At 34.9% G+C, this 57,671-nt stretch carries 36 protein-coding genes (1 of these 36 only partly in view); 27 read left to right on the top strand and 9 right to left on the bottom strand.

Annotation, left to right across the window (positions count from 1 at the left end):
* Positions 1-169 precede the first annotated feature (169 nt).
* The gene (locus AC1DVP_RS13930; protein WP_477184086.1) at positions 170-796 is read left to right on the top strand and encodes a putative polyvalent protein kinase domain-containing protein; all 627 of its coding nucleotides are present in this window, start codon (positions 170-172) and stop codon (positions 794-796) included.
* Between the two features lie 153 nt (positions 797-949).
* Positions 950-1,612, top strand: coding sequence for a DUF2461 domain-containing protein (locus AC1DVP_RS13925; protein WP_477184085.1), 663 nt, complete (start codon positions 950-952; stop codon positions 1,610-1,612).
* 64 nt (positions 1,613-1,676) lie between these two features.
* Here the strand turns inward: AC1DVP_RS13925 and AC1DVP_RS13920 are convergent, their stop codons facing one another.
* Both AC1DVP_RS13920 and AC1DVP_RS13915 read right to left on the bottom strand, forming a co-directional pair.
* Positions 1,677-2,246, bottom strand: coding sequence for a Crp/Fnr family transcriptional regulator (locus AC1DVP_RS13920; protein WP_477184084.1), 570 nt, complete (start codon positions 2,244-2,246; stop codon positions 1,677-1,679).
* A 63-nt stretch (positions 2,247-2,309) separates the two neighbouring features.
* A complete protein-coding gene (locus tag AC1DVP_RS13915; RefSeq protein ID WP_477184083.1) occupies positions 2,310-2,552 on the bottom strand; it encodes a DUF2798 domain-containing protein in 243 nt (80 codons plus the stop codon).
* Positions 2,553-2,875: 323 nt separating this feature from the next.
* On the opposite strand from AC1DVP_RS13915, the gene AC1DVP_RS13910 reads away from it, so the two are divergent.
* The 22 genes from AC1DVP_RS13910 (at position 2,876) to AC1DVP_RS13805 (ending at position 44,892) form a co-directional block, all read left to right on the top strand.
* The gene (locus tag AC1DVP_RS13910; protein WP_477184082.1) at positions 2,876-3,706 is read left to right on the top strand and encodes a leucine-rich repeat domain-containing protein; all 831 of its coding nucleotides are present in this window, start codon (positions 2,876-2,878) and stop codon (positions 3,704-3,706) included.
* Between the two features lie 338 nt (positions 3,707-4,044).
* Positions 4,045-4,350 (top strand): hypothetical protein, encoded by a 306-nt coding sequence (locus tag AC1DVP_RS13905; protein WP_477184081.1) that lies wholly within the window; start codon positions 4,045-4,047, stop codon positions 4,348-4,350.
* A 355-nt stretch (positions 4,351-4,705) separates the two neighbouring features.
* Positions 4,706-6,880, top strand: coding sequence for an alpha-N-acetylglucosaminidase (locus AC1DVP_RS13900; RefSeq protein ID WP_477184080.1), 2,175 nt, complete (start codon positions 4,706-4,708; stop codon positions 6,878-6,880).
* A 234-nt stretch (positions 6,881-7,114) separates the two neighbouring features.
* Positions 7,115-9,043: a glucosamine-6-phosphate deaminase gene (nagB, locus tag AC1DVP_RS13895; protein WP_477184079.1), complete on the top strand. Its 1,929-nt coding sequence runs from the start codon at positions 7,115-7,117 to the stop codon at positions 9,041-9,043.
* Positions 9,044-9,207: 164 nt separating this feature from the next.
* A complete protein-coding gene (locus AC1DVP_RS13890) occupies positions 9,208-12,219 on the top strand; it encodes a SusC/RagA family TonB-linked outer membrane protein (RefSeq protein WP_477184078.1) in 3,012 nt (1,003 codons plus the stop codon).
* A 19-nt stretch (positions 12,220-12,238) separates the two neighbouring features.
* Entirely contained in the window at positions 12,239-13,852 is a 1,614-nt protein-coding gene (locus tag AC1DVP_RS13885; protein WP_477184077.1) for a RagB/SusD family nutrient uptake outer membrane protein, read from the top strand.
* A 344-nt stretch (positions 13,853-14,196) separates the two neighbouring features.
* Entirely contained in the window at positions 14,197-16,521 is a 2,325-nt protein-coding gene (locus AC1DVP_RS13880) for a GH92 family glycosyl hydrolase (protein WP_477184076.1), read from the top strand.
* A 283-nt stretch (positions 16,522-16,804) separates the two neighbouring features.
* Positions 16,805-19,078, top strand: a complete 2,274-nt coding sequence (locus AC1DVP_RS13875) for a GH92 family glycosyl hydrolase (protein ID WP_477184075.1) — start codon at positions 16,805-16,807, stop codon at positions 19,076-19,078.
* 7 nt (positions 19,079-19,085) lie between these two features.
* Positions 19,086-19,652 carry a hypothetical protein gene (locus AC1DVP_RS13870; RefSeq protein WP_477184074.1) on the top strand — a complete coding sequence of 189 codons (567 nt, stop codon included), beginning with the start codon at positions 19,086-19,088 and terminating at the stop codon, positions 19,650-19,652.
* Between the two features lie 244 nt (positions 19,653-19,896).
* Entirely contained in the window at positions 19,897-21,690 is a 1,794-nt protein-coding gene (locus tag AC1DVP_RS13865; RefSeq protein ID WP_477184073.1) for a hypothetical protein, read from the top strand.
* A gap of 84 nt (positions 21,691-21,774) precedes the next feature.
* Positions 21,775-22,626 carry a DUF4861 family protein gene (locus AC1DVP_RS13860; RefSeq protein WP_477184072.1) on the top strand — a complete coding sequence of 284 codons (852 nt, stop codon included), beginning with the start codon at positions 21,775-21,777 and terminating at the stop codon, positions 22,624-22,626.
* A gap of 80 nt (positions 22,627-22,706) precedes the next feature.
* Complete coding sequence (locus AC1DVP_RS13855; protein WP_477184071.1) at positions 22,707-24,293, top strand: glycoside hydrolase family 28 protein; 1,587 nt, start codon at positions 22,707-22,709, stop codon at positions 24,291-24,293.
* Complete coding sequence (locus AC1DVP_RS13850) at positions 24,293-25,363, top strand: phosphatidylinositol-specific phospholipase C1-like protein (RefSeq protein WP_477184070.1); 1,071 nt, start codon at positions 24,293-24,295, stop codon at positions 25,361-25,363. The genes AC1DVP_RS13855 and AC1DVP_RS13850 overlap by 1 nt, the downstream gene beginning before the upstream one ends.
* A gap of 4 nt (positions 25,364-25,367) precedes the next feature.
* Entirely contained in the window at positions 25,368-27,455 is a 2,088-nt protein-coding gene (locus AC1DVP_RS13845) for an alpha-L-fucosidase (RefSeq protein ID WP_477184069.1), read from the top strand.
* Positions 27,456-27,487: 32 nt separating this feature from the next.
* Complete coding sequence (locus AC1DVP_RS13840) at positions 27,488-29,317, top strand: metallophosphoesterase family protein (protein ID WP_477184068.1); 1,830 nt, start codon at positions 27,488-27,490, stop codon at positions 29,315-29,317.
* A gap of 55 nt (positions 29,318-29,372) precedes the next feature.
* Complete coding sequence (locus AC1DVP_RS13835) at positions 29,373-33,407, top strand: hybrid sensor histidine kinase/response regulator transcription factor (protein WP_477184067.1); 4,035 nt, start codon at positions 29,373-29,375, stop codon at positions 33,405-33,407.
* A gap of 121 nt (positions 33,408-33,528) precedes the next feature.
* Positions 33,529-34,401, top strand: coding sequence for an inositol oxygenase family protein (locus AC1DVP_RS13830; protein WP_477184066.1), 873 nt, complete (start codon positions 33,529-33,531; stop codon positions 34,399-34,401).
* A 116-nt stretch (positions 34,402-34,517) separates the two neighbouring features.
* Complete coding sequence (gene lacZ, locus AC1DVP_RS13825) at positions 34,518-37,664, top strand: beta-galactosidase, LacZ type (RefSeq protein ID WP_477184065.1); 3,147 nt, start codon at positions 34,518-34,520, stop codon at positions 37,662-37,664.
* Positions 37,665-37,969: 305 nt separating this feature from the next.
* The gene (locus AC1DVP_RS13820; protein WP_477184064.1) at positions 37,970-39,115 is read left to right on the top strand and encodes an acyltransferase family protein; all 1,146 of its coding nucleotides are present in this window, start codon (positions 37,970-37,972) and stop codon (positions 39,113-39,115) included.
* A 310-nt stretch (positions 39,116-39,425) separates the two neighbouring features.
* On the top strand, positions 39,426-41,063 hold the full coding sequence (locus tag AC1DVP_RS13815; protein WP_477184063.1) for a sodium:solute symporter family transporter: 1,638 nt from the start codon (positions 39,426-39,428) through the stop codon (positions 41,061-41,063).
* A gap of 91 nt (positions 41,064-41,154) precedes the next feature.
* The gene (locus AC1DVP_RS13810; protein WP_477184062.1) at positions 41,155-42,594 is read left to right on the top strand and encodes a glycoside hydrolase family 28 protein; all 1,440 of its coding nucleotides are present in this window, start codon (positions 41,155-41,157) and stop codon (positions 42,592-42,594) included.
* Between the two features lie 312 nt (positions 42,595-42,906).
* The gene (locus AC1DVP_RS13805) at positions 42,907-44,892 is read left to right on the top strand and encodes an alpha-L-arabinofuranosidase C-terminal domain-containing protein (RefSeq protein ID WP_477184061.1); all 1,986 of its coding nucleotides are present in this window, start codon (positions 42,907-42,909) and stop codon (positions 44,890-44,892) included.
* A 68-nt stretch (positions 44,893-44,960) separates the two neighbouring features.
* Here AC1DVP_RS13805 and AC1DVP_RS13800 read toward each other — a convergent pair whose 3' ends face one another.
* Complete coding sequence (locus tag AC1DVP_RS13800; protein WP_477184060.1) at positions 44,961-45,104, bottom strand: hypothetical protein; 144 nt, start codon at positions 45,102-45,104, stop codon at positions 44,961-44,963.
* Positions 45,105-45,753: 649 nt separating this feature from the next.
* On the opposite strand from AC1DVP_RS13800, the gene AC1DVP_RS13795 reads away from it, so the two are divergent.
* Complete coding sequence (locus AC1DVP_RS13795) at positions 45,754-46,506, top strand: glycoside hydrolase family 11 protein (protein WP_477184059.1); 753 nt, start codon at positions 45,754-45,756, stop codon at positions 46,504-46,506.
* A 131-nt stretch (positions 46,507-46,637) separates the two neighbouring features.
* Positions 46,638-47,462, top strand: coding sequence for a formylglycine-generating enzyme family protein (locus AC1DVP_RS13790; protein WP_477184058.1), 825 nt, complete (start codon positions 46,638-46,640; stop codon positions 47,460-47,462).
* Positions 47,463-47,759: 297 nt separating this feature from the next.
* Here AC1DVP_RS13790 and AC1DVP_RS13785 read toward each other — a convergent pair whose 3' ends face one another.
* From AC1DVP_RS13785 to AC1DVP_RS13760, 6 genes are all read right to left on the bottom strand, one after another.
* Positions 47,760-50,114 carry a glycoside hydrolase family 2 TIM barrel-domain containing protein gene (locus tag AC1DVP_RS13785; RefSeq protein WP_477184057.1) on the bottom strand — a complete coding sequence of 785 codons (2,355 nt, stop codon included), beginning with the start codon at positions 50,112-50,114 and terminating at the stop codon, positions 47,760-47,762.
* Between the two features lie 31 nt (positions 50,115-50,145).
* On the bottom strand, positions 50,146-51,135 hold the full coding sequence (mgrA, locus tag AC1DVP_RS13780; protein ID WP_477184056.1) for an L-glyceraldehyde 3-phosphate reductase: 990 nt from the start codon (positions 51,133-51,135) through the stop codon (positions 50,146-50,148).
* A 46-nt stretch (positions 51,136-51,181) separates the two neighbouring features.
* Positions 51,182-52,201 carry a LacI family DNA-binding transcriptional regulator gene (locus AC1DVP_RS13775; protein ID WP_477184055.1) on the bottom strand — a complete coding sequence of 340 codons (1,020 nt, stop codon included), beginning with the start codon at positions 52,199-52,201 and terminating at the stop codon, positions 51,182-51,184.
* Between the two features lie 260 nt (positions 52,202-52,461).
* Positions 52,462-54,852, bottom strand: coding sequence for a glycosyltransferase (locus AC1DVP_RS13770; RefSeq protein ID WP_477184054.1), 2,391 nt, complete (start codon positions 54,850-54,852; stop codon positions 52,462-52,464).
* Positions 54,853-54,888: 36 nt separating this feature from the next.
* Positions 54,889-55,923, bottom strand: a complete 1,035-nt coding sequence (locus tag AC1DVP_RS13765; RefSeq protein ID WP_477184053.1) for a glycoside hydrolase family 130 protein — start codon at positions 55,921-55,923, stop codon at positions 54,889-54,891.
* A 340-nt stretch (positions 55,924-56,263) separates the two neighbouring features.
* Positions 56,264-56,719, bottom strand: coding sequence for a hypothetical protein (locus tag AC1DVP_RS13760; protein ID WP_477184052.1), 456 nt, complete (start codon positions 56,717-56,719; stop codon positions 56,264-56,266).
* 609 nt (positions 56,720-57,328) lie between these two features.
* Here AC1DVP_RS13760 and AC1DVP_RS13755 point away from each other — a divergent pair.
* Positions 57,329-57,671, top strand: the 5' end (the start) of a protein-coding gene (locus tag AC1DVP_RS13755; RefSeq protein WP_477184051.1) for a helix-turn-helix domain-containing protein. Its footprint extends 800 nt past the window's final position; the window shows 343 of its 1,143 coding nt (coding positions 1-343); its start codon is at positions 57,329-57,331; its stop codon lies beyond the right edge, outside the window.

Genomic DNA, 57,671 nt, shown 5'->3' with positions numbered 1-57,671 from the left:
TGAATGTGTTATATTTCAATCTAGAATTTATGAATGATTTATTATTCTTAAATTCACACACTTGTAGTTGACAGCACTCTGTAAATGAGGAAACTAAAACAGTCTATGTAGGAGATGTATAGGCTGTTTTTTTATTATAGAAATCTTTATCTTTGTATTATTAAATTTCATGAAACATGAACTACAAAATATCATTTCAGGAAAGAGCCAAGTTAGGCATGGAGATGCTATCCAAGCAATCACCCGTTACCTTAGAAGAAGCAAGAGCGCAGGCAGAGAAGCTAAAGAAAGCAAGCAAATCAAAAGTGAAGAAGAAAGGTGCATAAGACAATTTTGTGACCAAAATAACTTTTGGAATACTGAAATTGACATTACTGCTTTTGTTTCCAGTGGTGCTGAACAAAAGGTTTATCTTCACAATGAGTTTCAAGTCTTCAAACTTAATGATTCCATTTACTACTTATCATGGGAGGATTATTTCAATAACTTATTATTGAATAATTTCTTTTTTCCAGACACCGCTTATCAATTAGTTGGGTTTTACGAATCTGAAAATGTATTGTATGGTGTAGTCGAGCAAGCTTTTATAAAATCAGATCAAGACACAGAATTAGAAAATGTCAAAAAATTTCTTGATGAAAATGGTTTTAAAAACACAAGAAATAACGATTACTTTAATCCAGATTTGGGAATAATTCTGGAAGATTTGCACGATGAAAATGTACTGACTTTTCAAAGTAATTTATATTTTATTGATACCGTTTTCTATATTACGGAAGAATTTTATAAATTATAATTTATTTAATCAATTAAACTCGACCTCTCGGTTTTGTAAACTTTGCCATAAACGAGAGAAAGCAATAAAATTTCAAGAAGCTACAGCCCGAAAAGAAAATTAACACTTGAAACAAATGAGAAAAATATTCGGACTTTTGACCTGTATAGTATTATGAAAAGAGGATTTGAATTTCTTAAACAGATAAAAGAAAATAACAATCGGGAATGGTTTACTAAGCACAAACCAGAATATGATTTGATTGTGAAAGAAAATAAAATTTTTTTCGAACAGATTTATTCCGAACTTCAAAAACATGATAGTTTACAAGGAATCCATATTTTTAGAATTTACAAAGATGTTCGTTTTTCTAAAGATAAATCTCCTTATAAAACTAATTTTGGAGCTGGATATTCCCGTACAAAACCAATGTTAAGAGGCGGTTATTATATTCATTTAGAACAAAATGAAAGTTTTGTGGGTGGAGGATTTTGGGCTCCAAATAGTGAAGATTTACTTCGTATCCGTAAAGAATTCGAAATGGATACAACAGAAATCGAAAAGATTACTTTCAACAATACTTTCGTAAAATATTTCGGAGAGCTTAAAGGAGAAGATGGAGTGAAAACTGCTCCGAAAGGCTTCGATAAAAATCATCCTGCAATTAATCTGATTAAGAAAAAACAATTTGTAGTGAAGAGAAAATTTACAGATAAGGAAGTTTTATCTGATGATTTTCAGAAAGAAGTGATTGCAACATTTTTAGCAATGAGACCTTTTTTCGATTATATGAGTGAATTACTTACTACGGATTTAAATGGAGAACCTTTATTCTAAAAGGAAGCGATAATAAAGGAATATAATTCCAAAAAAGCTATAATACTAAAAGTTATAGCTTTTTTTATTTCCTCGATTTCAACCTGCTCAAGGTTTCCTGTGAGATATTTAAAAACGAAGCGACCACTTTATTCGGAAGTCTTTTTACCACAATAGGTCTTTCTTTAAGTAAGTTTTCATAGCGTGTTTTGGCGTCCATAGTGATAAAAGACATCAGGCGATTCGTATTGGTTACATAGGCAAATTCCAAATAATGCCTGTAGAATTTCTCCCAAACGGGATATTTCTCTAACAAGTAAAAGAAATCTTTTCGATTAATGCAAAGCAGTTCGGAATCTTCCAGTGCTTGAACATATTCTACTGCTGGAACTTCGGTGATAAAAGAAACCAATGCACTAGCAAAATGATTTTCGAAAGCCAAAAAACGAGTCGATTCCTGTCCTTCTTCATTAATGAAAAAAATACGAAGACATCCTTTTTCTACAAAATACAGCTGTTGACTATATTCACTGTGGCTTACCAGAAGTTTATTTTTTTTGGCAGCAAGCGTTTTGAAAAAAGGCAGAATAGCATCCAGTTCTTCTTCAGAAATAGCCACTTTATCTCTAATAAATTGTTTCAGTTGGTCATACATCTTGGTGCATTTTTTACAAACTTAAAGAGTATTCAAGACAAACCAAAATTGGGAGTCTTAAAATCAGATGGATGGTGTTGTTTTAGGTTCTGCAGTTGTTTTTTCGGCTAGTTTTCTTGCTCTCGGAATAATTATAAATGCGGCCAGATAAGCAACAGGAAGCATAACGCTCCATGCGTTTAAGAATTTAAAAAACCAATCTTCTCCAAAACCATAATTTCGTATCAATCCCACAAATGCCATAATCAAAGTCATTGGCAAAACCACAAAAAGGGTATTGATATTCTTGAAATATTTTTTATTCATCTTTTTTGTTTTTAAATGTTCGATGCAAAGATGAAATTTACAGCCGTATGAAAAATTGATATATGTCAATAAATCATGCTACTCGGATTAGTTTAATGTTTTTGGAGAATGAAAAAAATAAAGAAAGGTAATGGGATTTATGTCTGTAAATTAATTGTTTTATTTACTTTATTTTTTTGTAAGTACAACAATTCATTATTGAAGTATTATTTTTTTTGTAAGATATATCACTGTGCTATTTTTTTTTATGTTAATTAGTCGATTTTTTTTGTTTGTTGCCGAACTTTAATTATTTTTGGCACAACCAATCTTAACCGAAGTAAATGAGTAATAAAATTACACTACTAATTTTTACTGTATTCTTTTCATTCACTGCTTTTGCAAACTTTTCAAAAGCAGAAAAAGAAGTCTTAATAAAATTAAACCAAGCTACCAATGGAGCTAAATGGATTAATAAATGGGATCTTTCTCTGCCAATGGATAAATGGTATGGAGTAAAAGTCGTTGATGATAAAGTTGTTTCAATAAATTTGAACAACAATAATTTAACTGGCCGTATACCTATTGAAATTACCACTTTATTGAATTTGCAGGAATTAAATTTAGGCACCAATTTATTGAATGGTGAAATTCCGCTTAATATTGGCAATTTGAAATCTTTGGAGGTTTTAGATCTTTCGTTTAATAAGCTGACAGGTTTTATTCCTAGTTCGATTTGTTCACTTCCCAATTTGAAAACTTTAATGCTTGACCGTAATATTTTATCTGGTGAGCTGCCTCTGCAGATAGGAAAATTATCCATGCTTGAGAATCTTTCTTTATATGAAAATTCTTTTCAGGGGTCATTGCCAGTTTCTTTATATGAATTAAAATCTCTTAAATTACTTTCTTTATATACTAACAGATTTACGGGAAAATTAAGCCCTGCAATTGGAAATTTGGTATTGCTGGAAAATTTGAATCTTTTTGATAATGATTTTAAAGGCCAAGTGCCAACAGAATTGGAAAAATTAACCCATTTAAAAAAATTAAATATATCCTATAATTTGTTTTCAGGTTTGGTATCCAATAAATTATCACTATTAGATAAATTGAACATGACCATGAGAAACGAAATAGGAAATGTAATTTCTTTACCCGTTAATAAGGGATAAAATTATTCTGCAAAAGAGTAAAGAGATTAAGAAGATTGTTTGTTTTAATACATTTAGTTAGATTGCCCTGTAACTTCATACATTACAGGGTTTTTCGTTTTTTATATTTACGATAAATATTCAGCTTAGTTTTTATTCGGGAGGTACAAATTACGGACTATTTATTCCTTAATGAATAAGTGAAGTTATTTTAATAATAGCTCAATGTTATAAATTTGATAATTTACGGCTCATTATTATATCAGTTTCTTTTTTTTATTTAATTTTATTAAGAATTCAGCTGAAATAGGAGCTGAGGAAAATAGACTTTAATTTATCCACATTTTAATTATAGAATTATGGTAGTACAGTATCAAGGAGAGCAAAACGGAATTCCAACAACATTTTCTTTAAGAATTATCGGAAATAATCTGTCGAAAAGCAGTTCCAATTACCAAATAGATTTATTGGCAGGAGATAAGCCGTTGCCAATTTTTACAAGTTCAATTCATCAGAGTCTGTCAAATTGCCTGAAAGAGATTTATTTGTTCAGAAAGCACAATAACATCAGGTTTGATGCTTCTTCAGAAAAAGTGGCTCCAAAATTAGTTCCTTATGATTTAGTTTTATACAATGCCCATAAGCAGGGATTGTTTAGATCTTAAATTATTTTGTCGATGTAATAATGATATAAAGACTGTTCAAAAAATTGAGCAGTCTTTTTTTTTGCGGTTACTTTCAGTGAGATTGCTTTGCCTTTTTTGAAATATAGATATGTTAACGCGAATTTGCCAAAAGCATTAATAGTGATATTGATTCCTTATTTATTTGGGCAGTCTGTCTATAATTTTGAATGATACGTCCATTATTTAAGAGTTCATTATTTTATAATTTTATCCTTAAATAAAGTGCCAAAATTAATCATGAGACAGTGACAGTTTTAAAGTTTCTGAATCTGTATAGGGTATGTTTTTAAAATTATCAAAAAATAAATGTATAAGAAATTAAAATTGCAGAAAAATGATAGAAGTGACCTTGTGTAAAAACAGATTAATGAAAAGTGTAACCGCTTTTCTTGTTTTTTTTTTATTTGTAACTAACGGATACTGTAAAAACGGGAAGAATACCCAAACTGCATCTGCAGTACTGGAAAGGCTTATTGGAAAACGGGCAAATGAGTTTGATTTTACTATCGTTGAAAAAAGCGGCTCAAATGAAGCAGATTGGTTTGAAGTGGAAACAACAGCAAATCGTGTAAAAATTAAGGGAACAACCAATACGGCAATCTGTTATGGAGCCTATAGTTTTCTTAAGAGTATTGGAGCAGTTTTGGTCACTTGGGAAGGAAAAAGAACCGCTTTGCCAAAGACTTGGCCAAAATATTCAAAAAAACAATCTACACCGTTTAAATACAGGGAGTATTTAAATGCCTGTACATTTGGTTACACGACTCCGTGGTGGGACTGGAAACGATGGGAACAAGAAATTGACTGGATGGCGTTTCACGGTATTAATCTGCCTACAGCAATGGAAGGACAAGAAGCAGTCTGGCAGCAATTATGGAAAGAGTACGGACTGACAGACAGTCAGCTGCAGGCACATTTTGCAGGACCTGCATTTTTGCCTTGGCAAAGAATGGGGAATATCAACAGTCTTGAAGGGCCATTGCCACAAGATTGGATAAACAAAAAAGAAAACGTTCAAAAGCAAATACTGCAAAGGATGAGAGCATTAGGAATGCATCCTGTTGTGCCGGCTTTTAGCGGTTATGTGCCAAAAGCATTTGCAGAAAAACATCCAAACTCAAAAATCAGCGAATTAAAATCTTGGTCAGGAGGAGGTTTTGAAAGCACCTATTTATTAGATTCAAAAGATCCTTTGTTTAAAGAAGTCGGTAAACGTTTTATAGAAATTTACACAAAATTATACGGACAATCTGATTTTTATTTGGCCGATTCTTTTAATGAAATTACGCCTCCAGTTTCAAATGATCACAAATATGAGGAACTGTCCGATTATGGGAAAACTATTTTTGAAACCATTAATGAAGCTTCTCCAAGCGCTACATGGGTTATGCAGGGCTGGCTTTTTGGAGATAATAAAAAGTTTTGGACAAAAGAAGCAACTAAAGCTTTTCTCAGCAAAGTGCCAAACGACAGATTAATGATTCAGGATTATGCAAATGACAGGTATAAAGTATGGGAAAACCAAGAAGCTTTTTACGGAAAACAGTGGACTTACGGTTATGTGCATAATTATGGAGGATCCAATCCTGTGTATGGAGATTTAAATTTCTATAAAAATGAACTCACCAGCTTATTGAAAAATTCCAATAAGGGAAATATTGTTGGCTATGGAGCAATGCCGGAAGGCTTAAATAACAACTCAATAGTTTATGAATACATTTATGATCTTCCTTGGAATCAAGGCAAGGAATCGATAAATGACTGGTTGAAAGAATATTTAAACGCCAGATACGGGAAAAAGACTTCTGCCTCCGTTTTTCAGGCTTGGCAATTGTTATTAGAATCCGTTTACAGCACTAAATATTGGGAAACGCGCTGGTGGAATGACAGAGCGGGAGCTTATCTGCTTTTTAAAAGGCCTACATTAAAAATAACCGAATTTAAAGGAAATCCCGGAGATAAAGAAAAGCTAAAACAGGCTATCGATATTTTGAAAAAAGAAGCTAAAAACTCAGCTAAAAATGATCTTTACTCTTATGATTTAATAGACGTTTCAAGACATTATTATTCACTTCGTATTGATGACTTATTGATGGAATGCGTTAAAGCCTATCAGTCGAAAGACATAAAAAAAGCAGATGAATTGTTTAAAAAAATAGAAAAACAGGCTTTGGATATAGACTCTATGATGTCGGGACAGCCTTTGAACAGCCTGAATAATTGGCTGAAATCTGCTTCCGATTATGGAAGCTCTCCTGATGAATCCAAACTGTACATAAAAAATGCAAGAACATTAATAACACTGTGGGGAGGAGAAGGTCACTTGAATGATTATGCATCCAGATCATGGCGCGGTATGTATGCATCGTTTTATTGGCCAAGATGGAAAATGTTTTTACAGGCTCTAAGGGAATCAACAGTCAAGAATACCCCATTTGATGAAACGAAAGAAAGAGAATTAATAAAACAATGGGAAATAAAATGGAGTGAAAATAAAGAAATGCATTAACAGTTATTAACTCTTTGAGTATAATTCAAAAAAATAGTCAACACATAGAAACATAGATTTTGTTTTAAAAAAAACATAAAAAGAGATTCATTTCGTTCACATAGGTTACTATGCGTATTTTAAAAAAGTGAAACGCCCAGTTTTAAGCTTGCAAAATTTATGATTCTATGTGTTTGAATTAATTACGCCCAACAACGGGTTTGTTATAAATATTTAATCAATAAAATAAAAGCAATGTTAAAAAGTGATATAGACAAAGCGACAAGTTTTGAAAAGAGATTCGAAAATATAGGAACTGTAGTTTATGAAAATTCGATAACAGGATCCAAATCGGTAGCTCAGGAAATAGCAAGTTTGATAAGGGAAAAGCAAGCCAAAAACGAGTTGTGCATACTGGGGCTTGCTACTGGTTCTAGTCCAAAAAGCTTATATGCTGAGCTGGTTCGCCTTCATAAAGAAGAAGGATTGAGTTTTAAAAATGTAGTATCGTTCAATTTAGATGAATATTATCCGATGGAACCGGATTCTATAAACAGTTATGTTCGATTTATGAACGAATTATTATTCAATCATATCGATATTCTGCCGGAAAATGTACATATTCCTGATGGTACTTTATCGAAAGAAGTAATAGGGGATTATTGTAATAATTATGAATCTAAGATTGAAATGTTTGGAGGTCTTGACCTGCAGATATTAGGAATTGGTGGTAATGGACATATTGGATTTAATGAATCCGGGTCTCTGCAAAATTCAAAAACCCGTTTGGTTGCTTTAGATCATATTACTCGTGTGGCGGCAAGCAATGATTTTTCGGGTTTGAATAATACACCAAGAACGGCTATAACTTTAGGCGTAAAAAAGATTATGGAAGCCAAAAGAGTTATCCTGCTGGCTTGGGGTGAAGGAAAATCGAATATAATTATGTCTTCTGTTGAAGGTACAGTGACCAATCAGATTCCGGCAACTTTTTTGCAGGAGCATAATAATACCACTTTTGTTTTAGACAAAGCCGCTGCTTCAAAATTAACGCGTATCAATACGCCATGGCTGGTCGAAAAAGTGAATTGGACAGATACTCTTATTAGAAAAGCTGTTTTAGGTTTGGCGCTGTATTTGAAAAAACCAATACTAATGCTTACTGATGCCGATTATATTGAGAATGGAATGAGTGATCTGCTTGCCGATTTAGGCCCGGCTTATGACATCAATATTAAGATTTTCAATAAACTGCAAAACACCATTACCGGATGGCCAGGCGGAAAACCCAATGCTGATGACAGTAAACGGCCAGAACGGGCTGAACCGGCAAAAAAACGAGTTCTTATTTTCAGTCCGCATCCAGATGATGATATTATAAGCATGGGAGGAACCTTTAAGCGCCTGCATGAACAAGGGCATGAAGTGCATATAGGTTATCAGACGTCAGGAAATATTGCCGTTGCCGATGACGAAGCGCTGCGTTTCGCCAATTTTGTATGCGATTACAATGATAAATTTGGAATTGCAAGTATCGAAGCTGATGATATTTATAATAAATCGGTTCAGTTTCTTAAAAATAAAAAAAACAGTGAAATTGATATCCCAGAAGTTAGAAACATTAAAGGCTTGATCCGAAAAGGGGAAGCTCAATCCACATGCCATTTTGTGGGATTGCCAGATAGCCAGATTCATTTTATGGAACTTCCGTTTTATGAAACAGGTGCGATAGAAAAAAAACCTTTGGGAGAAGAAGATATTCAAATAACAATGGCACTCATTGATAAAATCAAACCGCATCAAATTTATGCGGCAGGAGATCTGGCAGATCCGCATGGCACTCATAAAGTGTGTTTGGATGCCGTTTTTGAAGCTGTAAAAAGATTAAAAACAAAAGATTTCATGAAAGACTGCTGGGTTTGGCTTTACAGAGGCGCATGGCAGGAATGGGGAATAGATGAAATTGAAATGGCAGTGCCAATGGGACCTGATCAGGTATTGGGAAAAAGAAAAGCTATTTTTAAACATCAGTCACAAAAAGACGGAGTGGTTTTTCAAGGTTCAGACAGCAGAGAATTTTGGCAGCGTGCCGAAGATCGAAATAGAGAAACAGCCGATTTGTATCATCAGCTGGGATTAGCTCATTATGCAGCAATGGAAGCCTTCGTGAGGTGGTTGTATTAGTAAGATTTTAGATATATAATATATTAAAAATACGGCTTGTATCCCTTATTCTCATTGACTTCATTAAAAACATCCATATTTGTGAATAATCTGTCCATTCTTTTAACAAATCATTAATATTAATTTTGCTAAACAATTAACCAAATAACTAATTTAAATGTAATATGGAAAAACTTAAAATTTTATTATTCGCCTTTTTTGTAGGCTTATCAATTAATTGCTGGGCGCAAAAAACAGAAATCGCAGGTGTGGTTTTGGACGAGAAGGGTATGCCACTGCCAGGTGCTAATGTACTTGAAAATGGTACGACCAATAGTGCTATGACAGATTTTGATGGAACATTTAAGATATCTGTTTCAAATAAAAATGCTGTATTGGTAATTTCTTTTGTAGGCTTTGTGGAGCAGCGTCTCAAATTAGATGGAGCAAAATCTAAGTATACAATTAAATTAGCTTCAACTGCTACTACCTTAGAACAAGTTGTAGTGGTTGGATATGGGAAAGGAACCCGTAAAAATTTGACAACAGCTGTTACTTCTGTCAAAGCTGAACAATTGAATAATGGAGTAATCAGTGATGTTGGGCAATTGCTGCAAGGTAAAGTTGCAGGTCTGAATGTTTCGGCTAGCGGTGATCCTACTAAACCCTCTTCAGTAGTTTTGCGTGGTGTTTCGACATTAAACAGTTCTCAAGGGCCTTTTTATGTTGTAGACGGTATTCCGGGTGTTGACATTTCGGTTATTGCGCCAGATGATATTGTTACCGTAGATGTATTAAAAGATGCGGCTGCAACTGCTATTTATGGTAACCGTGCCGCAAATGGTGTTATCATGGTAACGACAAAAAGAGGAGCTAAAGATAAAACCCAAATTAATTACAGTAATTATTTTGGATTTGAAAAGGTTTCAAACCAGCTTGACATGATGGATTCAAATCAGTTAAGAGCATTTGTAACTAAAAATAATTTAAATTTTACCCCTGAAAATGATAAAGGAGCTAATACAGATTGGCAAAAAGAAATCCTTAAAGATGGATATGCTAAATCAGTAAGCCATAACCTTTCGTTAAGCGGCGGCGGTGAGCATGGTAATTATTTTGCGAGTGTTACTTATATTGATAAAGAAGGTGTTCTTTTGAGCAGTAACTTTTCACGTGTGATTGCGCATTTAGCAGTTGAGCAATATGCTTTTGATGATCATGTTAAATTTGGCTTGAATGTAACAAACTCAAATAGTATTTATAATAACGTGCCTCAGCGTAACACGGCACTTTTGCAGTCTGTTAGCCATCTTCCAGTTTCTCCGGTAAGAAATCCTGACGGAACTTATTTTGAAAATTTCATTCAAACTGGTTATTTTAACCCAGTTGCTTTGATTAATCATGGAGATGATGATACGAAAACCAATAATTTTGTAGGTAGTTTTACAACAGAAGTAAAGCTTCCTTTTGGATTCACTTACAACTTAAATCTTTCCTACCAACAACTAAATTCATTACACGGAGAGTTTTATGACAGCTATTATCAAAAATACAATAGTGCCAATTTCTACAACAATCCTGACCCGCCTCAAGTACACTCCTTAATGAATTTTGGTGTAAATGGATCAGCATTAAGAAACTCATATCAAAACACCAATAGCATTATTGAAAGCTTTTTGAATTGGGACAAGACTTTTGGCGAGCACAAAATTAAAGCTGTAGTTGGTTATTCTTGGCAGGAAGATGTTTTGGGTGATGGATTCCAAGCTACAACCACTAATTTTCCTGTAGATAATGTAAGTTATAACAACCTTGCCTTGAGCAATTATGGTTCGGTTTCTGGTTACAAAGTAGATTTCGGTGATAGTAGAGCCTACCAGAAAAAACGTTTAATTTCTGAATTTGCACGTTTAAACTATAATTACAAAGACAAGTACCTTTTACAAGGATCAATAAGAAGAGATGGAGGATCAGTATTTGGAGTAAATAATCAATGGGGTTATTTTCCTTCAGTAGGTGGTGCATGGAGAGTTGATAAAGAAGGTTTTATGCAAAACCAAAAGATTTTTACTGATTTGAAATTTCGTGCAAGTTATGGAGAAACAGGTAACTCCTCTGGATTTAATGCTTATACGGCTCAATTTATCTCAGGAAGTCTTGGTACATTCTATTACAACGGACAACAAGTTGGTGCTTATGGACCGAATCAAGCCGCTAATCCAGATTTGAATTGGGAAAAAACGGCTACCTCAAATATTGGTCTTGATTTTGCAATTTTGAAAGGAGTGGTATCTGGTTCTGTTGATTTGTATGATAAGAAAACAACAGATATGATTTATAATTATGCTGTAAATCCGGTACTGGTGCCAGTAGGGACAATTGTTGCTAATGGAGGTGATATGTCAAATCGAGGAATTGAGGTTAGTTTGAGCAGTACTCCAATTAAAACTGAAAAATTTAGCTGGTCAACGAATTTGAATTTTTCACACAACAAAAATGAAATCACTAAATTGAAAAACCCATATTTTATCGGGGGAGATTCGATTCGAAGAGTAGCACCAGAAGGTGGTGGACAAACAGGCAGCACTTTGCAGATTTTCAAAGAAGGAAAGCCTCTTGGACAATTCTTTACGCTTCAATATGCAGGAAAAAATGCAGCTGGTGTTTCTCAGTATGTTGCCAAAGACGGAAGTTTAACAACAACTCCAGCCATTGGTACTGATTATCATTATGCGGGCAGTGCGCAGCCTAAATTTTTAATGGGATGGGATAATAATTTTACCTATAGAAAGTTTGATTTGAACATATTCTTCCGTGGAGTATTTGGTAATAAAATTTTCAACGCAACCCGTGCCGATTTATTTAGACCTAGCACCGCAATGTCAAGCAATATTCTTGTAGATGCTGCAGATGAATCGCCAAATGATCTTAACGCTTATAAATATTCAACGCGTTTCATAGAAGATGGAAGCTATATCCGATTAGACAATATGACTTTGGGCTATGATTTTGGTAAAGTTGGTAAATACATAAAAAAATTACGTCTCTATGAAACAGTAAATAATGTGTTTGTTATTACCAAGTATTCTGGAATTGATCCTGAAATTGAACAAGGAGGAACTGCTCCAGGTGTAGATTCAAATAACTTTTATCCAAAAACCAGAACCTTTTTGTTTGGTCTTAACGTGATATTCTAAAAATTAAATTGTAAACACTATGAAAAATATATTAAAATATTTAGGACTTCCAATACTTGCGGTTGGTCTATTATGGTCTTGCGAGAATCTTGACGTACCAATTACGACACAGCTTACGCCAGATGTATTTCCCCAAAATTCAACTCAGTATGTCCAGACTGCTGGTCCCGTGTATGCAGCTTTTCGTGGAGAGTTTTCATTTGCATGGTGGTGGTCACAATCGCTGACTACTGATGAAGCAATTATGCCGGCCAGAGGAGGTAACTGGTTTGACAATAGAAATTATATTGCAATGCATTATCATGATTGGACACCAGACAATGGTATCATAGGAAGTCTTTGGGATTGGTCATCAAAAGTTATTGGGATAAGTAATCAGACTATTTCAATTTTGAATCAAGCTATGCCTGAAGGAGCAGAAAAAGCGACTATGATTTCAGAATTAAAAACAATGCGTGCCATCTCTTATTATATGATGATGGACAGCTACGGAAATGTGCCTTTGGATACTGTTTACGGAGATTTTAGTTCACATGCTAAATCGGATAGAAAAGTGGTTTTTGAATTTATCGAAAAAGAATTAAAGAAAGCCATACCTAACTTAAATCCGGCCTCTGGCGTGACCACTTATGGAAGACCTAATAAACAAACAGCCAATGCTTTGTTAGCCAAATTGTATTTGAATGCTGAGGTTTATACAGGAACTGCACGTTACAATGATTGTATTGCTGCTTGTGATGCCGTTATTAATTCCGGATTGTATGCTGTTGAACCTAGAAGTACTTATCTTCAGATGTTTTATCCAAATAATGGACCGCAAATGAAAGAATTTATTTTTGCCATACCTTATGATCCATCAGCTGCAACAGTTGGTTTTAATGGGCAAATGTATCATTCCCGTTATGATGTGCCTCGTTCAGAAAGAACAAAGTTTGGTCTTCCTTTTACGCCTAGCGCACCTAGAAGTACCTTGCCGGAGTTTTATGCAAATTTCGATGATGTAAATGATATTCGTAACAAACAATGGTTAACTGGTTTGCAGTTCATGAATGATGGTGTTACACCGGTAACGGTTACAACAACGAAAAAAGGCTATGACCAGTTCTATACTGGATCAGATGGTGGTGCGTCTTATACATATCAGGTAAATTTAACACCGGATATTCTTCTTCGCCAGAGTGTTACTTTGTTCGACTGCGGTAATGATGAAATTGCCTGGAACATGGGCTACAGAAATATCAAGTTTTATCCTGATGCAACTTCAACAAGCCGTAACCAAAATAATGATGTGCCGTTTTTACGTTATTCAGATATTCTTTTGATGAAAGCTGAAGCGATTCTTCGCGGAGGTAATCCAACTTTGGGTCAAACAGCACTTACATTGGTAAATATGGTACGTTCCAGCCGTTCTACTTCTGCAGCTTGGTCTGGCGTGACTTTAGACGATCTTTATAAAGAAAGAAGCCGTGAATTTGCTCAAGAAGCATGGCATAGAAACGATGTGATCCGATTTGGAAAATATGAAGGAAAATGGGGATTCAAAACAAATACTGATACCTATCGCCGTATTTTTCCAATTCCGACTAATGCTTTGGTTTTAAATCCTGCATTAATCCAGAATCCTGGATATTAATTAATTTAAAAGCAAAAATTGCAGATAGATTTTATTTCATAAAAAGGAGAGGAAGATTATATTTCTTCTCCTTTTTTATTGAAAAATTTATTTCGGGTTTATTTTGAAAGTCTCATCTTCTCTATGCATTATAGAAAATAATCGAATGCAATTTATAAGTACTGAATAACGATAGCTTTATTAAGCTCTGTATCATTTCTGCTAATTAGTTTCTTTGAAAATGATATGGGAAATAATATTTCTAAAGTCATTCCGATGTACATTTTTTTAGAATTGGCCAATTGTCAGACAAAAAGCAATGCAGCATAAACAAATATATAGTCCTGTCAATACAAATAGAACAAATGAGACTAAATAAAATTTTAAAAATTGGGAAAATAGGAATAAGTTTTGCCCTTATTTTTCTAGTATCGTGTAAAACCGAAAAAACAGCTTCTCTTCCAAAGGATCAATTAAAAGGACAATTGGTGGATAAGGTGTATCCTTTGCTTGATACGGAAAACTCAAGGTGGTTTTTCTTTTCTTCCGCAAGCCGTCCGTTTGGTATGGTGAATTTAAATCCAGATACAGAAATTAATGGCGATTGGGGCTGCGGATACAAATATAGCAGTGATACAGTAAAAGGCTTTAGCCATATTCATGAATGGCAAATGTCTGGGCTTTCGGTAATGCCGGTAACCAACATTAGCGAAGCTAAAAAAAGCATATTTAAAGATTTTTATTCTAAATTTAGTCATGACACCGAAAAAATAACACCTGGATACCATTCTCTGATATTGGATCGATACCAAATTACTTCGGAACTGACCAGTACCAAAAGAGTAGGTTTTCATAAATATACATTTCCTGAAAATGTGCAAAAAGCAATCCTTTTTAATCTGAATACCGTTTTAGGGCCTTGCAATAATACAGATGGAATATTAGTAAAAGACAATGATTATGAAATTTCCGGCGCATTCGTAATGAGCCCTAATTTTAGAAGACCAAAACCGTTGAAGGTATTTTTTAAAATTATGTTCAAAACGCCAATTGCTTCGGTTGAGAAAGATGACGTTACGGGTAATTATTTGGTCAGTTTTGGTAAATCAGACAATAAAGTATTGATGAAAGTGGGGATTTCCTATACCTCGCTTGAAAATGCCACAATCAATATTCAAGAAGAATTGCCACATTGGGATTTCACCAAAGTAGTTTCAGAATCCAGAAACGAATGGAATAATCTGTTGGGCAGGATTAAGGTTGAAGGCGGAACAGAAACAGATCAAAGACGGTTTTACACTGATCTTTGGCACGCTTTGCAAGGGCGAAAAATAATTAGTGATGCAAATGGTGCCTATCCTGATAATACGGGAGAAAAATTCAGAATTGGACAATTGCCACTCAATGCAGACGGAAAACCAAAATTTAATCAATACAATTCCGATGCTTTTTGGGGTGCCCAATGGACAATCAATACGCTTTGGGGGCTTGTTTATCCCGAAATCATGGAGGAATTTGTAAATTCCTTAATGCAGTATTACAAAGATGGAGGAATGATCCCCCGCGGTCCTTCTGGAGGAAATGATACTTATGTCATGACTGGAGCCTCAGCAACACCTTTTATTGTTACTGCTATCCAAAAAGGAATAGTGAAAGATGATTTGGAATCCATTTATACAGCACTCAAAAAAAATCATATGCTAAACGGCATTATGGGAAAAGCGGGATATGAACATAATACAGATAGCGGAGGTGGATTAAAATATTATATGGAAAAAGGCTTTGTTCCTTATCCAATTCCCGAAGGAAATTTTGGGAGCCATCAGGACGGAGCGAGCCAAACGTTAGAGTATGCCTATCAGGACTGGACGCTAGCGCAATTGGCCAAGAAATTAAATCATCAAGAGGATTACAGCTATTTTTTGACCCGATCTAAAAATTACCAAAATATTTTTGACAAAACAGCAGGATGGATGCGTCCTAAAAATGTGAATGGAGAATGGCTTGTAAACTTCGACCCTTATAAATATGAAAATGGGTTTATAGAGTCTAATGGCGCACAGTCAACATGGTTTGTGCCACATGATATTGATGGTCTGGCGGCATTAATGGGAGGAAAAGAAAAAGCGGCTGAAAAACTAAACAGCCAATTTGAAACTGCTCAAAAATTAAAATTTACTTCTGGCACTTCACACGATGCCGAACTGCATCCTGAGTTTAGCCGCATCCCGATAAATTTTGGGAATCAGCCGTCAATACAGACTTCTTTTGTTTTTAATCTGTTAGGAAGGCCTGATTTAACGCAGTATTGGACCAGAAATGTGATTAAGGAAACTTTTAGCGGGCTGGCTCCAGATACGGGTTACAATGGAGATGAAGACCAAGGTTTAATGGGAAGCCTTAACGTATTGTTCAAAATTGGTTTGTTTCAAATGAATGGCGGCACGGAGGAAAATCCTCAATATCAGATAGGAAGCCCGCTATTTAATAAAGTGACCATTCAATTGAGCCCCAAGTATTATTCAGGCAAAAATTTTGTCATTGAAGCCAGCAGTAATAGTCCAGAAAACGTGTATGTTAATAAAATAGATTACAATGGCAGACCAGTAGAGAACTCCAGTATTTCTCATAGGGATATTACTAATGGAGGAAAATTAATTTTAGAAATGTCAAATAAGCCAAAACAGTAAGTGTTTTTAATGTGCTGATTAAAAAATTGTCAATAGGTTCCCCCTGTAGTGTGTAGTTTTCGTTTTATAAAAAACGAATCACATAGTCACATAGATTTATAGCTAATGATTAAAGAATGAATAGAAAATACCACTATTTTTTGCATAGATTTATTATGTGAAAAGAAAAATTGCTAATCAGACTTTTTTCAAATACTATAAATTCTATGTTTCTATGTGTTTAGAAAAAATTAGACAAAGGAATTAATAGATGTAAAAAACTGCAAAGAAATAAAATATGCAAATGAAAATGTGTACTAAGGTTATAATGTTAGCGATATCGCTATTCTTTATTAATAAGAGTAATGCCCAAAATCAGCTGCACAATTATGTAGATCCCATGATTGGGTCAGAAGGGGATGGCAGAGTATTTATTGGTCCTTCTTGTCCTTATGGCATGATAAAACCAAGTCCGGATTGTACGGCAAGACCTAATAGTGGATGGCTGCCGTTGCCAACGGAAGTAACAGGATTCAGCCAGGTTCATGTTAGCGGAACCGGCGGTGGGCCTAAATACGGAAATATCCAGATTATGCCTTTTTCTGGAGCTTTGGATAAATTAGACCAAACGGCACATAGGGCTGAAGAAAATGTAAAATTGGGTTATTATGAAACAGTTTTCAAAGAAAATCAGATAAAGACTGAAATAACAACAGCTGAGAAAACTTCTTTTTACCGAATTACTTATCCTAAAAACGCAACCAAAGAGTTAAAGATTGACCCAGGTTTTTTCTTGGGGGAAAATCCTGAACCCTACGCAAGAGAAGCCCAGCAATTTGTTGGTTCCCAAATAGAAATTGTTTCAGATACCGAAGTTAGGGGATACAGCAGGATTAATGGCGGATGGAATAACGGCCGTGCTTATACTGTTTACTTTTGGGCTGTTTTCGATCAGCCAATTGCGAAATATGTTACTTGGAAAGACGGCAAATTTTACGCCAATCAATCGGCGCAATTTGATTCAGGAAAAAAAACGGCTGCTTTAGTTTCTTTTGGCAAAGAAGGAAAACAAGAACTGAACATTAAAATAGGAATCTCTTTTTTGAGTGAGCTAAAAGCAAAAAATAACATTGAAGCAGAAATTCCGCACTGGGATTTTAATACGGTTTTATCTTCCTTGGAAAATAAATGGGAGCAGCTATTAAGCCGTATTAAACTGTCGCCTGATACTTCCATAGAATATAAAAAAATGTTTTACACTGGTTTGTATCACACTATGCTGGCGCCTGTAAATAGAACAGGAGAAAATCCTTTGTGGACGAATGACGAACCTTATTACGATGATTTTTACTGTATTTGGGATACTTTTAGAACTTCAAGCCCTTTGATTACGCTAATCGATCCTAAGCGTCAGGTCGAAATTGTCAATGCTTTATTGAATATATACAAGCGAGAAGGTTATTTGCCGGAAGGCAGAAGCGGTAATGACAATGGCCGTACCCAAGGCGGTTCTAATGCCGAGGTTGTATTGGCTGATGCTTTTGTGAAAAACTTAAAAGGAATCGATTATGAGCTGGCATTAAAAGCGATGCTGAAGGATGCCGAAGCTCCTCCAGGGGGAAATGAAGAGCGGGAAGGCCGTGGCGGATTATTGGAATATTTACGTTTGGGCTATGTGCCTTTTGGCATTGACCGCGCTGGAAACCGTACGATAGATTATGCTTACAACGATTATAATATTGCAACAGTTGCCAAAGGATTGAATCGCTTGGATATTCACGAAAGGTATATGAAACAAGCCGATAATTGGAAGAATTTATGGAGAGCAGATTATGTAAATAATGGAGCCACAGGTTTTATAATGCCCAAAGACGCCTCCGGCAATTGGCTGGATGATGTTGTTTTTGGAGAATCCAAAATTCAAAAGCCAACGTATAAATATACTCCTGTAATTACTGAATCTCCTTGGTATGTTTGCCATTGGTGCGTGTTTTTTTATGAGGGAACTTCTTGGGAATATTCTTTAAGTATCCCGCATGACTTACCCCAAGTTGTTCGTAAATCGGGCGGTGATTTGGCTTTTAAAAACAGATTGGATACCTTTTTTGACACTAAATTGTATGATGTCTCAAACGAGCCTTCTTTTTTGGCGCCAACAATGTATCACTGGATTGGAAAACCTTATTTGAGCAGTGACAGAATCAGGGGAATCATTAAGGAGAATTTCAATACTTCCCATGAAGGATTGCCGGGTAATGACGATTCGGGAGCGATGTCATCCTGGTTGGCTTTTCATATGATGGGTTTGTATCCAAACGCGGGTCAGCCTTATTATTTACTGAATACGCCTTTGATTAAAGAAACGACTTTGCTGCTGGAAGAGGGTAAAAGTTTTAAGATTACGGCCAAAAAATTAAGTGATACTAAAAAGTATGTAAAATCGGCTTTATTAAACGGAAAGCCTTATAACCAAGCATGGATTTTACACGAAGATATCGTTAAGGGAGGCGAATTGATTTTAGAAATGGATTCAAAACCTTCGGCATGGGGAACAACTATTTTACCGCCAACAAAATAATCAGCAGATGAAAAATATAATTATAGCAATCGTTTTTTGTTCACTTTTTCAAGTAGTGAAAGCGCAAGACTACATGCCCACGATTAAAAACAAAACCGAATTGAATTATGTCTGTAAGCTTCATGGTCAAACAAGGACTTTGTCGCTAACCGCCAAAAAGGTTTCGGATACACTTGTATTGGATTTGGTTACCAGAGATGTAAAAAGCAGTATCGTAACAATGCCGGAAGGATTGAAAAATGGAAATGCATTATGCTATAATCAAGGGGAAACTTCTCCTGTTTTAGTCTTGAAACCAACCGAGACATTTTTTATGATTTCGCGGTCAGCCTTTCAGGATTTATTAAAAAACGATAAGTTCATTTATAACAATACCACCTATGTTTTAGATCAAAATAAGGATAAAAGCAGTGTTTCAATTGACGGAAAATCAATTGATGCTTTGCATGTGGTAGCGCAGATTGATGAAACCGAAATGTGGATAGTAAAAAATCCAGATTTTCCTTTAATCTGTAAAATAACTAAAAATCCGCTTGGTATAAATTGGACATTAGTGAAAATAATTGATAAGTAATTGGATATAATTTAAGAGTTTCTTTCTAAGATTTTTTTAAATCTAGTTCTCGCAAAGGCGCAAAGACGCAAAGAAACCAGATCCGAACTTTGCGCCTTTGCGCCTTTGCGAGGCTTAATTAAAGCTTAACTTAATGATATTGGAATCTTAGTTGAGCTGATCGATTTAAAAAAAATATTGGGACACTAGACATAACTAGCAGTTTTTTACCAGTCCACTACACAAAAATAATAAACAGCAACATATGAAACATCAAATGAGCCGTGGTGAATTTATCAGACTATCAAGCCTGACATTAGCGGGAGCTTTAGTTAGTGATATTGTTTCTGCAAATGATTTTTTAAACAGCAATACGGCAAAAGAAGATATTCAATTAATGAAAAAACTCATTTTGAATAATGATGCCAAAGTGAAGAGCATATTGGATAAAGCTCCAATTGAGCCAACTATAAGGATGCGTAATTTTCGTCCTATAGCAAGTTCCATTGCAGTTATGGCAGCTTCTATATCCAATTCAGGTTCTGAATATTATAAGTCCAAAGTTTTGGCCGATAAACTAAATCAGGCAATAGATGTTTTGCTGAAAGAGCAATATCCTGACGGTACATTAGACGCAGGCGGGAATATGCAGTCCCCTCCAGATACAGCCTTTATTTTGGAATATATATGTCCCGTAGCAACAGTTTTAAATCAGGAAAAACAAAAAGATTTAGAGATACTGAGAGACAAATTGAAAAAGTTTATTGTAAATGCAGGAGAAGCTATGATTACTGGTGGCGTTCATACTCCAAATCACAGATGGGTTATTTGTGCAGCTTTGGCAAATATCAATTCCCTGTATCCAGATGCCAGATATATTCGAAGAATTAATGAATGGCTTGCTGAAGGTATTTATATTAATGAAGATGGAGATTATTCAGAAAGGAGCGGTGTTTACTCTGCGGTTATCGACAAGGCATTAATTACTATGGCAGGTTTGCTGCATAAACCAGAATTGTTGGAGATAGTCAGCAAAAACCTGACAACCTATTATTATCATACTGAAACTAATGGAGATTTGATTACTGTCAATTCCAAAAGGCAGGATCAATTTATGAATCTGACTGTTGTTAAATTTTATTTGCAATACCGTTATATGGCAATTCATACCAATAATCCAATGTTTGCATATATGGTTAATGTTATTGAAAATCTTCCAAGTTTTACCAATGATGTACTGTCGGATTCGCTGGTCTTTTTTATGGAAAATGAAGAGCTTCGAAAACCAATTCCAGTTGAAGGGAAGACCGAAAATGATTTTGAAAAGTTTTTTGCAGTTTCAAATCTGGCAAGAATCAGACGCGGGAAAACTTCTGTAACACTATTTGGAGGCAATGATAAACCGATTATGGTTGTTTCGGGAAGATCCTCAAATCCCAACTTTTTGATGTATAGAAAGGGCGAAGCGATTCTAAAATACATGCGCCTGTCCACTTCGTTTTTTAGATTGGGCTATTTTAGTGCCGATGGTATTGTAAAAGAAGGAAATAAATATATATTGAAGGAGACCAAAGAAGGAGACTATTACCAGCCTCTTGCCGAAGAATTTCGTAAAGCAGACGGAGATTACAAGTTATCGCCATCACCAGACGGTCGATTTTGGAATAAAATGGATTTTGATTCGCGAATAAAAAGCAACGTAAAAAAGCAAGTCACAGTGATTGAAATTACCGAAAATGACGGAACTCTGGATTTAGATTTTAAAGTTGACGGACCTCCAAATGTTGAAGTGACAATCGAAATGTGTTTTAAAGAAGGAAGCAGTATTACTGGAGCAATAATGGATGAAAAAAAGAACTATTTTCTGAAATCCGGATTAAGTGCGCTTTCAGCAGGAGGAGACACCATACAATTTGGACCAGGAAAATGCGAACATCAGAACATAGAAAATTTGGACAGTGAAGAATATACCTATCATCAGGGCAGTTTGCGCACCAATGGCGAGCATGTTTATATTACAGGATTTACGCCTTTTCATCATAAAATGACAATTTCTTAATAATATCGAGGAATTCTTCATGTATTTTTGAAAGGTTGTTTTAATTTTACGAAAATTAAAATTAATCCATAAATAATTGAAATTATGAAATTATCATTTATTGCCGCTTTGCTGTTTTGCTGTATTTGTTTTGGACAAAATAATACTGACACCAGTTTGTATATGAAATCTGAAAAAATAACTTACCTGACCGATATAGGCTCAGAATCAGGAGATTTATACCAAACAATTGGGCATCACGGACCTGCAGTTGAAAATGAATGGATGGCTTTGAGAATCTATTTTAGCGATAAAGCAGCTATCGATGTTTATTCTAAAGCAAAACCAGGCTTAGAGCTGAAACAGGCACATTGGTATCCAACCTCTGAACAGCAAAAACAAGGATGGGGAGCGGATTATTATAAAGTTGGTGCTACTGTAGGTTTAGGAGGAATACGCCTTTGGGACGGGGAAAAAGTGGTACCGCTGAATCCAGTATCGAACCGTTTGGCCCGCGTTGGAAAAACGGCCACAACTTCTTGGATGGAAATGATTTCCAAAGGAGTTCCTTACAAAGGGAAAAAAGTAGATATTCTGGTTCGTGTAACTGTATTTTCAGGGAAAAGAGAAGCCAAAGTGGAAGCGGTTAGCTTAACTGGAGAAAAAGTGCAGTTTGTTACTGGAGTAAATTATTTTAAAGATTTTGAAACTAAAAAAGGAGCTAATTATATCGCTGTATGGGGAAAACATCCTGAAGATGTTGCCGCAGAAGTTATAGGAATTGGAGCAGCAATAAAGTACAATCCTAAAGATTATGTAAAAAATACGGATGACGGAACTCAGTATTTGCTAATATCTAAGCCAACCGCATCTTTAGAAACAAAAATTATATCCTCAAGTGCAAGAGAAGAAGAACTAAACACTTTGGATAAATTAGAAGCTTACATAAAAAAGTAAGGTTACTTAATTTACACCAAATTAGCAATAGTTTTAGTTTAATATTTTTTGTTTGAATTGTAAAATACTAGAAGAATAAAATGTCAAAAATTAAGCTAAAACTGTTTTTTATTACCTTATTGGTCAGCCATTTTTTAATTGGATTTAAGTGCCAAGCGCAAAAAGGGACTCAATCTCAAAAGGAGTTTCTAATTACTGATTATGGCTCAAAAGCAGATGGAAAAATGCTAAATACTATAGCTATCCAAAAAGCAATTGATGCTGCTTTCAAAAATAAAGGAGGCGTGGTAGTTTTTCCTAAAGGCATCTTTTTGTCAGGAAGCATTATTTTGAAAAGTAATGTAACTTTATATTTTGAGGAAGGATCGGTATTGTTGGGAAGTGCAAATCCTAAAGATTATTTTAATATGGTTTTTGAGGGAAGGCCTGTTTCTCCAAAAAACGATGACAACTCCCAAATGGCTTTAATTTTAGCGCATAAAGCAAATAACATCGGACTCAAAGGAAAAGGAACAATCGATGGTCAGGGCTTAAAACTGGCTTTGAGTATCGACAGTCTTCATCATGCCGGCATTGCTGTAGATCCCAAATACAGTCTTCGCAGAAACAGACCAAACGAAACCATGAGACCCAAATTATTTCGTTTTTCGCAATGTGATAACGTTTTAATCGAAGGACTGAAGGCAGGAGAAGCCTCCTGTTGGGGATTATCTTTTGAATTATGCACAAATCTTACACTGGATAATCTTACCATTGTGAACCGCTCGTATTGGAACAACGACGGAATAGATATTACTGATTGTAAGAATGTTAAGGTTGTCAATTGCGATATAAATGCCGCCGATGATGGTATTTGTTTAAAATCGTACTATCCGGGATATTGTAATGAAGCCGTTTATATCGCGAATTGTACCATTAAGTCCAGTGCCAGTGCGATAAAATTTGGAACGGCTTCCTTTGGTGGATTTAAAAATGTGACCATCAGAGATATTAAGGTTTATGATACATTTAGATCTGCAATTGCCATTGAATCTGTTGATGGCGCGGTTATAGAAAACATAGATGTTTCAAACATACAAGCCGTAAATACAGGCAATGCCATTTTTATACGCTTAGGACAGCGAACTGGCGATAAACCGGGAAGCATAAAAAATGTAAGTATCAAAAACATAAAAGTGCAAGTGCCATTTGGTCGTCCGGATAGCAATTATGATTTAAGAGGACCGGAAGTTGATTTTTTCCATAATCCGTTTCCTTCCTCAATAGTTGGTTTGGAAGGCTATGCAGTCGAAAATGTAACTTTAGAAAACATTGAAATAAATTATCCGGGAAGAGCCTCAAAAGGGATGGCGTATATTCCGTTAAGCCGATTGAATCAGGTGCCGGAAGCAGTAAAAGATTATCCTGAATTTTCTATGTTTGGAGAATTGCCTGCTTATGGTTTTTATGTGAGACATGCCAATGGAATAAGTATGAAAAACATCAAACTAACATTGGAGGATGCTGATTTTAGGCCTGCCTTTGTTTTTGATGATATTCAAAATTTAAGAATGGAAGCCATAGACCTTCCGAAAGAAAAACAAAAACAGCTTATCTTTAATAATGTTATTTCATCAATTCTGGAAGATCAATTATTAGAACAAAAAATAGAAATTAAGAAAAAGTAATGATTGTAAACATTCGAAAGTATTGCCCTATCCTTTTAATTTTAAGTACCATCATTTGCAGTTTTACAAATGATGGTACTCATCTTAATGACATTCAGGTTATCGGCAGTCATAACTCTTATAAAATCGCTATTGAAGAACCTTTGTTTAATTATTTGTTTAAACTGGATTCTTCAAGAGCAAAATCACTGCAGTACAGTCACATTCCTTTGGAACAGCAGCTGGATTTAGGACTGCGAAATCTAGAATTGGATGTTTTATATGATCCCCATGGTGGCTATTACTCGAATCCAAAAGGATTGGAAATTGTGAAAAGTATGGGACAGGAACCTCTAGCTTTTGATGAAGAACAAAAACTAAAAAAGCCAGGCTTAAAAATGTTTCATATTCAGGATATTGATTTTAGAAGTCATTATCTATTGTTTAGAGAAGGTTTATTGGCTTTAAAAAAATGGTCTGATAAACACCCGAATCACACACCCATTTTTATTTTGATGAATACAAAAGATCAGGCTGTCGAAAAATTACGAACGCCATTGCCCTTTACAGCAAAAGCTTTGGATAGTATTGATATAGAAATAAAAAGCGTTTTTTCAAAGCGTCAGCTAATTACGCCAGATCTGGTAAGAGGAAATTTTAAAACACTAGAAGAAGCAATTCTAAAAAAAGGCTGGCCTGAACTGAAGGATGTAAAAGGACGTTTTCTTTTTGTATTAGATGAAAAAGAAGAAAAAATCAATCGGTATTTAGAGAATCATTTTTCGCTAAAAAACAGAATTTTATTTGTCAACAGCCAAGAAGGAAATCCCGAAGCAGCGTTCCGGATCATAAACGACCCGATTAAGGATTTTGACTATATTAAAGAATTAGTAGCTAAAGGCTATATGGTTCGTACCAGAGCAGATTCGGATACCAAACAGGCCAGAACTAATGATTATAGCGCATTTGAAAAAGCCAAAGTATCCGGGGCACAAATCATTTCAACCGATTATTATCTGCCATCCAAATTATTTAAATCGGATTTCAAGATTTCTTTTGAAAACAATACTTTTGAACGAATAAAAAAATAATGTAATGAATTACAGAACCAGCTTTTTTAGATTACTCTTTTGTTTAAGTTTTATCGTTTCGGCTTATAGTCAAGTAAAAAAACCAGAGGCTTATGGTCCCGTTCCCAGTGAAAACCAAATGAAATGGCAGGAAATGGAATATTACGGTTTTATTCATTTATCTGTAAATACATACACAGATATGTCTTGGGGAAAAGGAGATGAGGATCCAAAGATATTTAATCCAACGAATTTAGATTGCAGACAATGGGTTCGAATCTGTAAGGAGGCAGGAATGAAAGGGATTATACTTACTGCAAAACACCATAGTGGTTTTTGTTTGTGGCCATCAAAATATACAGAGTATTCTGTAAAAAATTCCCCTTGGAAAAATGGTAAGGGAGATATTATGCGTGAAATGGCTGATGCTTGTAAAGAATATGGTTTGAAATTAGGAGTATATCTTTCTCCATGGGATCGAAATCATCCGGATTATGGAAAACCAGAATATATTACTTATTTCCGAAATCAATTAACAGAGCTTCTGACCAATTATGGAGATATTTTCGAAGTTTGGTTTGATGGAGCAAATGGTGGCGATGGATATTATGGCGGAGCAAATGAAACTCGTAAAATTGACCGTAAGACTTATTATGATTGGAAAAATACGTACGATCTTGTTCGTAAATTACAGCCCAATATCGTGATTTGGAATGATAATGGCGACAGAGCAGATCTTCGCTGGGTAGGAACTGAAGCTGGTTATGTAGGTAAAACCAATTGGAGTCTGCTAAATGGTACGGGTGCAGTCACAGAAAATATGCTTAGTTATGGTTTAGAAGACGGCGATTCTTGGGTTCCTGCTGAAGTTAATACTTCCATTCGGCCAGAATGGTTTTACCATGTAAGGGAGGACAGTAAAGTAAAAACAGTACCAGAGCTTATGGAAATCTATTATAATTCTGTCGGTCGTAATGGTACTTTACTGCTTAATTTTCCAGTTATGCCAAACGGTTTAATTCATAAAAATGATGAAAAAACAGCTTTAGAATTTGCTCAGGCACAAAAGGAAGCTTTTGCTTTCAATCTTGCTAAAAAAGTAAAAATTGAAGTTTCAAACTTTAAAGAGAACAATGCAAAATTTGATGCAGTTAATGTAATAGATGATAATAAGGAAACCTATTGGGGAACGGATGACAACATTAATACTGCCTCATTGACTATATATTTCGACAAGCCGACCACTTTCAACCGTTTTCTGGTTCAGGAATATATTCGTCTGGGACAACGAGTGAAATCTTTTACTGTTGAAGCCTATGTCAAAGGGGAATGGAAGGAATTGGCAAAGGAAACTACTATTGGTTATAAACGGATACTTTGTTTTCCGACGGTAGAGACTACAAAGCTTCGCTTTACTATCACAGATTCAAAAAGTAATCCTCTTATTTCTAATATTGAAATTTATAATGCTCCCCAAATATTAATTCCTCCAACAATAATTCGGGAAAAATCTGGAGATATAAGCATTATCCCAGCTGACTCTAAATTTATAGTTTATTATACGCTGAATGGTGAAGATCCTACACCGAATTCAAATAAATATAGTGGGCAGATTAAAACAGAGAATGGAAAAGTAAAAGTTAAGGCTATAGCTTTTAACCCAATTACTGGAAAAAGCAGCTCTGTAATTGAAGAAAAATTTGATATAGCTAGGAAAAATTGGAAAATTCTGGATGTTAATGATGAGGAAGCTTATAAAATTATTGATGGAAAATCAAGTACAGTTTGGTTTCAGGATAAAAATAAAAAGATGCCTGTTGATTTGGTGATTGATTTGGGCAAAGCAGAAAAATTAATTGGTTTTAGATATCTGCCAGACCAAAATTTGAGGTCTAAAGGTATTATTACAAATTATAAATTCTATATTTCGCAGGATAATAACACATGGGAATTAGTTAATGAGGGAGAATTTTCAAATATTAACAACAATCCTTTGTGGCAAAATAAAAGTTTTAAGTTAGTAAAAGCACGTTATATAAAGTTTAGGGCATTGAAAAACACTCAGAGTGATGATAGTGTTGGTTACTCAGAAATTGATGTTGTTACTGAATAATTTTGATCAAGAAGTTTTAGAAAAAAAAATGTATGTTAAGAATATCAGGTTTACTATTGCTGTTGTTTTCTTTCTATGCCTGTAAATCACAGCAGCCGGAAAGAAAAATACCTGTAAAGATTGCTTTTATTGCTGATGCTCATTTGGGGGATATTTTTGGAAAATTTCAAGACAATAATTACCAAGGAATCAAAAATCCGGTGACTGGCGAATATGCCAATATTAGAACGATGAATTCGCAATTGCATTCGACCAGAATCTTCAATGAAAATTATTTTGCCTTTTTGGAAGCGTTGAATGATATCTCCAAAAGGGGAATTAAGCAAGTGGTGCTTCCCGGCGATTTTAGTGATGACGGACAGCCAATCCATGTTAGGGGATTGAGAAAAATACTGGATGAATATTCCAAAAAATACGGCATGTCATTTTTTGTGACAACTGGAAACCATGATGCAGTAAGGCCTTTTTCTCAGGAGGCTTCAAAAACTGATTTTTTAGGCAAAGACGGTAAAGAACAAATTATCAGCAGTTCTAAAACTGACTTGGCCAAACAGGAAAATCAGCTGGAACCCATAATCACATCGGATATAAAAAACGGGGGGTATAAAGAGACATTGAATGAAATGGCGGATTTTGGTTTCTTTCCAAAAAAGAATTATTTGTATTGGGAAACTCCTTTTTCAAGTTATGCTTATGAAGACTATAATTTTGATAAAGCTTTAAAAGCATCCGTATTAGAAAAAAGAACTTATGCCCTTAAAAACACCAATTTATTCCTTCCCGATGCGAGTTATTTGGTTGAACCAATAAAAGGGGTCTGGCTTTTGGCAATAGATGCCAATGCATATGTCCCAAATCAAAAATTATCAGGACTGGCAGACAATCCGCATGATTTTTCTGGTGCAAGCATTGGTTATAATAATGTGCTCATTTATAAAAAACATTTAATAGAATGGGTAAAAAAAGTTGCGGCAGAAGCAAAACAAAGAGGAAAAATACTGATTGCCTTTAGCCATTATCCTATGATCGATTTTAACGATGATGCTTCACCAGAAATGAAGCTTCTTTTTGGTTCCAATAAAATGCAGCTGGACAGAGTGCCTAACGAAGAAGTTGCCCAGACATTTGCCGATGCGGGTATCCAGATTCATTTTGGCGGACACATGCACATTAACGATACGGGAGTACGGACAACTGCAAAAGGCAATACTTTATTTAATATTCAAACGCCTTCTTTGGCTGCTTATATGCCAGCGTATAAAATACTGACTGTTCATTCTAATTCTGAAGTTGAGGTAGAAACGGTTGTGGTGGGTTCTGTTCCAAAGTTTAACAGTTTATTCCCTTTTTATGAAGAAGAGTACGCCCATTTGCAAAATATAAAAAGCCCTGCTATTTGGAATAAAGACATTCTGAAAGCAAAAGATTATGAAGATTTCACCCAATGGCATCTAAAAGAATTAGTGCGGCTTCGGTTTTTGCCTGAAGATTTTCCGGTAGATTTTTTAGCGTCTATCTTAAAACTTTCCGGCTGGGATTTATTGCAGATTAATAAAAATACTGCAGCTATTGAAAAACAATTATTAGTCAATAATCTGACTGTTCAGGATTTTGAATCATGGACCGGTTTTGATATGATATTCGATTTTTACAGATTAAAAAATGCTGATGAATTAGCCATTCCGGAAATTGGCGCTAAGAAATTAAAGCAATACCAAATGGTATGTGAGCAGTTAGAAAAAGCGGGTGACGGGAAGCTGGCTTTATGGTCAAAAATAGTGCTGAAAACAATGAATGGAAAACCGTCCAATCATTTTAAAATCAATCTGAATACCAGTCAGATAGAGCGTGTGAGCCAATAGAAAAACCTTGAAATTATTGACGCAAAAATTGTAAATTGCATTTATAAATCATTTTATGAAACGGAATTCTTTTATATTATTTTTTAGTTTAGTCACTTTTTATTTTTCGCATTCGCAGAATATAAAATTTGATCATTATAATGACAATAATGGATTGTCGCATAATTCTGTTAGGCATATTGTCCAAGACAAAAAAGGATTTATGTGGTTTGGCACGTTCTCGGGACTGAATCGTTTTGACGGGTATCAGTTTAAAAAATACATGAGTTCTTCGACAAGTGAAAACAGACTGCAGAATGATGATATAACTGCTTTAGAGCTTGATGAAACCTCTAGTAATTTATGGATAGGCACAAGAAAAGGACTGACACTTTATAAAATTGACACCGACCAGTTCACTACTTTTTTGCCGGAAATAAATAATCCAAAAAGTTTGCCGGACGAAGAAATCAGAGCAGTGCATGCAGATAAATTTAAAAGGATTTGGGTAGGAACCAAAACCAAGGGAGTTTATATGTTTTTTCTAAAAGAAAACCGATTCGAAAAAGTTTCAATACCTGGATTTGAATATGTAAATGAAATTTTTGAAGACAAAAAAGGAGGGATTTGGGTTGGCAGTTATGAAACCGGGTCGGTGGCAAAAATCACTTTAGACAATAAAGGCGAAATTGTGCGGATTAATAATTATGCGCTAACCGTGCCTAATTCAGGCGGAAAGAATCCGTACATTAATTTTATTTATGAAAATGCAAAGTCTGATATTTTTATAGGAACCCGTGAAGGATTGTATAAACTCGATAAATCAGCAAATAAATTTGTAAATCTGTATATTGAAAATAAAGAAATCAGGAATAATTTAGGGCCATATTTTTTGTCTGTGGCTCAGGCTCCAGATGGGAAATACTGGGTTGGGACTCTAGGAGGCTTACTCGTCTGCAATCAATTGGAGGACATACAAAAAGGGAATTATAAATGGTATTATTCAAAATTATCTGATGATACCTCAATAATTGACAATTTAGTATCGGCATTGTATTTTGATTCTTCCGGAGTTTTATGGATTGGAACAGAAGACGGATTAGATAAATACGATCCTTATGAAAACCAGTTTGTCCTCAATAAAGACATATCAAATTATATAGGAAACCAAGCTCCCCGCATACGCGGTTTTTCTAAAACCTATGATGGAAAAGTAATTGTAGAAACAAGGCACAACGGACTTTTTATATCTAATGCTAAAGGTTTCAAACCGTTATATGACAGTAAAAAAGACATGGCAAGCATTTATTCCGATGATGGGAAAATATTCTACTGCGGGCTCTGGAACGGTAATGTACTGGTTTATAATTATACGAACAATACTTCAAAAGAGGTTAGCGTAGGATTTAATACAACGCCTGTATTTGCTTTTAATAAGATTGGGGAACAAACTGTCATGATTGGTTCTTTTGGAGAAGGAGCAGTTATATTAAATACCAAAACACTACAGGTACAAACTGCTGCGGGTAAATTACTTCCAGGATTTCAAATCAATGCCATCGAAACAGATAATGCTAATAATGTTTGGTTTGCCACAGAAACAGGTGTGGCGAAATACAATAGTAAATCGGGTCAGATTAAAATATATAAGGCGCTGTATGCAAAAGAGAAAGGCATTCCGCACGATGATAATATTAGCGATATACTAGTTGATTCAAAAGGAAGAATATGGGCTTCTACACGTGTAGGTTTATGTCTTTATGACCGCTTAAATGACAATTTTAAACCCATTACCAATCCCAAAGAACTATCCGGGAATTGGATTACGGATATGTTATCGGACACCAATGGGGATTTATGGTTAAATATCAATAACAATACTATTGCAAGACTTAAATCCAATTTAAAAGATGTAAATGTTTACCATGTAAAAAGCGGCAACCGATTGGATGTTTTCAGTTCAAGCAGTTTTTTTAATTTTAACAGTTCGACCATTTATTTAGGAAGCAAAAATGGGATCATTTATTTTTCGCTTGATAAAATAATAAATAATAAATGGTCTCCAACGCCTATTATTACTGAATTCAAAATTCAGAATGAAGAGATATTCCCAAGAACAGAAATTAATGGGCAAGTACCGCTTTTGAATGATTTAAATTACAGCAAAAAAGTGGAACTCAGTTATAAAAACCGCGATTTCTCGCTTCAGTTTTCTACTCCGTCTTATACAAACGAAAAGCTTAACAGGTTTGAATATATGCTGGAAGGTTTTGACAAGAACTGGATCTCTACGAACAGTAATTCAAGAACCGTTCAGTATACCAATCTTTTTCCGGGGAAATATACTTTTAAAATAAAATCAAGCAATAGCGACGGACATTGGAGTAAGACAGTTTCTTATGAAATAATAATCCGCCCGCCTTTCTGGCTGACACCAATAGCCCTGCTGTTATTTCTTGTGCTGCTATCTATTGTTTTTTATTTCGTCAGAAAAGAGATTAGAAACCGCATCAGATTAAAACAGGAATTATTGACCGAAAAAATAAACAGGGAACAGGATATTAAGCTGAATAATGAAAAGCTCCGTTTTTTTACAAATATTTCTCATGAGTTAAGAACTCCTTTGACTCTGATTTTAGGACCAGCTAAACAATTAATGGAGGAAGGAAATGCCAGCGAATATCAAAAGAGCAGGTATAATTTGATTCATCAAAATGCGAGCAGGATGCTAAATTTGGTTAACCAGGTACTGGATTTTAGAAGAGCGCAGGCAGGAGAATTAAAACTTAAAGCTTCAGAAACTGATATTGTTGCCTATTCTAAAAACATCTTTGATTCTTTTAAAGAACTGGCTTTTAATAAAAATGTTGTATTAAACTTTAATACAGAAAACGATACTATAATTGGCTGGGTAGATAATGATAAGTATGATAAAATTTTATACAATCTTTTATCCAATGCTTTAAAGTTTACAAATAAATATGGGACTGTAGATTTGTTTATTCGATTAAAAGACGGAGAAAATATATTAGTTATTGAAGTAAGCGATAACGGAATAGGAATTCCTTTAAAAAGCCAGGAGAAAATTTTTAAGCGCTTTTATCAGGTCAGCAACAGTAAAACGCACAATACAGGATCTGGGATTGGCCTGTCATTGGTAAAATCATTGGTAACACTTCATAAGGGGAATATTAAAGTAGAAAGCACGCCTGGAAGCGGAAGCACATTTACAGTTGAAATTCCAATTGACCGCAGTTTTTATAATGATAAGGAAGTATTTGAATATGTTTTAAAAAACAGCAATCTTAGTATGTCTATTCCTGAAAAAACGGTGAAAAAAATACTTCAAAATACAGAGTTAAAACAAAAAATATTAGTTGTCGAAGATAATACGGAACTTAGAAAATATTTAGTGGATTATTTATCCGATTATTACAAAGTTTACGACGCAGAAAACGGAATGGAAGGACTTAAAATCTGCAGACAGATTAAACCTATTCTATGTGTTGCTGATGTTATGATGCCAGTTATGAATGGACTCGAGTTTTGTACTGAACTAAAAAAGGATGAATTTATCAGCCATATCCCTGTTGTTTTATTAACGGCTCTTTCTGAAAATGAAGATAAGGTAAAAGGATACGGTATTGGTGCTGACGGTTATATCGTAAAACCGTTCGAACCTTCGTTACTCAAAACAGTTATAGAAAATATTATAAAATCAAGATTAGAATTAAAGGAAAAATTCTCCGGTGAAGTTGAAAGCAAGGTTGGCTTACTTACACATTCTCCTATTGACGAAGAGTTTATGACAAAAATTACTGCTTTGATAAATGACAATTTGGACGAGATCGATTTGTCAACAGAGTTTTTGTGTGACAAATTAGGAGTAAGCTCTTCAAAATTATACCGAAAAATTAAAGAACTTACAGATTTGGCTCCTAATGAGTTTATCAGAACCATTCGTTTAAAAAAGGCGGCACAGCTTTTAAAGACAAAAAGATATAATGTTTCTGAAGTAACAGAATTAGTAGGGTTTAATGATCCCTTATATTTTAGCCGATGTTTTAAAAAACAGTTTGGATTTCCGCCAAGCAAGTTAATTAACGGCTAATGTTCTAAAGTGGTATAAATCATTCGTCTAATCGAAATCTATCCATATTTTTGATGAATTAATCCATTTCATTTTCTAGGTGAAACTATATTTTTGTCTTGTAACTTTTAATTTAAAAGACATGAAAAAAATAATAGATACAGATAAACCGCTAAAGAATTTGGACGAATGGGAAGATGATTTATTGATACGTTATCCAGACCCAGCAGAAAATATAAAAGAAAAGGAAGAGTTTAGAAATTATGTAGATTCAGAAAGAGTAGAAACGGTTAAAGAGTTCTACAGGATGAATCACACTTATCAAACTTACGATTTTGTATGCAGTAAAGAGGAAGAATTTCTGCAGTTCAATAAAAAAGAAATGTCAATCTGGGAAGCAGTAGAATTTTTGAATACCCTTGTTGACGACAGCGACCCGGATATCGACTTAGACCAAACCCAGCATCTTTTACAGACTTCAGAAGCCATTAGAGCAGACGGGCATGAAGACTGGTTTGTTCTTACTGGTTTTTTACATGATCTAGGCAAAGTTTTATGTTTGTTCGGAGAGCCTCAATGGGCAGTAGTGGGAGATACTTTTCCTGTAGGCTGTGCTTATTCAGACAAGATAGTTTATCCTGAATTTTTTAAGGATAATCCAGATTACACAGATGAAAGATTCAATACCAAATTGGGTATTTACACTGAAAACTGCGGTCTTGACAAAGTAAAAATGAGCTGGGGACATGATGAATATCTGTACCAGATTATGAAAGATTACCTTCCGGATCCAGCATTATACATGATTAGATATCATTCCTTTTACTCACAGCACAGAGAAAATGCCTATGCTCATTTAATGAATGAAAAAGATGTAGAAATGTTCGAATGGGTCAAAAAATTCAATCCGTATGACTTATACACAAAAGCACCCGTTAAACCAGATGTAAAGGCTCTGCTTCCTTATTACAAAGAACTTGTTGCTAAGTATCTGCCGGAAAAACTTAATTTTTAAAATATAAATCACTTTTTGTTTAGATAAGGTACTTCTTCCTGCAGGAGTTCAAAACCCTGCGGGGGTCTTACTCTTTGCAGAATTTCAGGTTAATTGGAAGATAACGAGAATAAAAAATGAAGAAAATCATTGCAAGAATACTATTATTTGGGCTGTTTGCCATATTAGGAACAACTGTTTTTGGACAGGAAAAAAACAGCAGAAACGATTGGGAAAATCCGGAGGTATTTCAGATTAACCGAGAGCCTGTGCGTGCCGCGTTTCTTCCTTATGCAGATGAGACATCGGCATTAAACGATATTTATACTAGTTCGCCTTGGTATTTTTCATTAAACGGGAATTGGAAATTTTCCTGGGCTCCGACACCGGATCAGCACCCGAAAGATTTCTATAAAACAGATTTTAATACAATAGAATGGAAAGAAATTGCAGTGCCTTCCAACTGGGAATTAAAAGGATATGGCATTCCAATTTATACGAATATCACGTATCCTTTTGAAAGAAATCCTCCTTTTATAAATCATTCTGATAATCCAGTGGGATCTTATAAAAGAGATTTTATTCTGCCCGAAGACTGGAAAAGCAGACACGTATTTCTTCACTTTGAAGCAGGAACATCGGCAATGTATATTTGGGTTAATGGTGAAAAAGTGGGATACACAGAAAATACAAAAAGCCCTGCCGAATTTGATATTTCAAAATATGTGAAAGCTGGAAAAAACAGTTTGGCTGTTGAGGTTTACAGATGGAGTGACGGTTCTTATCTGGAAGATCAGGATTTTTGGAGACTTTCAGGCATTGACCGCAATGTTTATCTGTACAGTACTAATAATATTCGTATTTCTGATTTTTTTGCAAAACCTGATTTAGATTCCAATTATAAAAATGGGAGTTTAAATGTAGATGTCAGTTTAAAAAACCTGACAGCAGCATCAGTAAACAACCAAAAAATAGTTGCTAAATTAATAGATGCTTCTGGTCAGAACATTTTTGTCAAAGAGCTGAAAGTTAATTTTGAGGCTGATAAAACTCAGACAGTTAATTTTTCTGAAAACGTAGCTGCTCCAAAATTGTGGAGCTCAGAGACACCGAATTTATACACACTGCTCCTGACGTTAAAAGATGAAAAAGAAAATATAATAGAATCGGTTTCGACTGAAATTGGTTTTAGAAAAATCGAATTGAAAGACGGACAATTATTGGTAAACGGAGTTCGTATTATGTTTCATGGTGTAAATATTCACGAAACGAATCCAGTAACGGGTCATTATCAGGATGAAGCTACGATGATGAAAGACATCAGACTGATGAAACAATTTAATATCAATGCAGTGCGTCTTAGTCATTATCCTAACAATTTGGTTTGGATGAAACTCTGCAATAAATACGGATTGTATCTGGTTGATGAAGCCAATATCGAGAGCCACGGAATGGGAGTAGAGGGACAGCCTCTAATTTGGATGAATCCAAAAACTAATCCGGGTCACCTTCCGGAATGGAGGGCAGCACACCTTGACAGAATTTACAGTTTGGTGGAAAGGGATAAAAACCAGCCTTCGGTGATACTTTGGTCAATGGGAAATGAAAGTGCCAACGGACCGGTTTTTCATGAGGCTTATAAATGGATTAAAAACAGGGACAAAACCCGATTGGTTCAGTTTGAGCAGGCCAAGGAAAATGAAAACACAGATGTTGTCTGCCCGATGTATCCAAAAATTGAGGCTATAAAAGAATATGCTGCCCGCAAAGATGTGAAACGTCCTTACATCATGTGTGAGTATTCGCATGCGATGGGGAACAGCAACGGAAATTTTCAGGAATACTGGGATATTATTCGCGGAAGCAAAAATATGCAGGGTGGATTCATCTGGGACTGGGTAGATCAGGGATTAAAAATGAAAGATGAGATTGGCCGTGAGTATTGGGCATACGGTGGCGATTTGGGAGCCCAAAATTATACGAATGATGAAAACGACTGTAATAACGGATTGCTTTTGCCGGACAGAACTCCAAATCCCGCAGCACATGAAGTAAAAAAAGTATATCAGGATATTTTATTTCAGTCTGCGGATGTTAAAAACGGAATAATTCAAATTACAAATGATTTCGGTTTTACCAATTTGAATAATTACAATTTCAGATTTCAGGTTTTAGAAAATGGAAAGATTATAAAAGAAGGAACAATTGATGTTGATTTGAATCCGAAATCCAAAAAGGATTTTAAAATCGATCTGCCAAAATTAGCAGCGAAGCCGGGAGTTGAGTATTTACTGAATGTTTTTGCTTACACTAAAACAGGTTCTGAATTAGTGCCACAAAATTTTGAAATCGCAAGGGAACAGTTTGTTTTAGAAAGCGGCAGCTATTTTGCAAAAACCGAGCAGAATAAATCCTCTTCAAAAGCAAGTGATGAGAAAAGCGAATATGTTTTGAGTGCCAATAATGTTATAGTTAAAATCAGTAAAACGACGGGATTAATTACGCATTACAGTTTAAAAGGAGAAGAGTATTTTAAACAATATCCAGAACCTAATTTTTGGAGAGCGCCAACAGATAATGATTTTGGAAATAAAATGCCAATAAAATTGAATGTTTGGAGAACAGCAGGAAACAATACCACTTTGGAATCAATTCTGCTTACTGAGGAAAACGGAAAAAATTATGTGGTTGCAAAATTAAAGCTTAACGATGTTGTTTCCGATTATACAATCAAATATTCACTTAGCAGTGACGGGGCTTTAGAGGTACAGCCGTCTTTCAAAAAAGGTAATAATCCAATACCAGAAATACCAAGGTTTGGGATGATTTTTTCTCTAAAAAATGATTTTGAAAACCTTGATTACTATGGAAGAGGGCCTTGGGAAAACTATCCGGACAGAAACGAATCGTCATTCAAAGGGATTTATCAAAGTAAAGTTGCAGACCAGTATGTGTCATATACGCGACCTCAGGAAAATGGATATAAAACCGATGTCCGCTGGTTTAAACTTTCAGATAATAAAGGAAAAGGTTTTGAAATAAAAGGACTGCAGCCTATATGCATGAGTACTTTAAATAATTTTCCAAGTGATTTTGATCCGGGATTAACAAAAAAGAATCAGCACATAAGTGATATTACACCAAGAAAAGAAGTAGTGGTATGTGTGGACTTGACTCAGCGCGGATTAGGCGGAGACACCAGTTGGGGAGCTTATCCGCACGAACAGTATTTATTGAAAGGAAGTGAATACAGCTATGGATTTGTTATAAAACCAATCGAGTAGAAAGGGAAAGACCTAACAGGTTAAAAAAGCACTAGTATTCGGAAGAGTTAAATTAGTTAATTTCAATAAGTTTCATACAATATTGCTCTCTTTGGTCGGAATGATAAAACAAMGGGGTAATACGTTATCGAAATATCCAGCTTTTCCGAATACTAGTATTTTTAAAACTTTTGGAGCTAAAAAATGATGGCAGAAAGCCAAACATTTCTGCTTCAAAAAACAATTGAAATCGAGTCATAAAAAATATTTTAAAAATTTATTGACTGCTTTATAAGCAGTCAATAATTAATACCTGCTTTTACAATATGGGTAATAGTACAAATGGAAGATTAGTTTCTTTGGATGCTCTGAGAGGGTTTGTCATGTTATGGATTATGAGCGGAGAGCATATTGTACATGCCTTGGCCAAAGCCGCACCAATTCCTGTTTTTATATGGATGTCGTCACAGCTGCATCATACAGACTGGAACGGTATTACGTTTTATGACATGATATTTCCTGTTTTTCTTTTTGTTGCAGGAGTTTCAATGCCTTATTCTTTCGAAAAGAAAATGAGTATTGCTGGAGTAAGTACACCAATGGAACTGCCAGCCGAGGAGAAAAGGAAAATTTACGTTACGATGGTAAAAAGGACATGCAAATTATTGCTGTTGGGATTTATTGTTAATGGAATACTGCGGTTTGACGGGTTTGACCAAACTCGGTTTGCCAGCGTTTTGGGACGTATTGGGCTTGCTTGGTTTTTTGCGGGTATTATCTATTTAAATTTTGATATAAAAAAACAAGTGTTTTGGTTGGTAAGCATTTTGGTTGGTTATTATGTAGTAATGAAGTGGATGCCAGTCCCTGGTTTTGGGGCTGGTATTTTAACGCCGGAAGGTTCATTTTCCAGCTATATTGACCAGCAGTTTTTACCAGGCAGACTGCATAGCAAAGTATATGATCCCGAAGGTTTGTTTTCGACGATACCCGCTGTTACGACTGCTTTGTTAGGAATGTTTTTAGGAACCTTTCTGAAAGGCAGTGCTAATGATTTTTCGGTAAGCAAAAAAATATTGATACTGATCGCATCAGCAGTTGTTTTGATAGGAATAGGTATTCTTTGGAATTATGATTTTCCAATCAATAAACGGTTATGGTCTAGCTCTTTTGTGTGTTTTGTGGGCGGATTCAGTATTTTGTTTTTTACTTTTTTTTATCTGATAATTGATGTATTGGGTTTCAATAAATGGGCATTCCCTTTGATATTGATTGGTTCCAATTCTATTCTGATATACATGGCATCCGAAGGCTTGGTAAATTTTGGGCATACCGCCGAATTTGTATTTGGAGGACTTATCAAATTTTTACCATTTATTTGGCAGCCTGTGTTTACCGCTGTTTCAATAACTTTTGTGCAGCTCGTCTTACTTTATTTTCTGTACAAAAGAAAGTGGTTTTTGAAAGTTTAAAGAGAATGAGTACAAACAAAGCCCGCTGAACGCAATTTATTAAATAACTGTTTAACACAAAGAGACATAGGTTTTGAAATTACAGATTTGTTTTTTTAAAAGCAATAAATTTTCACATTGATGCTGTGTATTGTTTGTAAACTGAAACATTTTTTTAAAGTAAACTAAAACTATGTCTATGTGTTAAATAAATATAGCAATAGGATTTTGATATCCTTGTTTTAAGTATTTGAAACTTTTTCAGATGGGTTAAACCTAAATATTCAAGTCAAATTTTACACCTATTAACTTACAATAAACCAATCTAATTATGAATGTATTGCAAACCGCAGATTATATAGTTTTCTTTATTTATTTCGTTTTAGTTACAGCCTATGGAATGTATATTTACAGAAGCAAAAAAAACACATCTACCAGTTCTCAAGAATATTTTTTGGCCGAAGGATCATTGACATGGTGGGCTATTGGTGCATCATTGATAGCGTCTAATATTTCGGCCGAGCATTTTATAGGGATGAGCGGTTCCGGTTTTGCACTTGGATTGGCTATTGCTTCTTATGAATGGATGGCGGCCGCTACATTAATTTTGGTGGCTATATTTATTCTGCCGGTCTATCTTAAAAACAAGATATTTACGATGCCGCAATTTTTGGCAAAAAGATATAATGGTACCGTAAGTACCATAATGGCTATAATTTGGCTGTTGATATATGTGTTTGTAAATCTTACTTCCATTATCTATTTAGGAGCTTTGGCAATTTCGTCAATCGCACCAATCAGTTTTGAATTTTGTGTCATAGGATTGAGTCTTTTTTCCATTATCGTTACTTTAGGAGGGATGAAAGTAATAGGATATACTGATATTTTCCAAGTTATAGTATTGATATTGGGAGGATTGGTTACTACCTATTTGTCTTTGGTCTTGCTGTCGGATCATTTTGGATTTGGTGAAAATGTATTTAAAGGACTTTCTCTTTTGGCTGACAAAGCACCGGATCATCTGCACATGATATTTGATAAATCAAGTCCTCATTATGCTGAACTGCCTGGAATGTCTGTACTTATTGGTGGTATGCTTATCAATAATCTGGCCTACTGGGGATGCAATCAGTACATTGTTCAAAGAGCTTTGGGAGCCGATTTGAAAACGGCCCGCAAGGGGATTTTGTTTGCTGCTTTTTTAAAACTGTTAGTTCCTATTATTGCTGTTTTACCGGGTATCGCTATGTATGTGATGCATCAAAACGGTATGTTCCAGCAAGAAATGGTGGATGCTGCAGGGGTTTTAAAACCCGATCATGCTTATCCAACCTTGATGAATTTATTGCCTGCCGGATTAAAAGGAATAGCCTTGGCAGCTTTAACAGCCGCAATTGTTGCTTCTTTGGCCGGTAAAGCCAACAGTATTTCCACAATTTTTTCTTTAGACATCTATAAAAAATATTTTAATCAAAATGCTACTGAAAGAAAACTGGTTCTTACCGGAAGATGGTGCGTAATAATCTGTATGTTTATTGCTGCTCTAGTTGCTCCAGCATTAAAATCATTAGATCAAGCTTATCAGTTCATACAAGAATATGTTGGTTTTTTCTCGCCAGGCGTTCTTGCCATTTTTTTATTGGGAATGTTTTGGAAAAAAACAACAGCTTCGGCAGGGCTTGCTGGTGCTTTCTTTACGGTTCCTATTGCCGCAGTATTAAAGTTTCTGCCAATGTGGACGAATGGCGCTTTTCCAGATTATCCTTTTTTGGACAGAATGGCGATCGCTTTCTTTATCGTAGTATTGCTAATGGTGGCTATTAGTCTTTTAAAACCTGAATCTAAAGAGCAGCATGAAACACATCAGATAGAAGTAGATACAGCGATGTTTAAAGTGTCCTCGGAGTTTGTTATCGGATCATTCATCATCTGCGGGGTATTAATAGCTTTATATACTGTTTTTTGGTAATTTCATGTCGGATTAAGTAAAATTTATTCGATAACGGATTGAGAAAATTTTAAGTAAGGATTTGAAAACAATCTTTTAATAAATAAAACAAATGATAAAGAAACTTGTAATTGCTGTAATTGTTTTTTGTATTTCATTGACTGGAATGGCACAAAAAGTCTATGATGTCAAAAAATATGGAGCGAAGGGAGATGGAAAAACCAATGATGCTGTTGCTATTCAAAAAGCTATTGATGCATGCAGTGCGACAGGAGGACAGGTACTGATACCGGCTCCGTTTACATTTTTGACCGGCCCTTTCAATGTAAAATCAAATGTAGATTTACATATTGAGGGCGGTGCCAGAATTTTGGCAAGCCCCGATGAAAAATTGTATACAGAAAGTGCTTTTCGTGCCAATAAAGGAGAAGGAACAATCTGGATTGGAGGTAAGAATGTCGAGAATTTCACCATTAGCGGCAACGGAAAAATAGACGGAAACGGAATTTCGTTTATGGGAGCCGAAGAGGAAGATGCTTATGTATTGAAACCTTTCAATATCTTGGATCCGCGTCCTCATGTTCTTACGATTATAGGCGGGAAAAATATCAGGATAAAAGATGTTCATATAGGAAATTCAGCCTATTGGACTGTTCACCTTGTGGGTTGCAACGACGTTGTTATTAGCGGTATTACTTTATTGAACAGTTTGAAAGTCCGCAACAGCGACGGAATTGACATTGACCACAGCAAAAATGTACGCATTAGCGATTGTTATATTGAAAGCGGTGATGACTGCATTTGCTTAAAAAACAGAAGAGAATTTGAAGAATTTGGTTCTTGTGAGAATATTGTTGTGACTAATTGTACAATGACCAGCAGCAGTTGTGCTATTAAGATTGGTTCAGAAAATATGGATGTTATCAAACAGGTGCTGTTTAATAATTGTATCATAAAAAACAGTAATCGTGGCGTAGGCATTCAAAACCGTGATGAAGGAACGGTGAGCGAAGTGATTTTCTCTAATATGATTATTGAAGGAAAATTAAAAACAGATACTTGGTGGGGAAAAGCAGAACCTATTTATGTAACAGCTTACAGCCGTGCAAGCGGTAACCATAAAGATGCCAATTGGCGTTTTCCTAAAGGTGCTGTCGAAGGGAAAGTGGGGGCAATAAGTAATATTTATTTCTCAAATATTCAGTGTTTTGGTGAAAACGGGGTCTATGTAAGCGGAGAATCGAAGGATAAAATTAAAAATATTGTTTTTGAAGGAGTGAATGTTTCTATTGATAAAACATCCAATTTTCCTGGGGGAGTTTACGATCGACGCCCTTCAAAAGTAGATGGTTTTGTAAAAGGAAGCACATCGGGATTTTATTTTGATACCGCCGAAAATATAAAAGTTCAAAATTGTTCGGTGAATTGGGGGAATAATAAACAGGATTATTTCAAATATGCTGTTGAAAGCAATAATGTTGATGTTTTGAAAGTGAATAATTTAGATGGAGAAGCAGCTTTTCCGGATAAATATGAAGCGGTGAAAAAGTAAAAACAAAAACAAAATATTTTCCTTTAGCCTAATGTTATTAAGTTCCAGATTTTCTTTAAGTTTTTTAAAATCCAGCTCTCGCAAAGACGCAAAGAAACCGGTTTTAAATTTTGCGTCTTCGCGTCTTCGCAAGAACAATTAAAGCTTGATATAATGGCACTGCCTTTCGGCTCTAGTTACTTTGCCTGCTATCTGTCGCTTGTATGCTGCGGAGAACTGTCGATGCCAGTAAAAAAAGCCTATTCTTTCTGCTTCAATTAATGAAAGTTTAGATAAATTAGCAGAACAAAAAAAAGAATCAACTAAACAAAAATGAAAAAGAATATAATTACAAAGATTATCGTTGGAGGCCTGCTTTTCAATGGCTTTTATGGATTTGCTCAAAAGACAACTTTGGAAGTTGACGTTGCCAAAACCATTACCAAAATCCAGCCCACTATGTTCGGTCTGTTTTTTGAAGATATCAATTTTGCCGCAGATGGAGGTTTGTATGCAGAAATGATTAAAAACCGTTCGTTTGAATTTGATAAGCCTTTAATGGGGTGGGAACAGCCTAATACTAAAAGGTCTTCTTTAAATATGCAGTCCGGCGTTGCGACACCCATCAAAGTATTGGAAAATAAAATCAATACTAATTTTTGCAGAGTTCTTGTAAATGATGACAAAGGATATGCAATCATTAATGAAGGATTTAGAGGAATGGGAGTAAAAAAAGACGAGAAGTACAATCTTTCTTTAAAGGCTGCTAATCATGGGGGAGCCATCAAAAAAATAATCATTCAGTTTATTGATAAAGACCAAAAAGTGATTGGCGAGACTAGTATTGTTCCAGCATCGGATGAATGGAAATATTATTCCGCGCAATTTACGGCTACTCAAACCGAAGCAAAAGCGAAATTAAAAATAACTTTTGAAGGAATAGGGACTATTGATTTAGACATGATTTCACTGTTTCCTGAAGACACTTGGAAGAACAGAAAAAATGGCTTGCGTAAAGATATCGTTCAGCTTTTGTATGATATGAAACCAGGATTTTTGCGTTTCCCAGGTGGCTGTATTGTAGAAGGAAGAACTTTGGCAGACCGCTATCAATGGAAAAAATCGGTAGGAAATGTTGAGGACAGAAGAACAATGATGAATCGTTGGAATGTAGAGTTCAGCCATAAACAGACTCCGGATTATTTTCAAAGTTTTGGATTGGGATTTTTCGAATATTTTCAGCTTTCAGAAGACATTGGTGCAACTCCACTGCCTATTTTAAGCTGCGGAATGGCTTGCCAGTACAATACTGGTGAATTGGCGCCAGTAGAAGAATTAGATCCGTATGTGCAGGATGCTTTGGATTTAATTGAATTCGCCAATGGCACGGAAGCTACGACTTGGGGAAAACTCCGCGCTGATATGGGACACCCCAAACCGTTCAACCTAAAATACATTGGCGTTGGAAACGAACAATGGGGACCTGATTATATTGAAAGATATAAAGTTTTTGAAAAAGCGATAAAATCAAAATATCCAAATATAATTATCGTGTCCGGAAGCGGGCCATCTCCAAAAGGAGAATTTTTTGAATACGGTATGCAGGAACTTAAAAAGCTAAATGCTGAGCTTGTAGACGAACATTATTATGAAAGCCCGCAATGGTTTAGAGAAAATGCAACCCGTTATGACAAATACGACAGAAAAGGGCCAAAAATATTTGCTGGAGAATATGCGGCACAAAGTGTTTCGGGAGCCAATCCAAATAATAGGAATAATTGGGAATGTGCCTTTTCTGAAGCTGCTTTTATGACTGGATTGGAACGAAATGCCGAAGTGGTCAATTTGTCTTCTTATGCACCATTAATGGCTCATGAAGATGCTTGGCAATGGACACCGGACATGATTTGGTTTAACAATTTAGAAGCGTATGGTTCTGCGAATTATTATGTGCAAAAGTTATTTTCAACTAATAAAGGCACTGATTTATTAGCGATTACCAATGAAGGAAAACCGCTAACAGGACAAAACAGCCTTTATGCATCTGCCGTGAAAGATACAAATACTAATGAAGTAATTGTAAAATTGGTGAATACAGCAGCAACGGCTCAAGAGATTACGGTTGATTTAAAAGGAAAAAAAGTAGCATCCAAAGGAACGGTTATAACGCTAACCAGTCCGAATTTGCAGGATGAAAACACTTTTGCCACTCCTAAAAAAATAAGCCCGACTGAAAGCGAATATAATTTGAAAGGCGAAAAAGCACCAATGAATCTGCCTGCCTATTCTGTTACTGTTTTGAAGTTGAAGATGAAATAATAAATAATGAGATATACTAAAAAAAGCTTCAGAGAAATCTGGAGCTTTTTTATCTTGTAAGAATAAATTTATTTTCTTTTAGAAATAATCTTGACTGGCAATGAGGCTTGTTCCAGGCTTTCGGTATTTGCCTTTATGGTTATTGGGTTACTTTCTTTAGTAGCTTTAAGAATAGAAATCGCCCTTTCTTGATAAGCTCTTCCGTTTTTCAAAGTCTGGTTTCTTTGAGTTTTCTTAAAAGTTATTGCAATTTGTAAACATGATGAAAGTCTCTTGGTTATTACTTTGTAAATCTTTTTCAGAAATGTATATTCTTCAATGATCATAAAAGAAAAACGGCAAGGTAATATCATTCATGCCTAACAATTGCTTCGTGCTTATTTTTGCTAACACCAATACTCTTTTCAGACATCACAGCCACTTGATTGAGGAACTATATGCCTCGTTTTGACGGCAGTTAGAAATTCCTTGTAAGCAAGCGGCATGTTATTGCGATCAATTGTAACAGCACCGGCTTTGAAATTTTGATTTTCTATAGTTTGCCCGTAATTCTTTACTGATAATGACACAGTGGCAAGTAGATAATAACTGGATATTGAGTTTTTATAGTAATGCGGATAATGAACTTTGTTATTTGCTCTCAATTGATTAGGAATTTATGATTAAAAGCAAGATGTTTCTTGTTTTTTTACAGTTTACTAATTGTTAGACTATTAATATTCGAAAATTAATATTGCATCATGAGTTGTGTTATCTGCATCATCTGTTATGTTTTTCTGACAAATGTATAATTACATTTGTCGTAATTATTTATGGTAAATAATGATGTATTTTTATTTAAAACCAAAAAACCAAACAATTATGATGAAAAATCAATTTTTTAAAAATGAAATTAAGATTTCTTCTCTAGGGATTAATCAAAAAGTATTAAGTTTAGCAACAGTATTTCTGTTATTATTAGCAAGTTGTTCAGAAGATAATTCGGATACCAAAAATTTGGATAAGCAAACTTCGGTTGCCAAATATTCGAGTGGTTATATTTCTGATAATACGGCAAAAAATGGTACAGGTACGAGCAATGGCTTTTTTTGGTCATTATATCAAGAAGGAGGCACTGCAGATTTAACCAATGGATCTTCAGGTAATTTCTCTATTTCCTACAGCAATGTAACAGATGTAGTAGGCGGTAAAGGATGGAATCCTGGATCAGCCAGAACAATTGGTTACAATATTGGGGCTCTTAGCGGCAGTTATAATTTTGTTGGTATCTATGGTTGGACTACAAGTCCGCTTATTGAGTATTACGTTTCAGAGAAGGGCAGTATTTCGGGATCAACATCTTTTGGAACAGTGAGTAGCGATGGACATACTTATAACTGTACTAAGTTTCAGAGAGTAAATAAACCATCTATTATAGGTACTGCAACTTTTTGGCAGTATATTGACAACTGGGGAGGTGCATCTACTGGAACAAATAACTCAGTTAATATGGCTAATCACATTAACAATTGGAAGAATAAAGGAGGTCAAGGATTTGGTAGTTATAATTATCAAATATTGGCATTAGAAGCTTTTAGCGGAAAAAGCGGTTATATCAACGCTACAGTGTGGTAGTTTTTTTGATTATTTGATATTGATAAGGCCGGTTAATTTAACAGTTACCGGCTCTTTATATTTTTTAATATCCAATTGTAAGCTATTTTGGGTTACGATTTTTTTGCTCTCAGTCTAAAGAAAACATTTCTATGAAGAAAGTATTAATTTTATTTTTAATTATAACAATAGCCGTTGTTAGCTCATGTTCGCAAAAAGAGCTTAAAAATTTTGCGTTAGTAGATGGTGGAAGTTTTGTGAATACAAAGTCAAATTACTACGGTAAAAGTTTATCATTGCCTGACTTTTATATTGGGATATATGAGGTAACCCAAAAAGAGTGGGTTGAGGTAATGGGGAATAATCCATCTGAATTTAAAGGGGATAATTTACCTGTAGAAACTGTAAGTTGGTACGATTGTGTAATATATTGCAATAAAAGGAGTGAAAAGGAAGGGTTAAAACCATATTACAATATTTACAAGAATAAAAAAGATCCCGATAATGTAAATGATATCGATAACATTAAATGGATGGTTACTGTCAATACAAGCGCAAATGGGTACCGATTGCCAACAGAAGCAGAGTGGGAATATGCAGCAAGCGGCGGACAGATGAGTAAGAGCTACGTTTACAGCGGGAGCAATGATTTGGATAAAGTAGCATGGTACTGGCGAAACTCTGGTGATAAAAATTTATCAGGATCGTGGCTTTGGCCAACATTAGAAAAAAATCATTGCAAAACAAAACCTATTGGCAGTAAAGAAGCTAATGAGTTGGGTCTTTATGATATGTCAGGGAATGTTAGGGAATGGTGTTGGGATTGGCTTAGAAATATGACCGAGGCTAAAGGGCGGGTTTGGAGAGGCGGCGGTTGGATTGGTGCAGATTTTTGTTGCGAACCGTCTTACCGTGGTGATCACGAAGCAAACGGCAAAGGGCCTGATCAGGGATTCCGTTTATGCCGTAGCAAGTAATCTAAAATTAAAGCAGTAACTCCCCGAAGATTCTTTGAAAAAAAATGCTCAGACTTTTCAAATGTCTCTAAATTTGGTTTTATTTCTTGCCCCATCTGTAAACAGGATAAAAGTCTCCTGACTTTTACGGTAAACATTTTTTAATGCTATGTTCCATTATGTTTTAGTTCAATGTCGTTGATATAACATTGGGGGTAAAAGGGAAAGGCATAAATTGCTCGAATTTTCACATTTTTTTTGAATCCGTGTTAATTCGGGCAATTCATGTCAAATTTTAATTAGGAATAATCGTTAGGATTATTTTGTCTTTTCCGAAACAATTTCTACAACAGCAGCAGCTTCTTGTAAACCTTCTGCGCTGGCTTTTATTTCTATTTTTCCAGTTTCTTGATTAGCCTTAATAATAGCAATTGCTTTGCCTTGATAAGCTCTTACTGTGGAACCTTGGTAGCCTTCGCGGCTTATGATGTTTCCATTATCGACTGCAATGATTTTACCAAAATCAGTAATTGTGAATTTTATTTGATTGTCGGCATTTGCACATCTAATTCCTTTTTCATCAACAATTGTTGCAGTAATAAATGACACATCATCCCAGTTGTTTGCAAGAGCAGCGTTGCTTTTGGTTAGGATAATTTTGGCTGGTTTTCCAGCAGAACTGTGTTCTTCCTGCGCTGTAATTTTTCCGTTGTTTTTTCCAATTGCTTTTATAGTTCCCTGTTCAAAAGTAACATTCCATTCTCTTGGTGAGTCATCAGCCGGTTTTTTTAATGATCCTAATGATTTGTCATTCAGAAAAAGTTCCACTTCATCACAATTACTGTAAACATTTACTTTGGCATTATCATAAGTGTCAAAATCACTCGGTGTCCAATCTGAAATCCAGAACCCGGCTCCAGCATTATCTGATTTTCTCACAATATGCACCACAGGCTTTGAAGACCACCAGCTTTCTCTTTGTAAAGACTGCTGTTTCCAGTTTCCAGCTCTGTCAAACAAACCTTGATTGTTAGTGGTCTCTGGCCAATCGGCTTCACCCAGATAATCATAGCCTGTCCATAAAAACTGTCCGGCCATATACGGTTTGTCTCTCAACGCCAGCCATTGGCTAATGATATGAGTGTTTTCGGTACCGATAACTTTCCAAGTCGGATGCTCTTCGTGCGCAGCAATCAATTCGTTTTCACGGTAATTTTGCCCTATCACATCCATTTGTGCTGCAAAGCCGCTAAGATATACTTTAGAATTAGCCGGTCTGAAAAGTGCCATGGTTACTGGTTTGGTGCTGTCGTATTTTTTTACAATATCTTCCTGCATTTTATAGGCTTTGTATCCTTCCGGATAGCTAAGATCATCATGGATTTCATTTCCAATGCTGTAAATAACAATAGAAGGATGGTTTCTGTCTCTCAAAATCATGTCTTTCGTATCTTGTTCCCACCAATCTTTAAAGTACAGATTATAGCCTTTTTCACCATTATGTTTGGCTGCGGTCCAAGTATCGAAGGTTTCATCCATAACTACAAATCCCATTTGATCGCACAAATCAAGAAATTCTGGAGCTACAGGATTGTGCGAGGTACGAATTCCATTTACGCCCGCTTCTTTTAATTTTTTCAATCGTTCTTTCCAAACACCCAGAGGAACAGCAGCACCAACGGCACCTCCATCGTGATGAAGGCAGACTCCTTTTATTTTGTAATTTTTATTGTTTAGCCAAAAACCAGTTTCGGCTCTAAACTCAGCATTTTTTATCCCAAATGAAATCGTCTGATTGTCAATAAGTGTTTTGCCTGAGTATAATTTGGTTACCGCAGTATATAAATTTGGTTCTTCAATATCCCATAATTTAGGATTTAGAATTTCAATATCTTTAGATAATTCGATGGTTTTGTTTTCGGTGCTATTTTCTTGGCTTTCGCTTGATTTAACTATCTTTCCTTTGCTGTCAATAATGTCAATCTGTAATTTATAAGTTCCAGCTGTTCCGTTGTTTTCTATTTCAGTTTTAATATTCACAATGGCTTTTTGAGCAGTTGGATTTGGAGTTGTAATTTGTGTTCCCCAATGTTTAAAATGTGTTGCATTTAGAGCCACTAAGCGCACATGGCGATAAATTCCTGCACCAGTATAATAGCGGGAAGCAGGCTGAATTGAATTATCAGCGCGAACTGCAATTACATTGGTTTTGTCTTTTCCAAAATTTAAATAAGGAGTAAGGTCATACGTAAAACTGATATAGCCATAAGGACGTCTGCCTAAATGTGTCCCGTTAATCCATACATCGCTGTTTGCCATGACACCGTCAAATTCGATAGAAAATATTTTATTAGCGTCAGCAGAGTCTAATTGAAAAGACTTGCGGTACCATCCAATTCCTGCCGGTAAATAACCGCCGCCACGTGCAGATGGGTTTTCTCGGTCATAAGTGCCTTCGATACTCCAATCGTGAGGAACATCCAGCGTTCTCCATGCTTTGTCGTTAAATTCCGGTTTTTCGGCGTCTGCAATTTCTCCTGTTGTAAATTGCCATTTGGCATCAAAGCTGATCGTTTTTCTCCCTTGAGAAAAAATGGCTGTTGTTGCAAATATTAAACTAAATAAGAAGCTAAGTATAAATTGCTGCACCCTTGTTTTTTTAAAATCATTCATTTTGTTGGGGTTATATTATTTTTTTTAATGCTTATTTTAAAATAAGGTCAATTTTTTTTAATTCTTCTTTGCTGAAAGCGGTGTTTTCTAAGGCCTTAATGGAATCTAAAATTTGTTCAGGTTTACTGGAACCAATTAATACCGAAGTCACTCTGTCATCACGTAAAATCCAGGCCAATGCCATTTGTGCTAATTTTTGTTCTCTTTCTTTCGCAATGTTATTAAGCGCTTTGATTTTGTTCAGCCTTTCAGGGGTAATATGGTTCGCATTTAGAAATTGTCCGCTGGTAGCAACTCTTGAGTCAGCAGGAATTCCATTTATATATTTATCGGTCAGTAATCCCTGTGCCAATGGAGAAAACGGAATACAGCCTACTTGTTCTTTTCCTAATAAATCCAAAAGTCCATCTTCTACCCAGCGTTCAAACATCGAATATTTGGGCTGGTGAATCAGGCAGGGCGTTCCCATTTCTTTAAGTATTTTAAAGGCTTTTTCAGCTTCAGCGGGGCGGTAGTTTGAAATACCGACATACAAAGCTTTTCCTTGCTGTACGATTAAATTCAAAGCTGCCATTGTTTCTTCCAAAGGAGTTTCCGGGTCTGGTCTGTGGTGGTAAAAAATATCCACATATTCTAAATTCATTCTTTTTAAGCTTTGGTCTAAACTGGAAATTAAGTATTTCTTGGATCCCCAGTCGCCATAAGGGCCATCCCACATGGTGTATCCGGCTTTGGATGAAATAATCATTTCATCTCTATAGTTTTTGAAATCTGATTTTAAAATTTTGCCTAAGCATTCTTCTGCCGATCCTGGAGGCGGGCCATAATTATTAGCCAGATCAAAATGGGTAATTCCGTTATCAAAAGCTGTTTTTATTAAGTTTCTGCTGTTTTCAAAATCACTGTTTTGTCCAAAGTTGTGCCAAAGGCCTAATGAAAAAGCAGAAAGTTTAAGTCCTGAATTTCCGCATCTGCGGTATTCCATCTTGTCATATCTGTCTGTTGCTGGTTGATAAGTCATTTTTATTAGTTTTACGTAATCGTTTACGGGAATTATTTAAAATTTTTTAATTCTTTTTTGAAGACTCTCTTAGTATTAATGTTGGGGTCAGTATTCTTTTTTGCTGATTAATTTTTTCTCCTTTTTTTGAAATCAATTCATAGATGAGGTTGAATGCTTCTTCCCCCATTTGAACTGTTTTTTGATCGACAGTAGATAGGGAAGGAGTAATGTGTTCGCCAAATAAATCATTGCAAAAACCGATTATTCCGAATTGATTCGGGACTTTAATTCCTTTTTCTTTTAATTCTTTTAAGGCACCCAGTGCGGTAAAATCTTCTGCAGCGAAAATGGAATCTGGTTTTTTTTCTAATCCTAAAAAATATTGAACCCCTTTTCTTCCTGCTTCAATACTGATGTCACCACTGTAAATCAGATTTTGCTCGAAATTAATATTGTATTGATTTAAAGCAGTTTTGTAGCCTCGGATTCTTTCGCTGAAAGCTTTTATCTGCTGCGGTCCGGAAATATGAGCAATCCTTTGATATCCTGACTTTATTAAAGATTCGGTTGCCATGAATGCTCCTATATAATCATCGGTACAAACAGATGAAATTTCTAATTCATCATTGGTGCGGTCAAAAAAAGCAATTGGAATGTTTTTCTTTTTGACTGATTCGAAGTGTGAAAAATCAGTCGTATTTTTAGAAATGGATGCTAAAATTCCATCCACTCTTGCTCCTATAAAAGTATCAATTCCCTTTTTTTCGAACTCTTCGTTTTCATTTGACTGATAGATGAGTACATCATAACCGTGCTGGCTTGCCAGATTTGAGATTCCATGAATTACGGAGCCAAAAAATAAATGTTCGGCTGTTGGAATTAATACTCCGATAACTTTTGTTTTTCCCGAACGTAATGAAGAAGCAATTCTATTAGGCCTGTAGTCAAGACGTTCTGCGGCCGCTTTTACTTTTTTCTTGGTGGTTGCGCTTATTTCCGGATGATCGCTGAGAGCGCGTGAAACTGTTGCCGGTGCAATACCTAATTCTTTTGCAATATCGCTAATGGTAATTTTTGCTTTCATATTTTCGTAATCGATTACGAAAATAGATTATTATTTTGAATTTACGAATGAGAGCGCAGTTAAATTTGTTTAAAGGCACAAAAAAAGCTTCAAATTTCTCTGAAGCTTCCTTATCTCAATAATTGTGCTAATAATTTGGTTTGTTCTAAAATCTCTTCCTTAATAATTATAAAAAAGGCTATTAAATTCTTGTGTAATTTATAATAGAAACAAGTTGGATGTAATTCATATTTTGAGCTTACAAAAAAAATACTATTTTTTTACGCTCTTATATAGGATGTATTATTGTTGATTTTGATTCCTGATTTCAATTTGCTTGTTTGTGAATGAACGGCACTTTCTTTGTTTTTTTGGACTCTACGGTTCAAATGTTTTTGAACTGCAAGCCTTGCCATTAAATAACTCACTGTTGATTCTGCTCCCTGATTCAAATTAATATAATCTTCCTCTAAACCATCGTAACATCCTCCTGTACAAGGGTTATAGATGATTTGATGTAAATGGTTGTTTCCTAAAAACCAGCTGAAACCAATTTCCATTTTTTCCAAATACTCTTTTTCTTGGAAAACAGTATAAAATTTATTCAGAGCGAGTATAGTGTATGCCACATCTATAGGCTGTTCACCGCCTATTGGTTTTTCTTTTGGTTCTTTTCCATTGATAAGCCAGCCTTTGTTTGAAATGACTTTTATACTGTTGTTTGTGTAAATTTTAGACAATAAAAAGTCAAAGGATTTTTTGGCAATTACTTTATAACTGTTTTCTCCGGTTGCTAAATAGGCACACAGCATTGCTTCGGGCAAAATACTATTGGCATAAGTAAGATAGCTTTCATACCATAGCCAGTTTTCTTTTGATTCATGTTGGTACATTTTAGAGAGCTTGTCGGCTAAGTGTTTTATCAGGGAAACATTTTGAATTGAGTTATTTTTCAAATTACTGTAATAGATGCCTTTTATAATAAAAGCCATTGCTCTGGTGGAATGAATTTTAGTGGCGTTTATCAGTGCTTTCTGCATCAGTGAGACCGCTTTTTCTTTTAAATCTGCCGGCAATAAATCTCCGATAGAAATTAAGCGGCCCAATGCCCAAATGGCTCTTCCGTTAGCATCTGCAAGGTTTTCACTGTTTTGTTTGGTGAATTTTTTATCTGTGTCAACATAATTTAAAAAATAACCGTCAGGCTGAAAACAGAATTTTATAAAATTGAAATATTGAGTGATGTATGGCAAATCAGCAGCATCATTTGTCAATTCAAAATGCTGGCACATTGCCACTAAAGCCCGCGCATTGTCATCTATAGTATAGCCAGAGTCCAAATCAGGCTGATTGATTTTGGAAAACTGAATCATTCCAAATGAAGTTGTCAGTCTTTTGAAATGATTAAGATTGATTTCGGGAATTCTATAGTGCAAATGCATTTTTTTAGGAGCTGTTTTTTTAAACAGCATTGCATGAGCAAGAGCGGAGTTCTGCCAAACCGTTGGCGCTAATTTATGAATGCCGTTTGAGGCAATTTTTTTACGCAATTGCTCATCACCTAATAAACGGATAACTTGTTCGGATAACTGTTCTGGGTTTTCAAAATCTACAATAATACCAGTTCCTTCTTTCAGTACTTCAATGGCATGCGGAATTGGAGTAGAAATAATCGGACAGCCACAGCTTATTGCATAAGAAAAAGTACCGCTTACGGCCTGATTTCTGTCTTTGGTGGTAAAAAGATAAATATCGGTTAGCTGCAGATATTCCAGCAGTGATTTTAACGGTAAATATTCATCAATAAATTTTACATTATTCTCTAACTTCAGGTCTTTTATTTTTTCTTTTAGAAAGTTTCTATATTTTTCGCCTTCATGTCTCACAACACTTGGATGAGTTTTTCCGATAATAAGGAATAATACATTTGGTTCTTTTTTGACAATGCTTTGTAAAGCATCTAAAGTTGTTTCAATACATTTTCCGGAGCTTAGCAATCCAAAGGTTGAAATGATTTTTTGTCCAGACAAATTATATTTTTCTTTGAGAACTTCTTTATTTAAGTGTTCTACTAAATGTGTACCATGCGGAATTACTGTAATTTTGTCCTGTAAAACATCATAATCATTTTCTAATAATCGTGCAGAATTATTGGTCATTACAATAAAGGCATCAACCATATTATTGATTTCTTGAACATGTGTTCTAAATTTTTCGTCCGGACGAGGTAAAACGGTATGAAAAACAACAATGATGGGTTTATTGACTGATTTTAAAAATGAAATAAAATCTTCTTCATTTCCTCTAAACAAACCAAATTCATGCTGAATCAAAACTATTTCGATGGCTTTATTTCTATTGATGTTTTTAGCTAATTCCGAATACGAATTCTGATTGTCTGTTTCCAAAACAGCATATATATCATCAGCATAAGCGTGCTTTTCATTTTGAAGTTCTAAAGCTGCAATTTTTATGTCAAATGATTTTTTAAATTGGCTGTTTAGTGCCAAAATTAAATCTTGAGAATAGGTTGCAATGCCGCATTCCCGAGGCGGAAAAGTGGTAATAAATAGAATTTCAGGTGACTTGATTTCTTTTTTTTGAAAATCTGTTATATTGTTAGGACTGTTTATCAGTTCTTTCTTGGTTGTATATAAATGGATATTTTTCATCGGTGTATAACTTTTATTGGTGTATAACTTTTCAATTTATTTTTTATATAAAATTAATTCCTTCAGCAATTGGGATAAACTCATGGATGCGCACCCAATTCTTTCATCTGCAGCACCATAATAGATATATAAAATATCGTCAAAAACTACAGCACCAGTTGGAAAGCACACATTATTGACTTCTCCTTTTAATTCCCAGCTTTCCTCGGGCTTAAACAGCGGGTAGGGAAGTCTGGCAATTTCTGTCTGAGGGTTTTCTATATCAAATAGTCCTGCACAAGCCGAATAAACATAGCTATTTGTCGAACTATGAACTCCATGATAAATAATAAGCCAGCCCAATTCAGTTTCTATTGGCGGACAGCCGCCTCCAACATAGCTTATTTCATGATCATGATTTGGGGAAAACAATATATTATTCTTGAAATGAATTAAATAATTTCGCCAAAACTCTTCGGTTAAATCCTCTAATGATTCAAATCCAATTACCATTTGTATTTCAGGTTTGATGCGATGCAGAAAACAGAACTTTTTATTGATTTTTCTTGGGAAAAAAATAATGTCCTTATCCCAAAGCATCTTTTTTGTTCCTCTTTTTTTAATAATATTATTGTGCTGATTGTAGCGATAATATTTTTCTTCCAGTACGTCATTTGTGTCAGCCAGATCATCAAACTCTTCATATTTAATTTGAGGAACGATGATTCCTCTTTTTTCAAAATGTATTAAATCCTTAGAAGTTGCTAATGCTCCCAAAGCATTTACGCCATCATAAGCCGTATAAGTCAGATAATATAAATCTTCTATTTTCACTATCCTAGGATCTTCCATCCCATGGCTTTCATAATCAAATTCAGGAGAAAGTAACGGTGTTTTCATTCTTTCTTCGATTTCCAGCGGTCCCATTAATTTGCAATATCCAATACTTGAATAATTTGTTTTGCTAACTGCCCTGTAAAACATGTGAACAAAATCTCCTTCTCTGATAGTGGCTGGATTCAGAACGGCTCCATTTTCAAAATCCAGTGAGGTTTCTTTGAGTATTATTCCATGTTTTTTTACTTCTATCATAATTTTTACATCCAGAATTTTGGGTTTTTAGTAATAATTATAAAGGTCAATTTTTATAGATTGTAGTTGTTATATTAGTTTTATAAAAAGTTGCAATATTCACACTTTTGTTTTTTTATTAGGTGAAAGTGAGATGTAACTAAGTGTTAATTGGTTGTTATTCAGTAATAAAAAATGTTGTTTAAGTTACAAATAAAAACTGGATCTTAGTAATATGATAATGTTAATAATTTAATAATTATAAATAAATTCGTATATTTTTTAAAATTAAAAAAACCTCTGAATTATTTAGAGGTTTATAAGTTGTCGATTTATATATTTTTTAAGGAATTCTTTGTTTTTATTTCTCACCAAAATGATAGCATAATCCGTATAAAAAAGTATCTACTACATTATCAGCGCCAACAAGAACTCCTATATTTGGCGTAATTCTTACTTCTAGGGCTCCTCCATAGGCAAGCTGAATTGTTGTGTTTTCAGCATACATTTGTTTTAAGCTGCTGCCGCCAATTTTTACTGTTACTGTAACCCTTTCAAATTCTCCTCCTAATGAGCCATATATTGCATAAAATGATTTTTCATCATTCACTATATCAAATTGAGTTCTTTCAAACGAAACTCCATACGTTAGGATATCAGTATATGAAACCCCTATCTCATAAGAACTGGGTGATGCTAATAAACTGACTTGAGTGCCTGGATGATAGTTATTATTATCTTTGGCATACTGTTCTCTTTTTGATTGTGAGTTTGCATATGATGTTATTAAAACCATTAGTAATAGTAATTTTTTCATAACTGTTCATTTAAAAAGTTACTAAATCATCTTCTTTAATTTTCCGATATGTGTTGTTTGTTAAATGTCTGTCACTAATAAAGTAGGTAGTGTCTGCGAAATAATCTAAAAATTAAAAGTAAGTTCTGGGGTGACTGTTGCTTTAAATTCCTCACTCAATTATATCTATATGTAAAGTTAATACATTAATAATCAATACGTATAAAAATTAAATACAATTTTACTGCCTAAAATTATAAATGGTTAAAATAATTAAACAAACGGATGCATTTTTTGTTTTATTTATTTGTGGAGTGAAAAATGTCTTGGAAATAAGAGATTAGATACTTTGCTTCCCGAAGAGTTTTTATGAAAAGCTGTACGAATCCCACTGACTTTGCATAATTTTTTTTGATGTCTTCTAAATTGTTTTTATATATTTATACTATAAGAATGATATGCATTCTTTAAATTATTGTCCTTATTGGTTTAAAACAGTAGGGATAAATCTGGCTTATGATTTCACAGGAACTGTCACCTATAAATTTGCATACGCGTGAGGATTCTATTTAATCAAAAAGTATAATTCAGGTCAATATTTAACAATCAATAATTCAATTTAGATCTTACATGCCCGAAATCATTATTAATTCATTTTCAGTAGCAATTTGTTTCCTAATAGGAATATTGGCTATTTTTTATTTGCCATATAATAAAAAAGGAAATCTCTGGTTTGGTATTTTTCTTTTATCACTTGGTTTTATGCTGTTGAGTAGAATAATATTTCAGGAAAATTTATCTGAAAAGTACCCGAATATCATACCAATTTCTGAGCTTTCCCGCTTTATCGTGGCACCAAGTTTTTATTTAAGTGCATGGTATTATACCCACTTAAGCGAAATTAGTTTTAGAAAAAAAGTACTACATTTTATACCTGCAACAGCATTTATTCTTTTAATATCATTGCCTTACT

It is taken from the genome of Flavobacterium sp. P3_A6 (genome assembly GCF_056403035.1).
Note: the sequence above shows the minus strand (reverse complement) of the source record. Positions and strands in the feature narration are given on the sequence as shown.

Excerpts from the sequence above, each read along its gene's own strand:
- AC1DVP_RS13930 (WP_477184086.1), top strand. The coding sequence starts at position 170 with ATGAAACATGAACTACAAAATATCATTTCAGGAAAGAGCCAAGTTAGG.
- AC1DVP_RS13925 (WP_477184085.1), top strand. The coding sequence starts at position 950 with ATGAAAAGAGGATTTGAATTTCTTAAACAGATAAAAGAAAATAACAAT.
- AC1DVP_RS13920 (WP_477184084.1), bottom strand. The coding sequence starts at position 2,246 with ATGTATGACCAACTGAAACAATTTATTAGAGATAAAGTGGCTATTTCT.
- AC1DVP_RS13915 (WP_477184083.1), bottom strand. The coding sequence starts at position 2,552 with ATGAATAAAAAATATTTCAAGAATATCAATACCCTTTTTGTGGTTTTG.
- AC1DVP_RS13910 (WP_477184082.1), top strand. The coding sequence starts at position 2,876 with ATGAGTAATAAAATTACACTACTAATTTTTACTGTATTCTTTTCATTC.
- AC1DVP_RS13905 (WP_477184081.1), top strand. The coding sequence starts at position 4,045 with ATGGTAGTACAGTATCAAGGAGAGCAAAACGGAATTCCAACAACATTT.
- AC1DVP_RS13900 (WP_477184080.1), top strand. The coding sequence starts at position 4,706 with ATGATAGAAGTGACCTTGTGTAAAAACAGATTAATGAAAAGTGTAACC.
- nagB (WP_477184079.1), top strand. The coding sequence starts at position 7,115 with ATGTTAAAAAGTGATATAGACAAAGCGACAAGTTTTGAAAAGAGATTC.
- AC1DVP_RS13890 (WP_477184078.1), top strand. The coding sequence starts at position 9,208 with ATGGAAAAACTTAAAATTTTATTATTCGCCTTTTTTGTAGGCTTATCA.
- AC1DVP_RS13885 (WP_477184077.1), top strand. The coding sequence starts at position 12,239 with ATGAAAAATATATTAAAATATTTAGGACTTCCAATACTTGCGGTTGGT.
- AC1DVP_RS13880 (WP_477184076.1), top strand. The coding sequence starts at position 14,197 with ATGAGACTAAATAAAATTTTAAAAATTGGGAAAATAGGAATAAGTTTT.
- AC1DVP_RS13875 (WP_477184075.1), top strand. The coding sequence starts at position 16,805 with ATGAAAATGTGTACTAAGGTTATAATGTTAGCGATATCGCTATTCTTT.
- AC1DVP_RS13870 (WP_477184074.1), top strand. The coding sequence starts at position 19,086 with ATGAAAAATATAATTATAGCAATCGTTTTTTGTTCACTTTTTCAAGTA.
- AC1DVP_RS13865 (WP_477184073.1), top strand. The coding sequence starts at position 19,897 with ATGAAACATCAAATGAGCCGTGGTGAATTTATCAGACTATCAAGCCTG.
- AC1DVP_RS13860 (WP_477184072.1), top strand. The coding sequence starts at position 21,775 with ATGAAATTATCATTTATTGCCGCTTTGCTGTTTTGCTGTATTTGTTTT.
- AC1DVP_RS13855 (WP_477184071.1), top strand. The coding sequence starts at position 22,707 with ATGTCAAAAATTAAGCTAAAACTGTTTTTTATTACCTTATTGGTCAGC.
- AC1DVP_RS13850 (WP_477184070.1), top strand. The coding sequence starts at position 24,293 with ATGATTGTAAACATTCGAAAGTATTGCCCTATCCTTTTAATTTTAAGT.
- AC1DVP_RS13845 (WP_477184069.1), top strand. The coding sequence starts at position 25,368 with ATGAATTACAGAACCAGCTTTTTTAGATTACTCTTTTGTTTAAGTTTT.
- AC1DVP_RS13840 (WP_477184068.1), top strand. The coding sequence starts at position 27,488 with ATGTTAAGAATATCAGGTTTACTATTGCTGTTGTTTTCTTTCTATGCC.
- AC1DVP_RS13835 (WP_477184067.1), top strand. The coding sequence starts at position 29,373 with ATGAAACGGAATTCTTTTATATTATTTTTTAGTTTAGTCACTTTTTAT.
- AC1DVP_RS13830 (WP_477184066.1), top strand. The coding sequence starts at position 33,529 with ATGAAAAAAATAATAGATACAGATAAACCGCTAAAGAATTTGGACGAA.
- lacZ (WP_477184065.1), top strand. The coding sequence starts at position 34,518 with ATGAAGAAAATCATTGCAAGAATACTATTATTTGGGCTGTTTGCCATA.
- AC1DVP_RS13820 (WP_477184064.1), top strand. The coding sequence starts at position 37,970 with ATGGGTAATAGTACAAATGGAAGATTAGTTTCTTTGGATGCTCTGAGA.
- AC1DVP_RS13815 (WP_477184063.1), top strand. The coding sequence starts at position 39,426 with ATGAATGTATTGCAAACCGCAGATTATATAGTTTTCTTTATTTATTTC.
- AC1DVP_RS13810 (WP_477184062.1), top strand. The coding sequence starts at position 41,155 with ATGATAAAGAAACTTGTAATTGCTGTAATTGTTTTTTGTATTTCATTG.
- AC1DVP_RS13805 (WP_477184061.1), top strand. The coding sequence starts at position 42,907 with ATGAAAAAGAATATAATTACAAAGATTATCGTTGGAGGCCTGCTTTTC.
- AC1DVP_RS13795 (WP_477184059.1), top strand. The coding sequence starts at position 45,754 with ATGATGAAAAATCAATTTTTTAAAAATGAAATTAAGATTTCTTCTCTA.
- AC1DVP_RS13790 (WP_477184058.1), top strand. The coding sequence starts at position 46,638 with ATGAAGAAAGTATTAATTTTATTTTTAATTATAACAATAGCCGTTGTT.
- AC1DVP_RS13785 (WP_477184057.1), bottom strand. The coding sequence starts at position 50,114 with ATGAATGATTTTAAAAAAACAAGGGTGCAGCAATTTATACTTAGCTTC.
- mgrA (WP_477184056.1), bottom strand. The coding sequence starts at position 51,135 with ATGACTTATCAACCAGCAACAGACAGATATGACAAGATGGAATACCGC.
- AC1DVP_RS13775 (WP_477184055.1), bottom strand. The coding sequence starts at position 52,201 with ATGAAAGCAAAAATTACCATTAGCGATATTGCAAAAGAATTAGGTATT.
- AC1DVP_RS13770 (WP_477184054.1), bottom strand. The coding sequence starts at position 54,852 with ATGAAAAATATCCATTTATATACAACCAAGAAAGAACTGATAAACAGT.
- AC1DVP_RS13765 (WP_477184053.1), bottom strand. The coding sequence starts at position 55,923 with ATGATAGAAGTAAAAAAACATGGAATAATACTCAAAGAAACCTCACTG.
- AC1DVP_RS13760 (WP_477184052.1), bottom strand. The coding sequence starts at position 56,719 with ATGAAAAAATTACTATTACTAATGGTTTTAATAACATCATATGCAAAC.